This is a genomic window from Blastocatellia bacterium, from assembly GCA_035275065.1.
GTDB lineage: Bacteria > Acidobacteriota > Blastocatellia > UBA7656 > UBA7656 > DATENM01.
Genome location: DATENM010000083.1, coordinates 1 through 45,366, shown reverse-complemented (window position 1 = coordinate 45,366; position 45,366 = coordinate 1). Strand labels below are relative to the sequence as shown.

Here is a 45,366-nt window from a genome sequence, read left to right as displayed (position 1 = left end):
GCGCGCCTGCATGCGGCGCGCCTGATAGCCCTCGAAGTTGGAGCACGAGCTGATCTCGCGGTAGGCGTTCTGCCCCGGAAGCCAGACCTCGATGTCGTAGGTCTTGGCCGCGGCCGAGCCCATGTCGCCGGTGCAGAGCGTGACCACCCGATAGGGCAGCTCGAGCTTCTGCAGGATAGCGGCGGCGTGGCCGGTCAGCACCTCGAGCAGCTCGTACGACTTCTCGGGATGGACGACCTGCACCAGCTCGACCTTGTCGAACTGGTGCTGGCGGATCAAGCCGCGCGTGTCTTTGCCATAGCTGCCGGCTTCAGAGCGAAAGCACGGCGTGTAGGCCGTGAGCTTGATGGGCAGCCGCGCCCCGTCGAGTATTTCGCCGGCATAGAGATTCGTCAGCGGCACCTCGGCGGTCGGGATCAGGTAGAGGCCGCGCTCGTCGGTCAGCTTGAAGAGGTCGCCTTCGAACTTCGGCAGTTGCCCTGTGCCGAACAAGGTCTGCGCGTTGACGATGAACGGCGGCAGCGCTTCCGTGTAGCCATGCTCGCGGGTTTGCAGGTCGAGGCAAAAGTTAATCAGCGCGCGTTCGAGCCGCGCCCCGACGCCGGTCAAGACGGCAAAGCGCGCGCCCGATAATTTCGCGGCGCGTTCCAGATCGAGCAGCCCTAACTCTGTGGCCAGGTCAACGTGATCGCGCGGCGTAAAATCAAAGCGGGGCGGCGTGCCCCACTGCTTGATGACCTGATTGGCGGATTCATCGCGGCCCACCGGCACCGAGTCATCGGGGAGATTCGGAATCGTCACCAGCAGGTTGTTCAAATCCGCTTCGACCACGCCAAGCTCGGCTTCGCTGGCGGCAATCTGATCGCCGATCTGGCGCACGGCGGCGCGGCGCGATTCGGCGTCTTCCTTCTGGCCGGCTTTCATCAGCTTGCCGATTTCCTGGCTTTCGCGGTTGCGCTCGGCGTTCAGCTCGTCGCGCTGGCGCACCAGTTGGCGGCGGCGTTCGTCGAGTGTCGTGAAGCGGTCGAGCGCGTCGAGCGGAAAGCCGCGCTGTTCGAGCTTGGCTCTGACCAGCTCAAGGTTGGCGCGGACGAAATTTACATCAAGCATGACTGTCACCTTTCCATCACAATCGATAAAACGATAGCCTAAGCCGTGCGCCGCAAAGGTGTCAACTTGGCGAGCTTGCGCCCCGCGCCTGCTTGCCCTGCTTCGCCGTCTGTCGTTAGCATACTCGACTATGAATGACCCGTTGGCTAACCAGACGCCGCACCCATCACTTGAAGAAGAGGCGTTCGATGAAGCCGTCGAGAACGCCTTCAGCCTGCGCGAGCGCGATGTGGAGACGCCGGGCGGCCCTGTGCGCCTGGCTTATGTCACGTGCGAGCCGCTCGAAGAGGCGGGCTTTATCAACGCCTTCAGCACGCGGCTGGGTGGCGTAAGCCCGCTGCCGCGCGACGCGCTGAACCTGACGAGCTTCAAAGGCGACATGCCCGATAACGTCGCCGAAAACCGCCGCCGCTTTCTGCGCGCCATCGGCGCCGAAGGCGCACCCATCGTCACCGCGCGGCAGACGCATTCGAGCGACCGCTGCTTCATCAAATCGGTGGAGCAAGCGCGAGGCTTTGCCAATGAATGTGATGCGCTGATGACGCGGCTCGGCGGCGTGCTGCTCGGCATTCAGACTGCCGACTGCCTGCCGGTTCTGATCGGCGATGCCCGGGCGGGCGTGATGGCGGCGATACACGCCGGCTGGCGCGGCACCGCCGCGCGCATCACCGAGCGCACGGTCGCCGACCTGGTGCTGCAACATGGCGTCAACCCGCGCAACTGCATCGCCGCGCTCGGCCCCGTCGCCTGTCAGCAATGTTACGAAGTCGGCGAAGATGTCATCGAGCGTTTCAAGTCAGAGTTCCGCTACTGGCCGAGCCTGCTCGTGAACTTCAAAGAAGACGGCAAGGCGCACCTCGATGTGCGCGCCGCCAACCGCCAGCAGTTGCTCTTCTGCGGTTTCGCGGAAGACAGTATTTATGTCGCCGATTACTGTACGATGCATCAGAACGAATTATTCTTTTCGCACCGCTGCGAAGGACGCGCGTCGGCAAATGGCGCGGGCCGCTTGCTTTCGGTGATCGGCAAGCGCCAGGTGACGGCGGTCACAAGCTGATGTGACGGCGGTCATCGCCTACCAAAAAAGGCGTGACTATGATGGAGCTATCGAGCTAGAATGGACGGCGAGATGACGCGACTCAACGCAACAACATCGGTGCGTGGATTGAGGCTCAAGGCGGGGCGCGTTCTCAGTTCATCTCCCTTCCCAGGATGGGCGCGGCGGATGAGCGCGACAGCCATCATCCTGCTCGCGCTGTGGAGTGGCGGGGTCGGTTGTTTGTGGTGTTGCGCAAGCGACCTGCCGAAAAGGTGCTGCGACGAACGCAGCGCCGCGATGGCCCATCACAGCCAGCAGGCGTGCGCCACACGCCGCCGCTGTTGCGAGCCCGCGGAGAGCAATCGGCGCGCGGCTATCAAAGAAGGTTCGTCATCGGCTGCGGCGCATTGCTGCCCAATCGGCGCGCACGCAAGCGGCCCTGCCATCTTTCCTTCATCTTCACCGCGTCAAGCACTGGCGCTGGTCGCCATCGCCCCATCGCTGCCGGTCGCTTTTGCGACTGACACGCCGCTATTCATCTCGGACACGCAGCCGGCCAACAAAGGCAGCACCTATCTGCGCTGCTGCGTCTTCCTGATTTAGAAACTCGCCCGTCGGTTTCGCCAACCATCAATGCCGGCCTAAGCTCTGGCCGGCGCGGCCTGAGTTTCTAATTTGATAGGAGATGTTACACATGAAAACGATCAAGACTCTGGTGCTAACGCTTGCCTTGATGCTGACCGGCTACGCTTACGCGACAGCCGATGCACAGTCGGTCAATGACCAGGCAAAGGTGACCGCCAAGGCGGCCTGCTGCGCCGATCACGCGGCGTGCGGCATGGAGGATAAGAGCTGCTGTGCCGAAGGCGCGGCCTGCTGCAAAGAAGGCGCCGCCTGCTGCGCGCAAGGTGCGGGCTGTGCCGATCACGCCGCTTGCTGCGCGGAGGGCGCGGCGTGCTGCAAGGAAGGCGCCGCCTGCTGCAAAGACGGGGCGACGTGCAATCAGGCGGGCGCGAATCAGGCGACCGCCAAGGCCGATTGCTGCAAAGCCGGGGCGGCCTGCTGCAAGGAAGGCGCGAGTTGCTGCGCCAGCGGCGACAAAGCCGACAAGGTGACGGCTAAGGTTCACAGCCATTCGCACGACAAGGCGGCAAAGGGCGGCTGCTGTGCGGCGGGGAGCTGCAAGATGACGGTTTCCGCGAAGTAAGCTTCACCTCTCGCCCAAACGAAAGCGCGGCTGAGCAATTGCTCAGCCGCGCTTTCGTTTTCACACAGGATAGAGCGGAATTCGATTGCGTTTGCCCTGTAGCGTAATCTAACAGATTGCGCTAGGCGTGGCGCAATCTAACAGATTGCGCTACACCCGATTGACTGGCGCTCTAGCTGGCTTTGCCGCCCGGCGCGAAGTAACCGCGGCGGTGGCGCACGTTCAGGTCTTTCTGATTCTTGACACGCAATTGAATGGTGCGGAACGAGCCGTCTTTCGCGCCGTTCGACGGCGTATAAGCCAGCACGTATTGCGAGCGCAAATCCTCGTCAATCTGCGTGAAGGCTTTGTCCAGGTCGCCCTCGCTGCGCGGGAAGAAAGCCCGCCCGCCGGTCTCCTGGGACATCTTCTTGAGCACCCCCGAATCGACTCCAAAGGCCGGGTCGCCGATGCCTATGCAGTAAACAATGACTTCATTGCGCCACGTCCGCTCGATGGCCTCGCGCATCTTGATCGTGCTTGAGGTGTCTTCGCCGTCGGTGATCAGGATGATGACGCGGCGACCCGCCTCGCGCTTGAGCAGGTCGTTCGACACCGAATAGACGGCGTCCCAGATGGCCGTCGAGCCGGCGCGCGAGCCGCCATTGATGGGCGGCGTGCCGCCGACGCGACCCGAAGCGCCCGGCAGCGCGATGCGCACCTCGTCGAGCGCGCGTTGCAGCTTCGCCGGGTCGGATGTCAGGTTCTGCACCAGCTCGGCTTCGCCCTCAAAGGTGATGACCGCGCCGAGGTCTTTGCGCGGGCGCAAGACGCGCTGAAAGAAACGCGCGCCGGCCGCCTTCTCCATCGGCAGCGTGTATTCCTCGCTGCCCGAGATGTCGATCAGCATGGCGATGGTGATGGCCAGATCGGTCTGCCGCTCGAAGGAAAAGATCTGCTGCGGCTTGTTGTCTTCGAGGACTTCAAGGTCGTCTTGCTTGAGGTCGTTGATATACCGGTTCGTCTTATCGGTGATGTTAAAGGGCACGGTGACCAGTTGTGTGCCGATCTTGATCGGCGTGTCGTCCTGCGCGCCTTCGTCTTCGGGCGACTTCTGGCCTTTCTTGCGCTGCTCGGGCTTCGTCTTGTTGTCCTGCGCGAGGCTGAACGAGGGGACGACGAGCGCGGCGACCAGCGCCACGAGCATAATGATGGGTACAGCTTTATATTTCATTTCTTGACTTCTTCCGTGGCCGCATAATAACCGCGGCGGTGAATAACGCGCACGTCTGGCCGATTGGTCAAGCGCACTTCGATGCGCCGGAAGCGCCCGTCTTTGGCGCCGTTCGACGGCGAATAAGCGAGCAGGTACTGGCTGCGCAATTCGCCCTCGATCTGCCGAAAATTGTCGAGCAATTCGTCCGGCCCGCGGGGAAAGTAAGCGCGCCCGCCGGTCTCTTCCGACAGCCGGCGCAAGATGTCTTCGCGCACGCCCTCGAAGCGAAAGCGGTCGCCGATGCCGATGGCATAAAGCACGACGCCGGCACGCCAGGCGCGGTCAATGGCTTCTTCGAGTTTGCGGCTGCTGGCGTTGTCTACGCCATCGGTCAACAAGATCACCGCGCGCCGGGTGATCTGGTCGTCGGCAGCCGTGCCGCGCGCCGGATCGCGCGCCAGGACTTCGTCGGCGGTAATGTAGACGGCATCGTAAAGCGCCGTCGCTTGCCGGCGGCTGGAAGCCGCGCCGAAGCGGCGGGCGTATTGAATCTCGTCAAACGCCCGGTTGAGCGTTTCGACGCGCGAGGTCAATCCCTGAACCAGATCGACGTCGTCTTGAAAGGTCAGGATCGCCGCCGAGTCTTTGCCCGGACGCAGGATCGAGCGCAGGAACTCGCCCGCCGCCGACTTCTCCTGCGGGAAGGTGTATTCCTGGCTGCCCGACAGGTCCATCAGGATGGCGATGTTGATGGGCAGCGTCGTTTCGCGCTTGAAGGCGAAGAGCTGTTGCGGTCGCCCATCTTCGAGTACCGTGACCTCTTCCTGACGGATGTCGCCGATAATGCGGTTGTTGCGATCAACGGCGCTGAAGGTCAGGTTGACCAGGTCAGTGCCGAGCCGCACCGCCTCGTCGCTGCCGGGAATATCGTCATCTTTATCTTTCGGCTGCGGCGCGGGCGGCTTCGACTTCTGCTCAGCGGTCGGGCGCGGCGCAGGCTTCTGCGCCGCCGCGGTTGCGGCAAGCAGGGCAACGATAGCGATCAAGGCGACGGTGCGTAAGAACATGACCCTCCGAGTGATGAGTGATGAGTCGAAAGTGATGAGTGAAGCGCGCGCGACATGCAGCGCGTCGTCTTCCCACTCATCACTCACCACTCGCCACTCATCACTTTAATACGTGTACCCTTCTTTGTACGACAGGTGGCCGTCGGCGCTGACGAGCTTGAGCCTGATCTCGCGCCGCTTGGCAATCTTCTCCTGAACAGTCGGGCGGTAATAGATGACGTATTCCTGTCGCAGGTCCTGCGCAACCTGTGTGAAAGCTTTGAACAAATCGATCTTCTCTGACGGCAGAAAGATTTGCCCGCCGGTGGCCTCACACAGGCGGCGCAGCTCTTTATCATCCGAGGTTTCGACCAGCCCCGACCCCGTGCCTTTAAAGTTCTTGGTGCTGATGCCGAAGATGGTCACGTCGTAGCGTTGCGCCATCTCGATGGCGTCGCGGAGCGAATGCTCGCTTGCGGTGTCTTCGCCGTCCGACAGCACGACGATGATGCGCCGCGCGTCACCAAGCAGATTCGCCAGCTTCTCTTCAATGATGCGGTAAACGGCATCATAGATGCGGGTGTAGCCGCCGGCCTTGACCTTGCGAATCGCCTTGATCAGCAGCTCCTGATTGTCTGTGAAGTCCTGGTGCAGCTCGACGTCGGAATCAAAGGTCGTGAACGAGACTTGATCCTTGCGGCGATAAGTCGTGACCGTCGAGACAAAATCTTCGGCGGCGTCTTTCTCGAACGGCAGCTTGAGCTTGACGCTGTTGCTGGTGTCCATCAGCACGGCGATGTTGAGCGGCAGCTTGCTCGGCGCAATGAAAGTTTCGATCTTTTGCCGCTTGCCGTCTTCGTAGACTTCAAAGTTCCGCTCGGTCAGGCCGGCGACGAATTTGCCTTTGGCCTTGACGCTGACCGGCAGGCGGACTTCATAAACGCCGACCTTGGTGGTCTGATCGTCCTGAGCCGGCGGCTGCGGTTTCTTTTGCTGGGGCTTGTCGGCAGGCTTTTGCGCAAACGTCAACGCGCTCGCGAACAGCGCAATAGCGACAGCACAGGTAATGATTACGGATGAACGTCTCATCACGAACGGGGAACCTCCGACATACAGGTCTGATGCACGGGATGCAAAATCACGATGCTTTGCTAAATCAAAATTATAGAGGCCGCCGCGAAGCAGTGTCCAGCAATAACAACAAGAGGCGGCAACCGCGATCAGCCGAGCAAGGCCAGGAAGTGCCGCAGCTCCGGCGGCAGCGGCGTCGAAAATTCCATGCGCTCGCCTGTGCGCGGGTGCATGAACGCGAGCTGCGCCGAGTGCAGAAATTGGCGACCGAGGCTGCGAGCCTCGCGCTTCATCGCCGCATCGCGCACCATGTTATCGCGCCCGCCGCCGTACAAAGCATCGCCGACGACCGGGTGGCCGATGTGCGCCAGGTGAACGCGAATCTGGTGCGTCCGCCCGGTCTTGATCTGCACGCGCAACAGGGTGAATTCGGGATAACGCTCGGCGACTTCAAAGATGGTATGCGCGGCGCGCCCGGCGCCGCCGCGCAGCACGGCCATGCGCGTACGGTGATGCGGGCTGCGCCCCATGCGCGCTTCGATCTCGCCACGCGACTCGGAAACGCGACCGTAGGCGAGCGCGACGTAGAGCTTGAAGACCTCGCGGTTGCGAAACTGCTCGGACAGTTTTTCGTGCGTGATGTCGTTCTTGGCGACCGCCAGCAGCCCCGAAGTCTCTTTATCGATGCGATGGACGATGCCGGGTCGTATGCGCCCGGCGGTTCCCGACAGCTCGTTGAAATGATAGACCAGCGCATTGGCCAGCGTGCCCGATTCCTGGCCGGCGCCGGGATGCACGACAAGGCCCGCGGGCTTGTCTACGACGATCAAATCGTCGTCTTCATAAACGATGTTGAGCGGGATGGCTTCGGGCGGCAGCTCGACGGGCGGCGGTTCGGGCAGATCAATTTCGATATGGTCGCCGGCGCGCACGCGGTAGCTCGATTTCGCGGCGCGCTCGTTGACCAGCACGTCCCCGTCTTCGATGGCGCGTTGAATGCGCGTGCGGCTGATGTCGCGCAGTTGGCCGGCAACAAACGCATCGAGCCGCGCGCCTGCCGCGTCAGGATCAACCGTTAGGAGTTGCAGTTCGTTCGACACTTAAGCAGGAGGCAGGAGGCAGGAGGCAGGAGGCAGGAGGCGCGTCATTCTTTGACTGCTTCCTGCTGCCTGCCTCCTGCTTCCTCAAGAAACCTGTGCGGCGACGCCCTGGCGCCGCGCCGCGTCTTTGGCGGCGTGGCGCTTGCGGGCAACGAGCGTCATTACCAGCCCAAAGGCGAACATCAGAATGGAGATGAACTGCGAGGTCGAGATGCCCAGCAGCGAGCCGCGCGGGTCGTCGCGCCAGAACTCGATGGTGAAGCGCACCACCGCGTAAATCATGAGGTAGGCGTAGATGATCTGGCCTTCGAATTTGCGCCGCTTCGTCAGCCACAACAGGAAGCCGAAGATCATCAGGTTCGCAATAGCTTCGATCAACTGCGTCGGCACCAGCGCCGCATCAATCGGCACGCCGGTCAGCTCGCTCGCTTTCTCGGTGAAGTGGACGCCGATCCACGAAGTCGTCGGCTTGCCCCAGCAGCAGCCGGCGGAAAAACAGCCGAGCCGCCCGATGGCATGACCTAAGGCAATGCCCGGCGCAAAGGCATCCGAGGTCTTCGGCCACGGCAGATGCCACCAGCGCATCAGCAAGACGCTCGCCAGCACCGCCGCCAGCAACCCGCCATAGAAGACGCCGCCCGACCGTAAGAAATCGAGCGACAGCATGCGCCGCCAATCGCCGCCATAATCATTCCACTCGGTGACGACCATCAGGGCCTTCGAGCCGACCAGCGAGGCCGCCAGCACGTACAACCCAAGATCGTAAATGCGCTGCTTGGGCAGGCCGTCGCGCGCCGCCAGCCGCGCCGTCAGCCACAGCGCCAGGATGAAGCCGATGGCCAGCAACACGCCATAGGTCGCCAGCGGGATGCCCAGCCCGGGGATTCTGAAAAGCTCTGGAAACATAGGTACTGCCTTTAGGAGGCAGGAGGCAGGAAGCAGGATGCAGTCGGCGCTCGAAGCTCAATCGCCTGACGATGCATCGTTCGGGTTGCTCGCGAGCGGCGTGGCGTCGCCGACTTCTGCCTCCTGCCTCCTGCCTCCTGCCTCCTCGCCATCAGGCGCGGCGGTTGCGCGCTCGGCCTGCGGAGTGATGAACAACTCGATGGCCATCAACGCCGCGCCGATGCTGATAGCCGTGTCGGCGACGTTGAAGACGGGGAACTGATGCTCTCGGTAATGCACCAGGAAGAAATCGATCACCCGGCCAATGCGCACGCGGTCAATCAGGTTGCCGCAAATGCCCGCCGCCAGCAGCGCCAGCGACCACAGCAATAGCCGGTTGGCCGCCGCCGTGCGCATCATGTAAGCCAGCACGACCAGCACGGCGACCACCGAGATGGCGACGAATAGCCAGCGCAGGTTGCCGCTGTTGAGCATGCCGAAAGCGATGCCGGGATTCTTCGTGTAGCTGATGGCGAAGAAATTGCGGATCACGTCGATCTCGTCGCCTTCCTGCATGCGCGTCGAGACGACATACTTGGTGAATTGATCGAGCGCCATCACGAGCGCCGTGATGATCAGGTACTTCACTTTCCCGGCGCTCGCGCCGACCGCTTCTGAGCTCATCAAACTTCCTCTTCTCTAAGGATGCGCATTCGCGCCGTTCACCGCAAGCCCTTCGTCGCTTATAGCCATCCTTCTTCGAGTTGACGCACGCAGCGCGCATCAATCGTCGGGAAGCGCGCGTCCGCGCCGACCGTATCGCCCCAGTGCCAGCAACGCTCGCACTTCGCGCCATCGGCATGGGTGACCGTCACTTCCAGATCGCCGCCCGCGCTCGCTTCGAGCGTCACGCCGGAGACGATAAAGATGTCGGCCAGTTGATCTTCATAAGCGGCGAGCTGCGCCAGTGTCTCGCCAGTCGCGCGCACAGTAACATGCGCTTCGAGCGATGCGCCGATCACTTTCGCGTTGCGCTGCTCTTCGAGCGCCTTCTGCGCCGCCGAGCGCACCTCGAAGAGCTTGCCCCATCGCGCCAGTAATTCAGCGTCGCCGTCGCGCGCCTCGGCATCGGCAAACTCCGCCAGATGCACCGATGCTTCGCGCTCGCCCGGCAGGCTTTCCCAGATTTCGTCTGCCGTGAAGACCAGCACCGGCGCCAGCAAGCGCGCGAAGGCGTCAACGATCTGGTAAAGCGCCGTCTGCGCGCTGCGTCGCCCCGCGGATCGCGGCGCGAACGTGTAGAGACGGTCTTTCAGTATATCAATGTAGACCGCCGACAACGTCACCGTCGCGTAGTTGTAAAGCGTGTGATAGACGGTCGTGTACTCGAACCGCTGGTAGGCGTCAATCACCTTGCGCGCCACTTCGCGCGTCGCCGCCAGCGCCCAGCGATCAATCTCCCGCATCTCGCTTTCGGCGACCGCGTCGCGACCCGGGTCGAAGTCGCTCAGGTTGCCGAGCGCGTAGCGCGCCGTGTTGCGCAGCTTGCGATAGGCGTCCACCAGCCGCTTGAGAATCTCGTCCGACAGCCGCACGTCTTCCTGATAATCCGACGACGCGACCCAGAGGCGCAGAATCTCTGCGCCCGACCGATCAATCACCTCGTTGGGCGAGATGGCATTGCCGGCGGACTTGTGCATGGCTTTGCCTTCGCCGTCTACGGTCCAGCCGTGCGTGATGACCGTCTTGTAAGGCGCGCGATTGTGCGCCGCCAGCGCCACCATCAGCGACGAGTTGAACCAGCCGCGATACTGGTCGGGGCCTTCCAGATAAACATCGGCGGGCCACGGCAGCCGTCGCTCGATCTCTAGCACCGCAAGCGACGACGAGCCGCTGTCGAACCAGACATCGAGAATGTCATTCTCTTTGGCAAAATCGCCGCCATTGCACTTCGGACACAAGAAGCCTTCAGGCAGCAAGTCTTTGGCTTCGCGGGCGTACCATGCGTCGGCAGATTCTTTGTCAAAGAGGTCGGCGACGTGATCGATCAACTGCGCGTCGGCAATCGTTTCGTGACAGCCATTGCAGTAGAACGCAGGGATCGGCACGCCCCAGACGCGCTGGCGCGACACGCACCAGTCGGGCCGCCTGAGAAACATATTGCGCATGCGGTCGGCGCCCCAGCCCGGCAGCCAGCGGACGTTGCCGACTTCGCGCACCGCGCCTTCGCGCAGGCTCTGACCTTCGCCGTCCTGGCGATCCATCGAGATGAACCACTGCGGCGTAGCGCGAAAGATCACCGGGCGGTGGCAGCGCCAGCAATGCGGGTAACGGTGCGCGTAATCTTCGGTGAAGACCAGCGCCCCCGACTCGCGCAGAAAATCAACAATCCGGCGGTTCGCCTCAAAGACTTTCAGACCGGCGAAGTGCTCGACTTCCGACGTGAAGCGACCGGCGTTATCCACAGGGCAATAGACTTCGGTTTCGGCAACGCCGAGCGCCGCATAGATCGGCTGAAGCTGCTGCCGGTATTGCTGGCCGATGACGAAGTCGTCGTGGCCATGACCGGGCGCGGTATGCACACAGCCGGTGCCGGCTTTGCCCGTGCCTTTCTTCTGCGCCTCGGCGACATCCAATTCGGTTTCAGCGTCGGCCTCGCCGCCGAGCGTGACGTGCTCGCCGACCATCAGGATCGAAGGCCGGTCAAGCCACGCATGGCGCGCTTGCAGGCGGTCGAGCAGCGCGCCGGAAAATTCGGCGACGACCTTCGGCTCGTTCAGGCCGCACTTTTCGGCCACCGCCGCGACCAGCTCGCTGGCGACAATGTAGACTTCACTGCCCACGTCAACCGCCGCGTAATCGAAGTTCGGGTTGACGCTGATGCCGATATTGGCCGGCAGCGTCCACGGCGTCGTCGTCCAGATCAGCACAAAGACCGGCTTTTCGATTGCCGATTGCCGATTGCCGATTGCCGATTGCGAACCGCCCGCCGTAATCCGCTGTTCAAGCTCGCGCACCTGGTCGGCGGGCAGCGGAAACTTGACGTAGATCGACGGCGAGGTGTGTTCCTTGTATTCGACCTCGGCTTCGGCAAGCGCCGTCTGGTCATGGATGCACCAGTAGACGGGCCGCCCGCCTTTGTAAACGAAACCACGCTCGACGAAACGCCCGAACAGCCGCGCCGTTTCGGCCTCGTAGGCGTTCGACATCGTCAGGTACGGATCGTCCCATTCGCCGAGGATGCCGAGCCGCTGGAAGTCGCGCGTCTGCCGCTTCAAGGCTTCAGCGGCATGCTCGCGACAGGCGCGGCGGATGGTCAGCGGGTCCATCTGCGATTTCTTGGCGCCGAGCTTCTTGTCAACGTAGGTTTCAATCGGCAGCCCGTGGCAGTCGTAGCCCGGCACGTACGGCGCGTCAAAGCCGAGCATCGAGTGCGACTTCACCACGATGTCTTTCAAAATCTTGTTCATCGCCGTGCCGATGTGAATATCGGAGTTGGCATAGGGCGGGCCATCGTGTAGCACGAACATCGGTCGCCCCTGTCGCGCCTGGCAAAGCGATTGATAGAGCCCCATCTGCTGCCAGCGCGCCAGGCGCTCGGGCTCGCGCTGGGTGAGGTTGGCCTTCTGCGCGAAGCCGGTCTTCGGCAGATTCACGGTCGCTTTCAAATCGAACGGTGTTTCGGTTGACATAACGCTCTCGATTTTGGATTTTGGATTTTGGATTTTGGATTACCAGAGAGGGATGCGCGATGTGCCGGATTAGCCAAAGCACTGCGCTCCCTGAATCCAAAATCGAAAATCCAAAATCCAAAATATGAAAGCACCTGACTCCTGCGAAGAGGAACCCAGGTGCCGCTTGAATAGAGTCACCAGCCTTTAAGCCTTGGACGACACGCAAACGGCTCTGAAGGCCGCTTTGGTGTCGCGCCGGCAACCCGTTGTTTATCCAATAAACATCTCTTCGTCCTGATATGCCTGATCTATCGATTTGCGCCCGCGCCCGAACAGCATCTCGATGGTTCGCCGCAAGCCGACCAGCAACGCCGACAGCTCGCGCATGGGTTGTAGCACGCCGGTCTGCACTTCGGTGGTCGTATCTTCGATGCGATCCTGCGTGCGCGTCAGCAAGCCGTCAATTTCAACGATCTGTCTTTGCAGGGTCGTCGTCGCCATCTCGACGGTGCTGCTGACCTGTTCGGCCTGGCGCTGCGCCAGCCCGGCGATCTCGCGCGACGATGTCGAAACCGCGGCGGCGATGGCGCGCGTTTCGACCGTCACTTTGTCAAAGGTCTCTTGCGCCTGCGCGGTGATTCGGTCAACCGCCACGCGCACGTTGCTGATGGTCCCTTGCACCTGATCGACGAGCGGCTCGACCTTAGCGATGATGGGCTCGGTTTTGACAATCAGCGGCTCGACCTTCTTCTGCATCGCTTCGGCGATGCCCGTCAATCGCTTCACGGCGCGCGCGATGCCGATCATCATGGCCATCTGAATGAGGAAGCTCAAAGTGATGACCGCCGTGGCAACCGTGACGACGATGTAGAAGGTTCGCTGATCCACAAGCCCTCCTTGCCCGAGAGCAAGTTGCGCAATAGAGATGGCGCAGCCGGCGCAAGCCCGGCTCGTATAATCCCGCGTCCCTGCAACTCCGCGAGGCCAGTCGGCAAATATCAAAGCGGCGCGGCAACGAGCAAGGGGCGCTGTCGCCACGCCGCCAGTTGTCTGCGTTACGCTTCGGGTTCGGCGGCAGCGCCAGCAAACTCGCCGGCCTTGCGCTTCTCTTCGCGGTAGGCTTGCTTGCCCGCCTCGATGGCCGCCTGAATCTGATCCTTCTGCCGCGAAGCGACGTCGGCGACGGCTTCAGCGCTCTGCGACACGCGCTCGCGGGCCACACCGTAAGCCCCCGCCGCGCGCTCGCGCGCCGAGCCGTAAGCGGTCTGGACGCGCTCGCTGGTGCTGTCGTAAAGCTCTGACGCCCGCGTGCCGATCTGCCGCGCGCCTTCGCCCGCCGCATCAACCCCGCGCCGCGTGTAATCGGCGATGTCGCCGCGCAGTTCGCGCCCGCTCTTGGGCGCAAACAGCAGCGCCAGGGTTGCGCCGATGCCGGCGCCGATCAATAGAAATGTCAACTTCTCAGATGCTGCTGAGCCCTCGTTTTCGGCCATAATCGCCTCCTGGTAAACAGTGTAGCTCTACATCTCTGTGCAACTTGATGAAGACACGCTCACTATAACATCTGGCTCGGCGGCCTTCAAGAAGTCTCTGGCCGCAGCGCCGTCGAATTTCGCCAACTCGCCGTGGCCATGAAGGCTCAGGCACACGCATTGCCTTAGCATGAGCTGAGTGAGCTTTTTGCCCCCGAGCCGGCGCATTTCCATACGCTCGCCGGCGCATCACCGGGCGCGGCAATAGAAGATTCGCCGTCTTCGCAGGCTTACTCATAAATTGATCGGAGGATGAACGATTATGGCACAAATACGCGAAACGCATACGGTGGTCGAGGACGTTCCTGTAGAGCGCCGCACGGTGGTGGAAGAGGATTATCCGCCCGTCGTCTATGAGCGGCGCGGCTTGTCGGGCGGAGCGATTGCCGCTCTGGTCATCGCCGGAATTGCGGTGGCTGTGCTCATCACGCTTTTAATCATGAACAATCAGCAGCGCAATCAAGACGCGCAGCTTGAGATTGAACGGGCACGCGCCGATGCCGCGCAGCGCGCCGCCGCGCAGCCGCAGATGCCGGCCCCGGCGCAGCCCGCGCCGCCGGTCGTCGTCATGCCGCCTCCGGCATCACCGACAACTGTCACCGTCCCGGCGCCCGCATCTTCGCCGACGCCATCGTCGGCAGCCGCGCCTTCGACGTCTTCGACTTCGGGCATCACCGTTGAAGTTGACGTCACGACGAAGCTGCTCGACGACTCGGACCTGCGCACTCACCCGATAGATGTGAAGGTTAGCAATGGCACCGCCACCTTGAGCGGCGAGCTGCCGAGCGAAGAATTGAAATCGCGCGCCGAGCGCATCGCCAGTTCGGTTAAAGGCGTGCGCCGCGTCGTCAACAAGATTACTGTGAAGGCCGAGTAAGGCGTCGCCGTAGTCTTTGAAAACCAAAGTCGCGCATCGCGCGGGCGGGCACGGATAGCGAGTATCTATCTGTGCCCGCCCGCGCGATTCATTTTTCAAGAGAGATTTTTCGGCCCCCTGGTATCAAATGCCCGGCGGGCGGTTCTATATAAACGTACCGATTAATTCTACAAGGGGGTAAATACGATGTTGGAATTCGGATTAATCTTTGGTGTGGCTGCCTGGATCATCTCCGCCGCTACGGCCAAAATATAACTTGATTAGCTGTGAGCGGCGAGGCCGAGTGGTCTCGCCGCTCACTTCAAATTGTCGGCAGCGAGATAACTTTCAACTCTCGCCTGCTTGTCGTCGGTTCCAGGCTGGCAGCGCCGCGGGCCTCGCAATAGAGGCGGTTCGGCGTGGCGTGAACGACCGTCACCCGGTGAACACCCGGCGCCAGATTGCCTTCGATCATCGTCACGTGATTGCCGCGGGTGTGGCCCTGCACAAAACCGCTTTCGTCCGCCGCGCCTTTGACCAGGACTTCGACCTCGCGCCCGACCCACCGTTGGTTCTGCTCGAACGACACGGCCTTTTGTAACTCGACCAGCCGGCCCAGCCGCGCGGTCTTCAGCGCGCGCTCCACGTCTGCAAAGTGAATCTGTGCCGGGGTGCCTTCGCGCTCCGAGTAGATGAACATATAAGCCGCGTCATAGCCGACTTCGCGGTATAACGACAGGGTCTGCTCGAAATCCTCTTCGCTCTCGCCGGGGAAGCCGACGATGATGTCGGTCGAAAGGGTCGCGTCGGGCAACAGCTCGCGCAGCCGCCGCACGCGCTCGAGATAGAACTCGCGGGTGTATTCGCGCGCCATGCGCTTCAGTATGCGATTCGACCCCGACTGCACAGGCAAATGGATGTAGCGGCAGACTGCCGGTGTGTCGGCGATGGCCTCGATGATCTCGTCGTCAAAGTTGACCGGGTGCGAGGTGACGAAGCGGACGCGCGGGATGCCGACGCGCCCGACCATGCGCAGCAATTCGGCAAACGACGGGTAGCCGTCAATCCGCCGCCGCCGCGCGCCCGTGCCTTCGGCGAGCCCGTAGGAGTTGACGTTCTGGCCAAGCAGCGTGACTTCGACCACACCGGCATCACGGAGCGCCCGCGCTTCGCCGAGGATGTCTTCGGCAGGCCGCGAGACTTCGCTGCCGCGCGTCTGCGGCACGATGCAGTAGGTGCAGCGGTGATTGCAGCCGCGCATAATCGTCAGGTGGGCGCTGACTGCGCCCGTCGGCGGCGGCGGCGTGTAGAACTGCAACTCGTTTTTGAAGTCGAAGGATTGAAACTTGCCGCGCTCGATGGCCGCGCCGATCTCGGTGATGGCGCCGGGGCCGAGCATAATGTCAACGGCGAACTTCTCGCCCATGCGGCGGCCTTCGGCGAGTTGCGCCAGGCAGCCCATCAAGCCGATGGTCAGCGCGCCGCGCCGCCGCTGCTTCTCTTTGCGTAGCTCGCCGAGCAAGGTCTGCGCTTTTTCGACCGGCTTGCCGCGCACCGCGCAGGTGTTGACCAGCACGAGGTCGGCCTCGCGGTAATCGTCAACGAACGAATAGCCAAAGCCCGCCAGCTCGGATTGAATGGCGTGCGTGTCATACTCGTTCATCTGACAGCCGAATGTAACTACGTGCGCTCGCATACCGTGCTCGTCTGACTCCTCTGCTTGAAACTCCGGGCCATAGGGCGAAGGCCCGCCGGCTGAAACAATCTTGAATCTTAGCATCTTGCCGAGAAGTCGTGCCAGCGCGCAGGTTTCCTGAGGGCGATGAGCAAACCTTTGACAAACCGGCGGCGGCACAGCGACAATCCCATCTAGCTTCACTTTAGAAAGGTCGTCAACAGAATGGTCAAAAGATTCACCGCCAGCGTGGCGCTGGTGCTGGCCCTGGCATTACTGACTTCTACAGGCGTTGTCGCCTGGCAAGGCGCGCCGGCGATCAAGCCGGCAGACTCCACGGCGACGCTCAACGCCACCGATGATGTGCTGAAAACCGTCAGCCGCATGCGCGAGCTGGCCATCAAAGAGCCGGTCAAGAGCGCTTTTAAAACCCGCGACGAGATCGAGCAATCGGTCATGCGCGACCTCGACGAAAGCACGCCGCCCGCCGAGTTCGACGCCTCGCAGAAGACGCTCGTCAAGCTCGGACTGGTGCCGCAGAACTTTCAACTGCGCGACTATGTCGTCAAGCTGCTGCGCGAGCAGGTGGCCGGTTTTTACGAGCCCAAGACGAAAGAGTTCTACCTCGCCGCATGGCTGCCGCTGGCCGAGCAGAAGAAGGTTATGGCGCACGAGCTGATGCACGCGCTCCAGGATCAGCACTTCAACCTGCGGCGCTTCGAGAAATGGCCGAAGGGCGACGCCGATGCCGAGCTGGCGGCGCACGCGCTCGTCGAAGGCGAAGCGACGTTGATCATGATCATCTACGACCTGGAGCAGAGCGGCCTGCGCGGCATTGACATCACCAAGATCGATTCGCTTACGGAGCGGCTGCTCGACAACGACGCCGAAGCCAGCGACCCGAACTACCCTGTGCTGTCGGCGGCACCGCGTGTGCTGCGCGAGAACCTGCAATTCCCTTACATCTATGGCGCAGGCTTCACGCAAGCGGTGTTGAAGAACGGCTCGTGGCACGGCCTCGACGCCGCTTACACGACGCTGCCGGCTTCGAGCGAACAGATCATGCACCCGGAGAAATACCTGGCGCACGACATGCCTGTGAAGTTCGCGTTGAGCGACCTCAGCGCGACGCTCGGCAAAGACTGGAAGCGCGCCGACGAAGACGTCAACGGTGAGTTTGGTTACTTTGTCATCCTCAGCGAGTTTCTGCCGAAGTTTCGCGCCCGCGCCGCCGCTGCCGGGTGGGGCGGCGACGGTTATGCCTTTTACGAGAACCGCGCGAGCGGCGCTTCTCTGCTGGCGCAGTATACGACCTGGGACACGCCTGCCGATGCCCGCGAGTTCTTCACCGCTTACTCCGAGCGCAGCGAGCAGCGTTACAAGCTCAAGCACGACACCGACGATAAAGTGACGCGCCGCGTCTATGAAACGAGCGAGGGACTGGTGAGCATCGAGCTGCGCGACAAAGACGTGGTGATGATCGAAGGCGCGCCGAGCCGCGAGCAACTGGGCCACCTCGAAGCGCGCCTCTGGCAAAGCAAGAAGAAGTAGCCTTAACCACTTCAAGAATAGACCGACAGCTTCATTCGGCCCGTTCAGGAATCCGTATGAATCGATCCCGCTTGTTGCCTTTCACGCGCGCGGCGTTGCTTGCGGTGTTGGCGCTCATCCGCGCGGACGCCGCGGCGCAGTCGCCTGCGCCGCAAGCCCGCCCGCCATTCGCGCCGTCGCCACAGCTTCAACAGCTTGTCGGCAACGTCGTCGAGGCGGCGGTCGCGCGCTTCGGCAAAGGCGGGCTGACGGCGGACAAGATCGCCATCACGCTAATCGACCTGAACGACCGCGAGCATCCGGCGTGGGCCAGCCACCGCGGCCAGGAGCCGACTTACCCGGCGAGCGTCGTCAAGCTCTTTTATCTGGTCGCCGCGCATCATCAACTGGAGACCGGCGAGTTAAAAACTTCGCCGGAGCTTGAACGCGCCTTGCGCGATATGATCGTCGAGTCATCGAATGATGCGACGCATTACGTGTTCAACGCGCTCACCCGCACGACGGATGGGCCTGAGTTGGACGACGCCGCGCTCAAGCCGTGGCTCGACCAGCGCAACGCCGTGAATCGCTACTTCGCGAGCCTCGGCTTCGAGAAAATCAACGTCAATCAGAAGACCTGGAGCGAAGGCCCGTACGGGCGCGACCGCCAGAGCCTGGGGCCAAACTTCGAGAACCGCAACAAGCTCACGACCGCAGCAGTCGCGCGCCTGTTGTTCGAGATCGTCACCGGGCGCGCCGTGACACCGGCACGCTCGCGGGCGATGATGGACTTGCTGCGCCGTGATCCATTTCATAAATCGGATGACCCGGACGATCAGGCGACGCGATTCTCCGGCAAGAGCCTGCCGGCGGGCGCGCAGCTTTACTCGAAAGCCGGCTGGACTTCTGCGACGCGCCACGACGCCGCTTACATCCGCCTGGCGAATGGCGCTGAATACATCCTCACGGTCTTCACCGTTGACAACAGCACGCAGACCGATATCATTCCGTTCGTGTCAGATTTGATTGCAGAAGCTTTCTCGCGCAGGCAAGTGCAGGCCGACCTTGTGTTGACCAATGGCCGCATCTACACGGGTGAAGCCACGCACCCGTGGGCCGAAGCCCTGGCGGCGCGTGGCGAGCGCGTCATTGCCATCGGCAGCAGCGACAAGATGAAATGGGTCACAGGCCCGCAGACCCGCGTTATCGATCTGCAAGGCCGCCTCGCGGTGCCCGGTTTCATAGACGATCACACGCACTTTATGAGCGGCGGCTTTCAACTGTTGTCGGTTGACTTGCGCGACGCCCGCACGCCGGCAGAGTTCGCCGCGCGCATCAAAGCGCAAGCCGCGCGCTTGGGCACGGGTCGCTGGATCACCGGCGGCGATTGGGATCACGAGTTATGGCCCGGCGGCCCGCTTCCGACCAAAGAGCTGATCGATGCGGCGACGCCCGATAATCCCGTCTTCGTCTCGCGGCTCGACGGCCACATGGCGCTTGCCAATAGTGTCGTGCTGCGTCTGGCGAAGATCACCCGCGACACCGTAGACCCGCCGGGCGGCACCATCGTCCGCGATCCAAAGACCGGCGAGCCGACCGGCGTGCTGAAAGACGCGGCGATGAGCCTGGTCTGGCCGCTCGTCCCCGAGCCGAGCGAGAAGGATTACAACGAGGCGCTCGACGCGGCGCTGAAAGAAGCGGCGCGCGTCGGCGTGACTTCGATTCAAGACATCACCGCCTGGCCGCACTACGATGTCTACAAGCGATACCGCGACGCCGGTAAGCTGACCGTGCGAGTTTACGCGCGCACGCCCTTGAGCAGTTGGAAGCGACAGGCCGAGGTGGTGGCGCGGCAAGGACGCGGCGACGACTGGTTGCGGCTGGGCGGCTTGAAGGCGTTTATGGACGGCTCGCTCGGCTCGACGACGGCGCTGTTCTTCGAGCCGTTCACCGACGCGCCCGGCACGGCGGGCTTGATGGCCGACGACAACATTCCCGAAGGCGTGATGAAGCAGAACATCAAAGACGCCGACAAGGCCGGGCTGCAATGCTCGGTTCACGCCATCGGCGATAAAGCCAACAACATCACGTTGAATTATTTTGAAGAGGTGGCGCGAGTGAACGGCCCGCGTGACCGCCGCTTTCGCATCGAGCATGCGCAGCACTTGCTGGCGAGCGACATTGCGCGCTTTGCCGCGCTCGGCGTCATTGCTTCGGTGCAGCCTTACCATGCCATAGACGATGGCCGCTGGGCCGAAAAGCGCATCGGCCCGACGCGCATCAAGACGACTTATCCGTTCCGCTCACTGCTCGACGCCAAAGCGACGCTGGTCTTCGGCTCCGACTGGACGGTGGCGCCGCTGTCGCCGATTCTCGGCATTCACGCGGCAGTCACGCGGGCGACGATTGACGGGCGCAACCCGCATGGCTGGGTTCCCGAACAGAAGATTACCGTCGAAGAGGCGCTGCGCGCTTACACTGCCGGATGCGCTTATGCCGAGTTCGCCGAACGCGACAAAGGCACGCTCGCGCCGGGCAAGCTCGCAGACATCACGGTGTTATCGCAAGACCTCTTCCGCATCCCACCTGACGACATTCAAAAGACCACGGTCATCTATACCATCGTCGGCGGGCGCGTCGTCTTCGGCAAGTAAAGCAGCCGCGCGCCGCTTCCCTTCTATATCGTCGCTGCTGACACCATATCGTGTAAGCATAACCGCCGCGCGCGCGTTTGCTAAGCGTACAGGCGGACGCGCGGCATCCCTCAAATTCATACCACGACAAACGAATTGCCCGTCTAGCGCATCCCCTTATAAGCGGACGCTGTGAGGCATTAGGCTTGCACTACCAATCTTTCAGCCATATCGAGCCAACAAGGCCAGGGAGGGCATATGAAACAACTCATTAAGCGATTATCAAGCGTCCCGCCGCACGTCGCCATTATTCTGGTGCTGGCCGGCATCATCGGCGCGTCGGGCGCGATTCTCTTATTGAAGCACACAGAAACCAAGGTCGAAGCCCTGGCGAAACCGCGCGCCGCACGACTCGAACGCCTGGACGGCAACGTTGACATCGCGCAGGCGCTCAATCAAGCCGACAACGATCAATTGAGCTGGACCGACGCCCAGGTGAATGCGCCGCTGACGGTCGGCGACCGCGTCTGGGCGCGCGGCGTTTCGCACGCGCAGATTGCGCTAACCGGTCGCAATTACGTACGGCTCAATCCCGACACCGCGCTCGACGTGCTGTCGCTTGCCGACCAGCGAACGCAGCTTGCCTTGCGCAGCGGCTCGGCGGTCTTTGATGTAGGCGATCTTACAAACGGCGAATTGTACGAAGTCGCCACGCCCTGTGGCGCAGTAGACTTTTCGGAGCCGGGACTTTATCAGCTCGGCATCGGCGATGACGGCAACACGACGGTCAGCGTCCTGAACGGTCTGGCGCAAGTCGTCGGGCTGGACGGCTCAGGGGTGATCAACAAGGGCGAAATCCTGACGCTCGCCAGTCAGGTGGCCGCGCAGGCGCTGGTGTCGCATATCGCGCCGGACGCCGCCGGCAACATCCTCAACGATTATTATGGCTACCGCTATCCGAATCGTTACGATGGGCGCTATCGCAACTACGACACTTACCTCGATGACCCTGATTACTATGATCCGTACAGCCGCTCGGTCAGCTATCAGTACGTCACCGAAGAGGTGCCGGGCCTTTATGACCTGGACGAGTATGGCGACTGGCAGGACGTCGACGGCTACGGTCGCTGCTGGGCGCCGCGCGTTGCCAACGACTGGTCGCCTTACCGCCAGGGTTACTGGAACGTGAATGATGTCTGGGGGCCGACGTGGGTGTCGAGTGAGCCGTGGGGCTATGCGCCGTATCACTATGGCCGCTGGGCCTATGTGAATCAGCAACGCTGGATGTGGGTGCCCGAAGGCTGCCGCACAGAGGCGGTCTATGCGCCGGCGCTGGTTGCGTTCGTGCCCATTCAGCAGTCGCAGGTCGCCTGGGTGCCGCTGGCGCCGGGCGAGCCGTACGTGCCGCGTTACTACGACGCGAGCTTCGCGCCGCAGTACCTGGCATCGCCGCAGGTCGTCCAACAGATGGTCGTGCAGCGCAACTATGTGAACATGACTTATCCGACGGCGGTGACGGTCGTGCCGTTGCAAGCCTTCACGCAACCGATCAACCAGAGCGTCATCGTGCCGACCAACCCGCAATGGATTCAGCAGGCGCAGCCGGTGACGGACCCGTATCAGGTCGCGGGCCTGCGCCAGCTCGCTATGCAGGAAGATCGCGCCCAGCGCAAGCAGGCGAGGCGCGAGATGGCCGCGGCGATGTTCAATCGTCCCGTTGTAACCAGCGTCGCGCCGGTAGTGCCGCCGGTGCGGGGTGACGCCGCGCAAGCGCTCCAGTACCAGCCGGTGCCGGAGAAGCAAAAGCGAAACAAGTTACAGTTTGAAAACAGCGGCCAGGTGGTGATGGCGCAGCGCGCCGATGGGGTGCCGCTCGCGGGCGCGCAGGCGTCGCAGCAGGTTGCCGCGCAGCAGCGCGACCAGCGCATCGCCCAGTTGCGAGCGCGCATGGAACAGGGCGACCGCTCGGCCAAACAAGAGCTGCGACAGTTGAAGCAGGAGCGCCGTCAGCAGCCGGCCTTTGCCCAGGCGCAACAGGTCGCGCCACAGCAACAAGCCGCGCCGCAAGCGCAGTCGCAGGCGATGACGCCGAAGCAACAGCGCCGCTTTGAACGGCAACAGCAGATGGCGGCGCAGCAGCAACAGGCGGCCTCGCAATCGGCGCAAGTCAACCAGCAGCGCGAGCAGCGCCGCGCCCAAAAGCAGGCGGCGCGTCAGCAGATGGCGCAGCAGCAAGCGCCGCAGCAACAGGTCGAATCGCGCCGCCAGTTGAAGCAGGAACGACGCCAGCAGCAGGCGCAGCAAGCACAACAGCAGGCCGCGCAGCAGCAAACTCAGCGCGCACAAATGAAGGCGCAACGCCGCGCTGAACGTCAGCAGCAACAACAGCAGGTGGTCGTGCAGCAACAGCGCTCGCAGATGAAGATGCAGCGCCGTGCCGAGCGCCAACAGCAGCAAGCCGCGCCGCAACAACAGTGGCAGGCCGCTCAACAGCAAGCGCAACGCGCACAGATGAAAGCGCAGCGCCGCGCCGAGCGTCAGCAACAGGTCGTGCAACAGCCGCAATGGCAGCAGCCGGCGCAGCAACAGCAAATGCACCAGCAGATGAAGCAGCAGCGCCGCTTCGAGCGGCAGCAGCAGGCCGCGCCGCAGGCTCCGGCTTACCGAGCCCCTGTTTATCAGGCTCCCGCAGCCCAGCCGAGCAAGGCCGAGCGCAAAGCCGCGCGGCGCAATCAGCAATGATGTGCGGTGGCTAGGGCCATGGATAAAAGAGGCGAGTCAGCAGCCACCTGACTCGCCTCTCTTTTATGCGGAGTAAACGTCGTCCTGCTTACTTCTTGGCGCGAGCGGCGAGCGTGGCGTAATCGGCGCCCTCGGCGGCTTCGGTCGCGACCGGCAGGTTGAGCATTGCCCATCCCGGCTCGATGATCTGCCCGAAGCGATCTGCCGCGCCGCCAAAGCCGCCGCGCAGATTGGTGACATCCTGATAGCCCATCTGGCTCATCAACTGGCAGGCGTTGGCCGAGCGCCCCCCGGACTTGCAGCCGACGATCAATTTGGCATCTTTCGGCAGGGTGGCTTCGACGACTGCCGGGAAATCTTCGTTGGGCGACATGCCGAGCCCCTGCGTGAAGTGTAGGAGCGGAATGTTGATCGCTCCCTGCGGGTGGCCGGCCTCGAACTCGGGCACCGAGCGCACGTCGAGGTAGATGATTTCAGGATCGCGCTGCATCAACTCGTGAGCTTCCTGCGGGCTAATTTCTTTCATCGTTTCTCCTTTGCGTATGCTGCCAAATTATAGCCAGCCCGGTGCCCCTTCGCGCAAGCCGAGCCGCAGGCGACGAGCCGCGAATTTCAAACAATGAAATCGCAACATTCCCCATAAATCCTTTGACGGCTCTGGCACATCTCTCTATTGTGAAAACCGAATTGATCGGAGAATACGATAGCCATGCAGGATGGGGATAGACAGGATTTGCAATCGCTGGGCGCGCTGCTGGCCGACCTCGAAAGTCGGCTGGCCGAAGTGACCGACCGGCGTCAGCTATTCTATCTTCGCCAATTGCAGCAGCGCTGTTTGCTTGAGATTTACCTGCTCAAACGCACCCTCCGCCATAACGAAGAGCCGCGCTAAGCCGGCCCCATCACAATTCCCGCAACATTTTTACAAGAATTTCCGCGCCGCTTTTACGCCCTCATTAATTGACAACTCCGTGCCCCGATCAATAGAATGCCGCCTCTGACAGCAGTACCCCCACTTTCATTCAGGCAAGCAGTACACATCTTATCGCACGGAAAAGGAGAGGGTTTTGACGATCACTCGCAAGCAGGCACTTATTGCTTTGATAACCACTTCGCTCATCTCGACCGCTAGCGCCAGCGCGCAACAAACCAGCAATCAACCGAGCCCGACCACACCGCAAAGCATCAATCAAGTCGTCAGCACCGGCGCCGCGAAGACCGCTGAAGATGCCGGCAGCCGGCCCAGAGTCGTGACGCCCGCTCTATCAATGAACGCCGCCGAAGCGCCGACGGCTAAGCCGGCTGCGGCGCCGGCCTTCGAGCTTGCCACGGTCATCCCGGCAGCGCCCACCGTCATCAAGCGCAGCCCGACGACTATCGAAATCCCCGCTGATTTACAGGCCGAAGTGAAGAGCCCGGCACGGCCCGACGCGAAGGCCGAGCCGAAGGCGATAGAGTCGAAGTATGAAGCGCGCCCGGTGATCTCGACCGCACAGGTCGGCAGCACCTTCGGTTATCGCAGCGACCCGTTCACGGGCCGCGCGCGCTTTCATGCCGGCTGCGATATCAAGGCGCACTGGGGCGAATCGATTGGCGCCAGCCTCGCCGGCATCGTGCAGTTCGCCGGTTGGAATCATGGCTATGGCAACCTCGTCATCATCAATCATGGCGGCGGCGTGACGACGCACTACGCCCACCTGTCGAGCTTCGACGTACAGGTCGGCCAGCGCGTCGAGCGCGGCCAGATCCTCGGGCGCGCCGGCAGCACGGGCCGCGCCACCTCAGCACACTTGCATTATGAGCTTCGTCTTGATGGCAACCCGATGAATCCGTTCCAGCCTCTGGCCCTTGATCCTTCGTCCGAATATTTCAAGCAGCCGGCCACGGCTCCCGAAAAGGCCGATGTGCCGAAGCCTGCGCTAGAATTAATGCGTGTCCCATAGTTTTCGACGGCGGTGTAAGCCTCGGGCTTACTTCACACATTGACCGACCGCTACGGGGCGGGCCTCAAGCTAACTTGAGGCCCGCTTTTTCTTTGAGGCATCATGAATCGTGTCGGGCGCATCAGACCTGAAAGGAAGGAAGTATCCCGATCATGCTGATGCTCAAACGCGCTTTCATTTTGCTTGCCATCGGCGCGCTCACGCTGCCGAGCGCCGCGCAAACCCGCAGCATTAAATCAGACCGCACGGCGCCGGCGAAGTACGTGCCGGCGGTCGGCGAGCGCTTGAATTATGATGTGTCGTGGGCTGACTTCATCGTCGCCGGCGAGCTGACGCTCGAAACCAAAGACCGCCGCACCGTAGACGGCGTGGACGCCTTTCACGTCAGCGCGCAGGCGCAATCCATCGGCCTGGTCAGCGTCATGGCGATGAAGGTCAACGACGTTTATGAGTCTTTCCTGAACGCCGCCACCTTGATGCCGTTTCGCGCCGAGAAGAACACACGGCATGGCAAGAAGCGCGATCAGGGATCGATGCAGCTCGATCAGCAAAAGCGCACGGCGCGGCTCGACGATGGGCGCACGATTGAAATTCTGCCGGACACCTATGACGTCGCCGGTTTGCTGTTTGCGATTCGCGGCATGGATTTGACTGTGGGGCGGGCGCGGCAGTTCAACCTCATCGAAGACGGCAAGCTCTACCGGATCAGCGTCATGCCGGAGGCGAAAGAGAAAGTGACGACGCGCGCCGGCACGTTTGAAACGGTAAGGATGGCGACAAAGAATCTGAGCGGCGGGCGCGACAGCAATCTTTATAACTTGAAGATGTTTATCACCACGGACGCGCGCCGGTTGCCGGTGATGCTAACCGCCGAGCCGTCGTGGGGCAGCGTCCGCGTGCAGTTGACTTCGATTGCCGGAAGGGCCACGAAATAGCGAACGGCTGCGGGCTGTTGGCTCTGGGCGATGCGCCGTGTGCATGCGGCCTGTAGCTTTCACTTTGGTCATCGCCCGGGCGCGGCCCGCAGCCGCTCGATCCCCCGGTTCCTCTCTGAAGGCCGCTCGCCAGTGACCCTCACCGGGGAAACTCAACATCTCGAATTCTATCGGCCCTTCTCTTCGCTTTGATTCTTGAGCCGCGCACTTTTTGCGAGTGTCACAACGACTATCGCCATGATGGCCAATCCATAAATAAAAGCCAGCGCCGCAAATATCCACCCCTCGAAGCCAAACTCTTCCGTCACCGCTAGCCCTCGACCTGTCACACAGTGTGGCGCAAGCTGTTCGCTTGCGCTGAGCTTTGCGCAAGCGAACAGCTTGCGCCACATCAACCGAATCCGTCTTGCCGAGCGCGATAGTAAGCGAGAGCTTTGGCTTCGCCGATACCACCGCGCCGGCGGCAAAACGGTGCGCGTGTTAGACCGAAACGACTCTCATCGTTTTTGGAATGGAGCAGCCTTGCGGTTGCTCAATCATCATCACTGCAAGGCTCAGGCCAGCCGCAACAATCAACCGGTCACACGAGGTTGCAATCACTTAGCGGGAGAGTGCTAGAGCGCAACGCAAGCCGCGGGCTGCATCTGTCGAAGGATTACTGCATCGCCACGACTGCACAGAAAGAGAATGCCGCACATGCCTGATGCATGTGCGGCGCGAGGGGGACGGCCCGAAGAGCGGCTTTCAAATCTCCCACGCCACTCTTCGGACCGTTGGGGGACAACTCGTCGAAAGGTTTCTAGTTCCTGGTTCCTCGTTCCTGGTTCGGAAACCAACAACCGGGTAACCAGGAACCAGGAACTAGAAACCTTTTCTGGTCACTCATTCGCGGTAGGCCGGGTTGATCGAAATGCTGGCCCCGCGATGCCGCTCAGCCAGCCATGCCGTCAGCCGCTCGGCGCGCTTGCGAGTCAGCAGTTGTTGTTCGATCTGGGCGCGCACTTCATCAAAGCGGCGGGTGCGCTGCGGCTGATGCTCGGCGGCTTTAATGACGTGAAAGCCGTACTCGGTTTCGATGACCGCGCTCAACTGGCCGGGCTTCAAAGCGAAAGCGGCCTCGTCGAAGCGCGGCGTGTGAGTGTCGCGCGCGAACCATCCGAGGTCGCCGCCGCGCTCGCGCGTCGCCGGGTCGTCGGAGGTGCGCCGCGCCAGCTCCGCGAAGCTCGCGCCGCGCTTCAATTGATTGAGCAGCTCAGTGGCGCGCGCCCGGCGCTTGTTCATCTCTTCCGTGGTCATCCGATCCAGTTGCGCCTGATCGCGGGTGCCGCGGGCTTGCAGCTCGCCGCGAATTTGCGGGCGGCGGGCGTTGATCAGAATGTGGCTGGCGCGCACCCGCTCAGGCTCGACGAAGAGCGCGGCGTAATTGGGATTGGCTTTCTCTTTATCGTAGAATGCCTGCGCGTCTGCGGCCTCAACCGTCAGGCCGCGGCCCAACTCCTGCTGCAACCATTCGCCCTTCAATTCGCCGGCGATGATCTGGCGGAAGTCTTCGTCGGTAACCTTCGTTTCATTCAGATAAGCGCGGTAAGCATCGTCCCCGCCCATCTGCTGAACGCGCTCGCGATAGCGGCTTTCAAGCTGGCCCGCCGCGATGACCAGGCCGCGCCGTTCGGCTTCCGCTTCGATCAAGGCGCGGTCGATCAGCTCCGCGACGATGCCTTCCTTCAACCGGGCGATCTGGCGGCGGCCCTCGACGGTCGTCTCTGTGAGGCCGAGCGCCTGGATGCCGTTCTTGAGATACATGTCGTAGACGCGGGCGCTGATGTCGTGGCCTTCGACAGTCGCGACGATAGCCGGCGGCGCGGCCCCCGCAACGTTTCGGTCAACATTGCCATAGCCGAGCCGCAAGACGCCGAGGCTGACGGCGAGCGCGACCAGGGTGACGACCAGCATGCTGGTGCGCGAGAATCGTTTTCCGGTTGAGGCGATCTTCATGGCTGTCTCCCGTCAGAAGGTTTTCAACCTCTAACGCGGACACTGTAATCGCCGGGGCTTGAAAAAAGCTTGAACTGCCGGCTGTATGATAATTATTCGCAGGCGAATGCTATCGCGCATCGCATTCTGCTATGTTGAGCGAGCGGTGCCGTGAAATGCTTGAAAATATGAGTTTCCGCTCCGCGCCTACGGGCTGGCACCGGCCTTGCTGATAGGGGAGCGGGCTAAGGAGAGCAGAAAGATGACCCTGACTCAATTCCTGATCCTGTTACTGGTGGCGGGGATTTGCGGCTCAATCGGGCAAGCCATCGCCGGCTACAGTCGCGGCGGCTGTCTGGTTGCGATTGCGCTGGGCTTCATCGGCGCGCTGCTGGGCACTTACCTGGCGCACGCCCTCGGGCTGCCGGATATGTTTCGGATTCACATTGCCGGCGAGTCCTTCCCGATTGTCTGGTCAATCATCGGCTCGGCGCTGTTTGTCGCCATCATTAGCCTGGTTACCCGCCGATATTATTAGTGAGGTGAAGATTTATGCTGGAAGACGAAAAGCTGGCGATTGACGAATCGAATCGCGTCGCGCATCACGAGGCGATGAAGGGCGCGGTGCGCGGCGAAGTCCACGAGCGCATCGCGGCGCGCGCCGAGCGGCTCGACCGGGTCGAGCGCACCGAAACCGACGCGGTCGCCGACGAGTTCCGCCACAAAGCGGTCGCCGAAGTGGTCGAAACCGAAGCCGAGATCGAACGGGCGCGCGGCGTCGCGCGCATCTCGCAGGTCGTAGATTATCTGTTTTATCTGATCTACGCCTTCATCGGCTTAATGATCCTGCTCGACCTGATGGGCGCGAATCGCAGCGCCGGCTTTTATCGCTTCGTCAGCAGCATCACCGCGCCCTTGCTTGCGCCGTTTCGCGGCCTGGTAGACGACCCGGCGGCGGCGCAGATGCGCTTCCGGCTATCGTACATCGTCGCGCTGATCGCTTATATTCTGTTGCATCTGGCGATCAACGGACTGCTGCGGATGATCGCGCACCGCCGCACGAGCGTCTGAGATGCGGCTGCCCGATTTCGACAAGCGCAATCCCACAGGTGAACAGGAGGCAGGAGGCAGGAAGCAGGAGGCAGGAGGCAAGGAATCCTGCCTTCGCCCGCCTATCTCGTCAGCCCGCTCGGAAGACAAGCTCTCTAAATTCTAAGGTTAACTGACCAGCAGCGCACTTCGCGTGTCCGTGTTCCGACTGCTTTCTGCCTCCTGCCTCCTGCCTCCTGCCCGCCTGGCACGCCGTTTGGCTACTGACCCATCAACTATAAGTGTCTGAACCTGACCGCCGGGGGTAGTCGAATGGAAACGCTTGCGCAAGATGCTCGTTATGCCGTCCGCATGCTACTGAAGAATCCTGGATTCACGCTCGTTGCGGCGCTCGCCTTAGCTCTGGGGATCGGCGCCAACACGGCGATCTTCTCGGTCGTCAACGCCGTGATGATCCGCCCGCTGCCGTACCGCGACGCCAGCCGATTGGTGATGGTCTGGGAAGACAACCGCACGCGCGGCAAACATCAGAACGTCGTCTCGCCGGGCAACTTCCTCGACTGGAAAGAGCAGAGCGATGTCTTTGAAGATATGGCGGCGCTCTACGATACGCGCCTCAACCTCACGGGCGTCGCCGACCCCGAAGAGATCGCCGCACAGCGCGTCACGCTCAATACGTTCGACCTGCTCGGCGCGCAACCGATGATCGGGCGCACCTTCGAGCCGGACGACGCGCAGCCGACGCGGCAGGATTCGGTGGTCTTGAGCTATGGCCTGTGGCAGCGGCGCTTCGGCGGCAACCCATCAATCGTCGGCCAGACGATCCGACTCAACACTGAGATCTATACGATCATCGGCGTGATGCCGCCCGATTATCAGTTGTTCGTCACCAGCGGCTCACTCACCGGCGACCGCCCCGAGCTATGGGCGCCGATGCTCTTTGGTAATCAAGACCGGGCGCGGCGCGGACGTTATGCCATGGCGGTCGGGCGCTTGCGCGAAGGCGTCACCCTGCAACAAGCGCAGAGCCAGATGACGGCGCTCGGCGACGCCCTTGAAAAGCAGTATCCCGACTTCAACACTGGCTGGGGCATTAACCTCGTCCCCTTCCGCGAACAGTTCACCGGCGAGATGCGCAAGCCTTTATTGATGCTGCTGGGCGCGGTCGCCTTTGTCCTGCTGATCGCCTGCGCCAACGTCGCTAACCTGCTGCTCGCCCGCGCCGCGGCGCGACAGAAAGAGATGGCTATCCGCCTGGCCATCGGCGCCAGCCGCGGGCGCATCGTTCGCCAGTTGCTGATCGAAAGCACGGTGCTCGCGTTGTTGAGCGGCGCGGCGGGGCTGCTGCTGGCGATGTGGGGCGTAGACGCGCTCGTGGCGCTCGGCCCGAAATCCTTGCTGCCGTCGGGCGGCGCGCGGCTGAATCTGGTCGTGCTCGGCTTCACGATGCTGGTGGCGCTTGCGACCGGCGTGTTATTCGGCCTGGCGCCGGCGCTTGAAGCGTCGCGCCCGAACCTCAACGATGCGTTGAAAGAGGGCGGCAAAGCGGCGGCGAGCGGCGGGCGCGCACACCGCCTCCGTAACCTGTTTGTGATTGTCGAAGTCGCTCTGGCGCTCGTCCTGCTGGTCGGCTCAGGGCTGTTGATCAAGAGCTTCGCCCGATTGCAAGCCGTCAGCCCTGGCTTCAACGCGAAGAACCTGCTGACGGTGCGCGTATCGCTGCCTTATGCGAAGTACAAAGAAGAGGGCCAATCGGGGCGCTTCTTCCGCGAGGCGCTCGAACGCGTGCGGCAGATTCCCGGCGTGCGCAGTGCCAGCGCCATCAACTTTCTGCCGTTCACAGGGCTGGGCGCGGCGACCAGGATGAGCGTCGTCGGGCGGCCCGCGCCGCCGGCAGGTCAATCGCCGACCGTTGACTCACGCGTTTGTGACGCAGATTACTTTCAAGCGATGGGCATTCCTTTAATCAAGGGGCGCACATTCAACGAGCGCGAGCAAGCGGTCGCTTCGCACGTCGTCGTCGTCAACGAGGCGATGGCGCGCGACCTCTTTCCCGGCGAAGACCCGCTCGGCCAGCGCATCCTCATTAACATGGGCAGCGACATGAAGCCGAGCGAGATCATCGGTGTTGTCGGCGATGTCAAGCACATGAGTCTCGATAGCGACGTGCGCCCGATGGCTTACTGGCCGCACGTCGAGCTGGCTTACTCGATGATGACGCTGGTGGCGCGCACCGACGGCGACCCGCTCGCCTACGTCGCGGCGGTGCGGCGCGAAGTGCAGGCGCTGGATAACGATCAGCCCATCGCCAACGTCTATACGATGGAACAGTTGATATCCGAGTCGGTAGCGCGGGCGCGCTTCAGCACGACGCTGCTGGCGATCTTTGCCGCCGTCGCGCTGGTTCTTGCCAGCGTCGGCATCTATGGCGTGATGAGCTATTCGGTCACGCAGCGCACACATGAAATCGGCCTGCGCATGGCGTTGGGGGCGGACCGCGCATCAGTTATGGCGATGGTCATCCGCCAGGGCATGACCCTGGCAATCTGTGGCGTCGGCGTCGGCGTCATCGCGGCGCTCGCCCTGACACACCTGCTCGCCAGCCTGTTATTCGGAGTCAGCGCCACCGACCCGATCACCTTCATAACGATTGCACTGACGCTGACAGGAGTGGCTCTGGCAGCCTGTTTCGTGCCCGCCCGCCGGGCGACGCGCGTAGACCCGATGGTCGCGCTTAGATACGAGTAAGGGGCCGGCTTGTGCTTCGGCGGCCAGCGCCAAACCACAAACCGCGGGGTTAACAATTTCAAGGGGTATCAAAGGGCATCATCATGAAGAGCTTGTTCCAAGATATGCGTTATGCGCTGCGGATGATCTTCAAAGCGCCGAGCCTTACGGTCGTCGCGGTCCTCACGCTGGCTTTAGGGATCGGCGCCAACAGCGCGGTCTTCAGCATCGTCAACGCGGTGCTGCTGCGCCCGCTGCCCTACGCGCACCCCGAGCGCGTGATGATGATCCAGGGCGTGCCGCTGTCTCTGAGCACAGAGTTCTCGGCAGCGAACCTGTTTGATTGGCGCGACCGCGCGCCGAGCTTTGAATCGCTCGCCGCCTTTAACCCGGCAAGCGACGGCGTCAACCTGACGGGGGACGCAGAGCCGCAGCGCGTCGTTGCCACGGAAGTCACGTCGAGCTATTTCTCGACGCTCGGCGTGCAGCCCATTCAGGGCCGCACCTTTGCACCCGAAGACCAACAGGAAGGCAACACGCGCGTCGTCGTGCTCAGCTACGAGCTGTGGCAGCAGCGCTTTCATCGCGACGGCGACATCGTCGGGCAGACGATTCGGCTCAACGAAGTGCCGCACACCGTCATCGGCGTCGCGCCGCCGGGCGTGCAGGCGCCGGCCAGCGCGGACCTCTGGTTGCCGCTCTCGCTCGCCGACCGCGTGCTGACCGGGCCGGTCATGATGTTCAATATCGTCGGGCGGCTGAAGCCCGAAGCCACGCTGACCGAGGCCCGCGCCGAGATGCAGTCGTTCTCAGAGTGGCTGCAAGAGACCGGGCCGCAAAACGGTTTCGCGAGGCAAAGGATCGAGCTGACGCCGCTGCATACGGAGCTGGTGCAAAAGGTGCGCCCGGCGCTGCTGATCCTTTTCGGGGCCGTCGCCTTCGTGCTGCTGATCGCCTGTGTCAACGTCACCAACCTGCTGCTGGCGCGCGCCAGCGCGCGGCGCAAAGAGATGGCGATACGGGCGGCGCTCGGTGCCAGCCGCCTGCAACTGGCGCGGCAGATGTTGACCGAGAGTTCGCTGCTGGCATTGCTGAGCGGCGCGGCGGGATTGTTGTTCGCTCTCTGGAGCGTTGACCTGCTGAAGGCCATCGGCCCCGCCGACATTCCGCGCTTGCATGAAGCTCGGCTCGACATGGCCGTCTTCGGCTTCACGCTCGGCGTGTCGCTGCTGACAGGCTTTTTGTTCGGGCTGGCGCCGGCCCTGCACGCATCGAAAGTAGACCTCAACGAGGCGCTGAAAGAGGGCGCGGCGGCGACGCGGGGCGGGCGGTGGCGGTTAGGGCTGCGCAACTTGCTGGTGGTCGCGGAGGTGGCGCTGGCGCTGGTTTTGTTGATCGGCGCCGGCCTGCTCGTCAAGAGCTTCCTGCGCGTGCTGGATGTCAATCCCGGCTTCGACCCGAAGAATGTTTTGACCATCGCCCTGGACCTGCCGCATGTCAAATATCCCAAAGCGCCGCAGCAGATCGCTTTCTATCAACAACTGATGGAGCGCCTCAGCGCCCTGCCCGGCGTGCAGGCAGTCGGGGGGACCAATACGCTGCCGCTGGCGACCAAGGGCGGCGTGGCCTACTCCTTCAGCATCGAGGGGGTCGCGCCCGCAGACACGCCACAAGGCACTTACGCGTCTTACTTCGTCGTCACGCCTGACTATTTGCAAACCATGAGCATCCCGCTGCTTGAAGGGCGTCTCATTACTGAGCAAGACAGACAGGGCGCGCCGCCCGTGGCGCTCGTCAGCCAGGAGGCGGCCCGCCGTTACTGGCCGAACGAGAGCGCCATCGGCAAGCGCATCATTCCCATGACTGAGAAGACGGCCCGCGAAATCGTCGGCGTCGTCGGCGAAGTCAAACAGTGGGGCCTGGAAAATCCGAAGCCGGTGCCGGCCATCTACATCCCACACCAGCAACTCGTCTGGCCGGTGACGACCATCGCCATTCGCACCACTGGCGACCCGCTCGGCCTGGCCAACGCCGTGCGCGGCGAAGTGCAGGCATTGGATAAAGACCTGCCGGTTTATGACATCAAGACCATGAGCCAGCGGCTGGCCGATTCGATTGCCGAACGGCGCTTCATGTTGATCCTGCTGGGGACGTTTGCGGCCCTGGCGCTGGTGCTGGCATCGGTCGGCATCTACGGCGTGATGTCTTATGCAGTGACGCAGCGGACGCGTGAGCTCGGCATCCGCATGGCACTGGGCGCTAACCGCCGCGACGTGCTGCGGCTGGTCGTCGGCAAGGGCCTGGGGCTGACGCTTGCTGGCGTCGGCATCGGGCTTGCCGCCGCCTACGCGTTGACGCGCTTGCTCGCCAGCTTACTGTTCGGGGTCAGCGCCACCGATCCGATCACCTTCGTCGCTATCGCGATTGTGCTGACAGGAGTGGCTCTGGGGGCCTGTTTCGTGCCCGCCCGCCGTGCCACCCGCGTAGACCCGATGGTCGCACTACGACACGAATAGGTGATCGCCTGGGAGCGCGGGCGTCTCGCCCGCAACTTCGCGCATGCGAAAGACTGGCGGGCAAGATGCCCGCGCTCCCAGGCGATACCCAACACTCAACACCCTCACTGGAGGTTGACTATGGAAACTGTGCTGCAAGACCTGCGTTACGCCATCCGCGCTTCGCTGAACAGGCCGGGGTTTATGGTCATCGTCGTCCTGGCGCTGGCCATCGGCATCGGCGCCAACACCGCCATCTTCTCGGTGGTCAACGCCATTCTGCTGCGCCCGCTGCCTTACAAGAATCCCGACCGCATCGTCATGGTCTGGATGAGCAATGGCAAGCTCGCCATCGATCAAGACTGGCACTCGTACCCGAACTATGTCGATTACCGCGATCAGAACTCCACCTTTGAAGAGGTAGCGGCATTCAACGACCGCAGCTTCAATCTCACAGGCAACGGCGAGCCGGTGCGCGTCGCCGGCGCGTGGTCAACGGCCAACCTCTTTGCAGTCCTCGGCGTAGACCCGCTGCAAGGACGAGCCTTCACCGTTGAAGAAGAGGAGCCGGGCAAAGACCGGGTCGCCGTCATCAGCTACGGGCTGTGGCAGCGGCGCTTTGGCAGCGATCCCGGCGTCATCGGCCAACCCATCAGTCTCAATGGCGTAGACCGCACCGTCATCGGCGTTATGCCGGCGAGCTTTGCCTTTCCGCAGAAAGAGACAGACGTGTGGGTGCCGCTTGCCACTTCGGTGCAGAACAAGCAGGCGCGCGGCGCGTTCTGGTTGAAAGCCGTCGGGCGGCTGAAGCCCGGCGTGACCATCGAGCAGGCGCGCGCCGACATGGGCACGATTGCCAACCAACTGCTTGAGCGCTTTCCGCAGATCATGGAGAGCTACGGCGTCAACCTTGTGCCGCTGCACGAGCAGGTCACCGGCAAGGTGCGCACGGCGCTGCTGGTCTTGTTGGCCGCGGTGGCGTTTGTCTTGTTGATCGCCTGCGCCAACGTCGCCAACCTCTTGCTGGCCCGCGCCGCCGCTCGTGAACGAGAGATCGCCATACGGACGGCGCTCGGCGCCAGCCGTCGCCGCATCGTCCGCCAACTGCTTACGGAAAGCGTGCTGTTGGCGCTTGTCGGCGGCGTCTTGGGACTGCTGCTGGCCATCTGGGGACTGGACGCGCTGAAGGCGATCAGCCCGGCCAACGTCCCGCGCCTCGACCAGATCGGCATTGATGGCCGTGTGCTGGCTTTCACGCTGACGGTATCGCTGCTGACCGGCATCATCTTCGGCCTGGTGCCGGCGCTGCAAGCCTCAAAGCCCGACCTCAACGAATCGCTCAAAGAAGGCGGGCGCGGCTCGTCCGAGGGTCGCCGCGGCAAGCATGTTCGCAGCCTGCTGGTGGTCTCAGAAATCGCCCTGTCGCTGGTTTTGCTGATCGGCGCCGGCCTGCTGATTAAGAGCTTCATCCACCTGCAAAAGTTCGACCTCGGCTTCAACCCGGACAACCTGCTGACCCTGCGCGTGCAACTGGCCGGCACCAAGTACCGCGAAAATCCGCAGGTCGTCAACTTCTTCCAGCAAGCGCTCGAACGCATGCGCAACGTGCCGGGCGTGCAATCGGTTGGCGCCATCTCCACCATATTCCTGAGCGACACGCCGAACTCGACGAATTTCACCATCGAAGGCCGCCCGGTGGTGACCGGCGCCGACAGCATCGAAGTGCCGCTCGACGCCGTCACGAACGACTATTTCAAAGTGATGGGCATCCCCTTGCTCAAAGGGCGCTTCTTTGATGAGCGCGACCGCGCCGGTTCGCTGCCGGTCGCCATCGTCAACGAGACGTTCGCCAAACGCTTCTTCGAGGGCGAAGACCCCCTCGGCAAGCGTTACTGCTACGGCCAGCCGAGCAGCGACGGCAAAACAGAATGGCTGACGATTGTCGGCGTCGTCGGCGACATGCGACGCACCGGATACGACAAGGCGGCGCGGCCCGAAACTTTTATGGCGCAGGATCAAAATCCCGATAGCGCACTGACCATCGTGGCGCGCACCGCCGGCGACCCCGCGAGCTACGCTCCGGCGCTGCGCGACGCGGTCTGGGCGGTTGATAAAGACCAGTCCGTCTTCAGTATCAAGACGATGGACGCAACGCTCGCCGAGATGACGGCGGAGCGCCGCTTCAACATGCTGCTGCTCGGCATCTTTGCCGCCGTGGCGATGGTGCTTGCGGGCGTCGGCATCTACGGCGTGATGAGCTATTCGGTCACGCAGCGCATGCATGAGCTAGGCATCCGCATCGCGCTGGGCGCCAGCCAACGTGACGTGCTGCGGCTGGTGATTGGCCAGGCGACGCGGCTGGCATTGATCGGCGTCGGCGCGGGACTGATTGCGGCCTTTTTCTTAACGCGCTTGATGGCGAGCCTGCTTTATGGCGTCAGCGCCACCGACTTTGCAACCTTTTTGCTGATTTCGTCACTACTCACAGGGGTCTCACTAGCCGCCAGTTTTGTGCCCGCACGGCGCGCGATGAAAGTCGATCCGATGGTCGCGCTGCGCTACGAATGACTCGATTGCGGATTGCGGATTGCGGATTGCGGATTATCGAACTTGTTTCTGAGTTTCATTTGAACCCTCGCCGTCTCAAGTTCTGAAGAGAATCCGCGGTTCCAGATTCCGCAATCCGCAATCCGCAATCCGCAATTCAACGGAGGTTTGGCCATGCAAAAATTCTGGCAAGATTTGCGCTTCGGCGCACGCATGCTCGCAAAGAAGCCCGGCCTGACCTTTGTGGCCGTGCTGACATTGGCGCTCGGCATCGGTGCCAACACGGCGATCTTTTCGGTCGTGAATGCCGTGCTGCTGCGCCCGCTGCCCTACGTGCAGCCCGACCGTCTGGTCTACGCCTTCCGCGTGCAGCCGCCGATTGTGCGCGGCCCGATCTCGCGGCCCGATTACCTGGAGTGGCAATCGCAGAATCAGTCGTTTCAAAACATCGCCGCGTACACCTATGCGACGTTCAATCTGACGGGGGTTGATCAGGCCGAGCGCCTGCGCGGCGCGCTCGTCAGCGAAGACTTTTTCACGCTGTTCGGGACGAAGGCGGCGCAGGGCCGCTTCCTGCTGCCATCAGACAATCAAGCGGGCGGCACCCGCGTCACGGTCATCAGCTACGGGCTGTGGCAGCGGCGCTTCGGCGGTGACCCGCAAGTCGTCGGCAACACGGTTTCGCTGAACGGCGACACTTACACGGTGGTCGGCGTCGCGCCACCGGAGTTCAACTTTCCCGCGCGCATAGACGCCTGGATGCCGGCAAAGCTCAACGAGAGTCAGCAAGGGCGCGGCAGTAATTACCTGCTGGTCATCGGACGGTTGAAGGACGGCATCACTGTCGAGCAGGCGCAGGCGCAGTTCAATCAGGTTGCGGCGGCGCTCGCCGAACAGTACCCGGCCAACGATGCCAACCTGACCGTGCAGGTCTCGCCGCTGCTCGAAGAACAGGTGCGTTTCATTCGTCCCATCCTGTGGATCATGCTCGGCGCGGTCGGTTTTGTCTTGCTGATTGCCTGCGCCAACGTCGCCAATCTTTTGCTCGCCCGCGCTATGGCGCGACAAAAAGAGATTGCGATCCGCACGGCGATGGGCGCCAGCCGCTGGCAGATCGTTCGTCAGTTGCTCACGGAAAGCATGCTGCTGGCGATAGTCGGCGGCGGCCTCGGTGTGCTGCTGGCGGTCTGGGCGATTGACCTGCTGGTTGCGTTCGCGCCCGCTAACATCCCGCGCGTCCGCGAAGTGGGCGTTGACGGCGCGGTGCTAGGGTTCACGCTGGTCGTGGCACTGGTGACCGGCATTCTCTTCGGCCTGGCGCCGGCGGTGCAAGTTTCCAAATCCGACCTCAACGAAACGCTCAAGGAAGGCGGGCGCAGCGCCGCCGCCAGCGGCCCGCGTCAGGCGCTGTTGCGCCGCGGGCTGGTGGTCTTCGAGATCGCCTCGTCGCTCGTGCTGTTGATCTGCGCCGGGCTGTTGATCGTCAGCATTCAGCGGCTCACGAAAGTAGACCCCGGATTTGATCCGCGGCCTCTGCTCACGGCTGACGTTTCGTTCCCGCGCCTGGCCACGTCGCCGAACGACAAGCCGGCGGACGCGCAGACTAAACAGCTCCAAGCCTCTGTAAATTTTCTCACACAGGTGCAGCAACGCATCAGCCGCTTGCCCGGCGTCGAAGCCATCGGCGCAATCAACGACCTGCCGATCACCGGGCGCAGCAGCGTCAACGGCGGCTTTAGCATCGCCGGCCAGCCGCCGTGGGACCCGGGCAAAGCGCCGGTCGCCGAGTTCCGCACCGTCACCCCGGATTACTTCCGCGCCATCGGCGTGCGGCTCATCAAAGGGCGCACGTTCAACGAGAGCGACAAGCTCGACAGCCCGGCAGTCGTCTTGATCAACGAGACGATGGCCAAGCAGTACTTCGCGGACGATGAGCCGATAGGCAAGCAGATCACCGCGCTCACCGGCCAGCCGTCGCAAGTCGTCGGCGTCGTCAGCGACGCGCGGCAGTGGGGCTTAGAGCTGCCGGCGGCTGCCGAGATTTATTTCCCATACGCGCAGGTCGCCATCAGCTCTGAAGCCTCGCTGGTGGTGCGCGCCACCGGCGATCCCGCGACCTTGAGCGACGCCGTTCGCACAGCCGTGCGCGAAGTCAACGCCGACGCCCCGGTGCTGCGCCTCAAGACGATGAGCGAAGTGTTAGAGCTGGCGACCGCGCAGCAGCGATTCACCATGGCGCTGATGGCCGTCTTCGCCGGCATCGCGCTGGTCATGGCGGTCATCGGCCTTTATGGCGTGATGTCGTATTCGGTCACGCAGCGCACGCACGAGATCGGCATCCGCATGGCGTTGGGCGCCAGCCGCCGCGACGTGATGCGGCTGGTCGTCGGCCAGGGCCTGGCGCTGGCGCTATTTGGCGTTGGCACCGGCCTGGTTGCCGCTTTCGCCGTCACGAGGCTGCTTGCGACGTTGCTATTCGGAGTCAGCGCCACCGACCCGTTGACCTTTGCCGTCATCGCTTTGATCTTGCTGGGGGTGGCTCTGGGAGCCTGTTTCGTGCCGGCTCGCCGGGCAACACGCGTAGACCCGATGGTGGCGCTGCGATACGAATAAGTTTCTAGTTCCTGGTTTCTAGTTCCTGGTTGACACACCGAGAACTTTCCCAAACCAGAAACCAGAAACCAGAAACCGCAAACCGGAGATTTGGCTATGCAGACGATCTGGCAAGACCTCAAGTATGGATTGCGGGTGCTGCTCAAGCAGCCGGGCGTTACCGCCATCGCGGTGCTTAGCCTGGCGCTCGGCATCGGCGCGAATACGGCCATCTTCAGCATCGTCAACGCCGTCTTGCTGCGTTCGCTGCCTTACCCGCATGCCGAGCAGTTGATGCAGATCAGCCAGAGCCTGCCCGGTGTCGAAAACGACGCGGCCGGCGAGCCCAAGTTCCTCTTCTGGCGAGAGCATAATCAAACCTTCGCGGCCCTGGCCATCGAACAGCCCATCGGCTCCGGGGTCAATCTCGCAGGCGGCAGCGAGCCCGAATATGTCAGCGGCGTCAAAGTGTCGAAAGAATTCTTCGATGTGCTGGGCATCCAGCCGGCGCTCGGACGCGGCTTCACCGCAGAAGAAGATCGGCCCGGCGGCGAGCGCGTCGCCGTCATCAGCAACGGGCTCTGGCGGCGGCGCTTCGGCGCGGACGCGGGTCTGATCGGTAAGACCATTTCGATCAACAGCGATAGCTTTATCGTCGTCGGCATCCTTCCGCAGGGCTTTCAATACCAGTCGGGCTTTCAGTATCTGCGGTCGGCTGATGTCTTCGTGCCGCTGCGCCCATCGCTGGGCGGCGATCCTGATCCGAATTACCGGGTGATCGGGCGGCTGCGCCCGGAGGTCACGCCGCGACAGGCGCAGGCCGATATGCAGCAGGTGGCCGAAGCGTTTCGCGCCGTCTACCCGGCGCAGATGCAAGAGGGCGAAGGCGTCGCCGTCGCGCCCCTTCATGAAAAGCTGACTGCCGGCGTCCGCCCGCTGTTGCTAATCCTGCTCGGCGCGGTCGGCATCGTCCTGCTGATCGCCTGCGCCAACGTCGCTAACCTGCAACTCGTGCGCGCCGCCGGCCGGCAAAAAGAGATGGCGATTCGACTGGCGCTGGGGGCCAACTGGCGGCGCTTGATGAAGCAGTTGTTGAGCGAAGGCATGTTGCTGGCGCTCGCCGGCGGCGGTGCCGGGCTGCTGCTGGCGATATGGGGAATTGACGCGCTTGCGGCGCTGATCCCCGAACGCTTGCTGCCGCGCTTCAACGACCTGGCGCTCGACTGGCGCGTGCTGGCGTTCACGCTCTTTAGCACCGTCGTCACCGGCATCGTCTTCAGTCTGGCGCCGGCGCTCCAGGCGCGCCGCCTCGATGTCAGCCCGGCGCTCAAGGAAGGCGGCGGCAAAGGCGTCACCGGCGTAGGCCGCGGGCGGCTGCGGCGCGGGTTGGTGGTCGTAGAAGTCGCTCTGTCATTAATGCTACTGACGAGCGCCGCGTTGCTGATTCGCACCTTCGTCAACCTGCGCCGCGTCGAGCCGGGCTTTGAAACGCGCCACGTGCTGACCTTTCAGATCTCGCCCACCGGCTCGGCTTACAACACGACGGCGAAGGTCGGGGATTTCTACCGCCGCGCGCTCGAACGGCTCGGTGGTCTGCCCGGCGTCGAAGCCGCCGCGGTCACCAGCAACCTGCCGCTGTCGGCGCAATTCCGCATGCCTTTCGCCATCGCCGGCCAGCCGGAGCACACCGAATCGGTGCAGTTCCGGTTGATCACGCCGGAATTCTTTCGTGTGATGCAGATTCCATTGCAGCAAGGCCGGGCGTTTGCCGACACAGACACGGCAGGCTCAGGCAACGTCGCCATCGTCAATCAAGCATTCGCGCGCAAGTACCTGAGCGACACCGACGCGCTCGGGCAGACATTGACCATCGGTCGCGGGCCGCGCGCCCTGTCGCACCAGATCATCGGCGTCGTCGGCAATGTGAAGCAGTTCGCGCTTGCCAGCGATGCGCCGCCAATGATGTTCATTCCGGCAGCGCAGGCTCCTGATGGTTTGACGCTGATGATGCGCCGCTTTCTTTCATGCCAGTTCGTTGTGCGCGCCGGCAGCGACCCGGCGACGCTGGCCGCCACCGTCAAGCAGGCGATGGCCGACATAGACCCGGCGCTGCCGGTCAGCAATATCCGCCCGATGCAACAGATCGTTTCCGAGTCCATCGCCGCCGAGCGCTTCAACATGGCGCTGATGGGGCTCTTCGCCGGTCTAGGTTTGATGCTCGCGGCCATCGGTCTCTACGGCGTGATGTCGTATGCAGTGACGCAGCGCACACACGAGATTGGCGTCCGCATGGCGCTTGGGGCGCGGCCCGCGAGCGTCCTGTCGATGGTGATTCGGCAAGGCGTCGGGCTGGCGCTCGTCGGCGTCGGCATCGGCCTGATCGGCGCATTCGCCCTGACGCGATTGCTGACGAGCTTACTTTTTGGCGTCAGCGCCACCGACCCGCTGACCTTCGCAGTCGTTTCTTTGATTTTGCTGGGGGTGGCTCTGGGAGCCTGTTTCGTGCCGGCCCGCCGCGCCACCCGCGTAGACCCGATGATCGCACTTCGTTACGAATAGGTGTTGGGAGGTTATAGATGGAAAGCTTGATCCAAGACGTGCGCTTTGCTCTGCGCACGATGATGAAAAAGCCCGGCTTCACGGCAGTCGCCGTCATTATCATGGCGCTGGGCATCGGCGCCAATACGGCTATCTTCAGCCTGGTGCGCGCCGTGCTGCTGCGCCCCTTGCCGTTCAAAGACTCGGAGCGTCTGGTGATGGTCTGGGAAGATGCCACCAAATACAACTTCCCAAAAAATACGCCGGCGCCCGCCGACTATATGGACTGGAAGACGCGCAATGATGTCTTTGAAGAGATGGCGGCGTATTATCCGCGCAGCTTCAATCTGGTTGGCGATGGCCAGCCTGAAAAGGTTTACGCCTTCCGAGTCACCGGAGAATTCTTTCACGTGCTCGGCGTCGAGCCGGCGCTTGGCCGCGCCCTGACTGTCGAAGATGACCGTCCCGAAGCCAACCGGGTCGTCGTCATCAGCTACCCGCTCTGGCAAACCCGCTATGGTGGCCAGGCCGGCATCATCGGCCGCGACATTCTGCTCAACGACGAAAAGTACACGGTCGTCGGCGTCATGCCGCGCGGCTTTCAGTTTAACGATTCCGAGATTCGCCTGTGGATTCCTTCGGGGCTGACGCCGCAACTCATGGCGAGCCGGGGCAGTCACTATCTGGGCGTCGTCGCGCGCATGAAGCCGGGCGTTACGCTCGGCGAGGCGAACACCAACATCAAATCGATCATGGCGCAGATCGCTAGCGATTTCCCAAGATTCGCCGCCGGCATCGGCGCCAACGTCTACTCGCTGCGGGAAGAGTTGACCGGCGAAACGCAGCGGCCATTAATCATCCTGATGGTCGCCGCCGCCTTCGTGCTGCTGATTGCCAGCGCCAATCTGGCCAACCTGCTGCTGTCGCGGGCTATGGGGCGCAGCAAAGAAGTCGCGGTGCGCACGGCGCTCGGCGCTTCTCGCCGACGGTTGATTCGCCAGTTGTTGACCGAAAGCGTATTGCTCTCTTTCATGGGCGCCATCGCCGGCGTCGTCTTCGCCGTCTGGAGCTTCGAGTTTCTGCGTCACCTGATCCCGCAGGGCCTGAGCCTCTTCGTTGATCTTCACATCGATATGATGATGCTCGGCTTCACGCTGCTGCTGTCGGTGATCACCGGCATGATGTTCGGGCTGGCGCCGGCGCTGCAATCGTTACGGGTTGACCTGAACGAAACGCTGAAGCAGGGCGGCGGGCGCACCAACCTGAGCGCCGGCCATCGCCGCTTGCAGAATGTGATGATCGTCGGCGAAGTGGCGCTGGCAATGGTGCTGCTCGTCGGTGCCGGATTGCTAATCAAGACCTTCGCGCGGCTGCGCGATCAATATGCCAGCCTGCGCCCCGAGAGCGTGCTTGCCCTGCGCACGCACTTGCCCGACAACCGATACCAGGATGCGCAGAAGCGCTTTGCCTTCTACGAGCAGGTTCTTGAGCGCGTCTCTGTCTTGCCCGGCGTCGAAGCCGCCGCTTATGTGACCGTGCTGCCACTCGATATAAAAGGCGGCACCAACGGCATTGCCATCGAAGGGCGCGCGGTCGAACCGGGGGCCGGCTATGACGCCAACCACCGGCAGGTCAGCCCGGATTACTTCCGAGCCATGGGCGTCGCGCTGAAAGAAGGGCGCGGCTTTACCGCCGCTGACAACGAGCAGTCCATGCCGGTCGCCATCATCAACGAAACGATGGCGCGCGAATTCTGGCCGGGTGAACAGGCCATCGGCAAACGCTTCAACTTCGGCGGGCCGCCATCGGAATCGCCGTGGATCACGATTGTCGGCATCGTCGCAGACGTTCGCCAGATGGGCGTCGAAGCGCCGGTGAAGCCGGAGATGTATTTCCCCTATCGCCAGCAAGCGACAGTCGAGCCTTTTTACGCGCCGCGCGATCTGGTGTTGCGCACGACGGTGGCACCGCTCAGCCTGGTGCCGGCAGTGACCGCGAGAATCCATGAGGTTGACCCGGATCAGCCGGTGTCGAACATTCAAACGATGAAAGATGTGCTGGGCAAAGAGATCGGCCAGCGCGAAACCGGGACGACTTTGCTGGGCGTCTTCGCGGGCCTCGCGCTGCTGCTTGCGGCCATCGGGCTGTATGGCGTGCTGTCTTACTTTGTCAGCCAGCGCATTCCCGAATTCGGCGTTCGCATGGCGCTCGGAGCCAACACGCGTGACATTCTCTGGCTGGTGCTGAAGCGCGGCATGGGCCTGGCGCTGATCGGGCTGGCCATCGGGCTGGCAGCGTCTTTGGCGCTGACTCGTTTGATTCAGAGCTTGCTGTTCGAAGTCAGTGCCAGTGACCCGCTGGTTTTCGTGCTGATCGCGCTGTTGCTGGCCGGCGTCGCCTTCGCCGCCTGCGTCATCCCGGCGCGGCGCGCGATGAAGACCGATCCGATGGTGGCGCTGCGCTACGAGTAAGCAGGAAGCAGGAGGCAGGAAGCAGGAAGCAGCGGTCTCTCCGTACTGCCTCCTGCTTCCTGCTTCCTGCCTACTAATAGCTGGAGGGATAGATGAACTCATTACTACAAGACCTGCGCTACGGCGCGCGCATGCTGCGTAAGCGGCCCGGCTTTACGCTGGTGGCCATCATTACGCTAGCCCTCGGCATCGGGGCGAACACGGCCATCTTCTCGGTCGTCAACGACCTGCTGCTGCGCGCGCTCCCCTACTCTGACGCCGACCGCGTCGTGATGGTGTGGGAGGTCACGCCGTCGGGGCGGCACATGAACACGACCTCGCGCGCGAACTTCCGCGAGTGGCGCGCGCAGGGGTCGAGCTTCGAGAGCATGTCCGCCTTCACGGATCAGCGCCAGAACCTGACCGGAGCGGGCGAACCCGAGGAGGTCGCCGTCCAGTTCGCCACGCCCGACCTCTTCAAAGTCCTCGGCGTCGAGCCGCTCCACGGGCGCGTGCTGGTCGAGGAGGACGGGAATCAGGGCACGGCCGGCGTCGTCCTCTCTTACGGCTTCTGGAAGCGCCGCTTCGGCGGCGATCCCGGCCTCGTCGGCAAGTCGATCACGCTCAACGGCAATCCCTTCACGGTCGTCGGCGTCATGCCGCCGAGCTTCCACTGGCACATCAAGCAGCGCTCGGGGACGGGCAAGCCGGCCGAGGTGTGGGGCGTGCTGCCGATGCCGCCGGCGGGGACGCAGGGCGCGAACGAGCGCGGGCGTTACCTCTCGGTGGTCGGAAAGCTGAAGAAGGGCGTCACCTTCGA

At 62.6% G+C, this 45,366-nt stretch carries 32 protein-coding genes; 19 read left to right on the top strand and 13 right to left on the bottom strand.

Annotated elements, in window-relative coordinates; all coding sequences use genetic code 11:
• Nucleotides 1–1,110, bottom strand: a 1,110-nt coding sequence (gene serS, locus VJ464_19530; GenBank protein HKQ07326.1) for a serine--tRNA ligase, incomplete at its 3' end; no start/stop codon positions are given.
• Nucleotides 1,111–1,240: 130 nt separating this feature from the next.
• Between serS and pgeF the strand changes: the two genes are divergently transcribed.
• The 3 genes from pgeF (at nucleotide 1,241) to VJ464_19515 (ending at nucleotide 3,356) form a co-directional block, all read left to right on the top strand.
• The gene (gene pgeF, locus VJ464_19525) at nucleotides 1,241–2,167 is read left to right on the top strand and encodes a peptidoglycan editing factor PgeF (protein ID HKQ07325.1); all 927 of its coding nucleotides are present in this window, start codon (nucleotides 1,241–1,243) and stop codon (nucleotides 2,165–2,167) included.
• Nucleotides 2,168–2,335: 168 nt separating this feature from the next.
• The gene (locus VJ464_19520; protein ID HKQ07324.1) at nucleotides 2,336–2,752 is read left to right on the top strand and encodes a hypothetical protein; all 417 of its coding nucleotides are present in this window, start codon (nucleotides 2,336–2,338) and stop codon (nucleotides 2,750–2,752) included.
• A gap of 91 nt (nucleotides 2,753–2,843) precedes the next feature.
• Nucleotides 2,844–3,356, top strand: coding sequence for a hypothetical protein (locus tag VJ464_19515; GenBank protein ID HKQ07323.1), 513 nt, complete (start codon nucleotides 2,844–2,846; stop codon nucleotides 3,354–3,356).
• 172 nt (nucleotides 3,357–3,528) lie between these two features.
• Here the strand turns inward: VJ464_19515 and VJ464_19510 are convergent, their stop codons facing one another.
• The 9 genes from VJ464_19510 to VJ464_19470 all read right to left on the bottom strand — a co-directional run bounded on the left by VJ464_19510 (nucleotide 3,529) and on the right by VJ464_19470 (nucleotide 13,820).
• Complete coding sequence (locus VJ464_19510; GenBank protein ID HKQ07322.1) at nucleotides 3,529–4,569, bottom strand: VWA domain-containing protein; 1,041 nt, start codon at nucleotides 4,567–4,569, stop codon at nucleotides 3,529–3,531.
• Nucleotides 4,566–5,618: a VWA domain-containing protein gene (locus VJ464_19505; GenBank protein ID HKQ07321.1), complete on the bottom strand. Its 1,053-nt coding sequence runs from the start codon at nucleotides 5,616–5,618 to the stop codon at nucleotides 4,566–4,568. Before VJ464_19505 ends, VJ464_19510 begins: the two co-directional genes overlap by 4 nt.
• A 105-nt stretch (nucleotides 5,619–5,723) precedes the next feature.
• On the bottom strand, nucleotides 5,724–6,686 hold the full coding sequence (locus VJ464_19500; GenBank protein ID HKQ07320.1) for a VWA domain-containing protein: 963 nt from the start codon (nucleotides 6,684–6,686) through the stop codon (nucleotides 5,724–5,726).
• Nucleotides 6,687–6,817: 131 nt separating this feature from the next.
• Nucleotides 6,818–7,768, bottom strand: coding sequence for an RluA family pseudouridine synthase (locus VJ464_19495; protein HKQ07319.1), 951 nt, complete (start codon nucleotides 7,766–7,768; stop codon nucleotides 6,818–6,820).
• A gap of 84 nt (nucleotides 7,769–7,852) precedes the next feature.
• Nucleotides 7,853–8,674 (bottom strand): prolipoprotein diacylglyceryl transferase, encoded by an 822-nt coding sequence (gene lgt / locus VJ464_19490; protein ID HKQ07318.1) that lies wholly within the window; start codon nucleotides 8,672–8,674, stop codon nucleotides 7,853–7,855.
• Between the two features lie 57 nt (nucleotides 8,675–8,731).
• Nucleotides 8,732–9,337: a signal peptidase II gene (gene lspA, locus VJ464_19485; protein HKQ07317.1), complete on the bottom strand. Its 606-nt coding sequence runs from the start codon at nucleotides 9,335–9,337 to the stop codon at nucleotides 8,732–8,734.
• Between the two features lie 59 nt (nucleotides 9,338–9,396).
• Complete coding sequence (gene ileS, locus VJ464_19480; protein HKQ07316.1) at nucleotides 9,397–12,345, bottom strand: isoleucine--tRNA ligase; 2,949 nt, start codon at nucleotides 12,343–12,345, stop codon at nucleotides 9,397–9,399.
• 252 nt (nucleotides 12,346–12,597) lie between these two features.
• Nucleotides 12,598–13,215 (bottom strand): hypothetical protein, encoded by a 618-nt coding sequence (locus VJ464_19475; GenBank protein ID HKQ07315.1) that lies wholly within the window; start codon nucleotides 13,213–13,215, stop codon nucleotides 12,598–12,600.
• A 167-nt stretch (nucleotides 13,216–13,382) separates the two neighbouring features.
• Nucleotides 13,383–13,820, bottom strand: a complete 438-nt coding sequence (locus VJ464_19470) for a YtxH domain-containing protein (protein ID HKQ07314.1) — start codon at nucleotides 13,818–13,820, stop codon at nucleotides 13,383–13,385.
• Between the two features lie 301 nt (nucleotides 13,821–14,121).
• Here VJ464_19470 and VJ464_19465 point away from each other — a divergent pair, with 301 nt between their 5' ends.
• On the top strand, nucleotides 14,122–14,736 hold the full coding sequence (locus VJ464_19465) for a BON domain-containing protein (GenBank protein HKQ07313.1): 615 nt from the start codon (nucleotides 14,122–14,124) through the stop codon (nucleotides 14,734–14,736).
• A gap of 301 nt (nucleotides 14,737–15,037) precedes the next feature.
• Here VJ464_19465 and miaB read toward each other — a convergent pair whose 3' ends face one another.
• Nucleotides 15,038–16,411: a tRNA (N6-isopentenyl adenosine(37)-C2)-methylthiotransferase MiaB gene (gene miaB / locus VJ464_19460; GenBank protein HKQ07312.1), complete on the bottom strand. Its 1,374-nt coding sequence runs from the start codon at nucleotides 16,409–16,411 to the stop codon at nucleotides 15,038–15,040.
• Nucleotides 16,412–16,615: 204 nt separating this feature from the next.
• On the opposite strand from miaB, the gene VJ464_19455 reads away from it, so the two are divergent.
• The 3 genes from VJ464_19455 (at nucleotide 16,616) to VJ464_19445 (ending at nucleotide 23,295) form a co-directional block, all read left to right on the top strand.
• Nucleotides 16,616–17,941, top strand: coding sequence for a hypothetical protein (locus VJ464_19455; GenBank protein ID HKQ07311.1), 1,326 nt, complete (start codon nucleotides 16,616–16,618; stop codon nucleotides 17,939–17,941).
• 56 nt (nucleotides 17,942–17,997) lie between these two features.
• The gene (locus VJ464_19450; GenBank protein ID HKQ07310.1) at nucleotides 17,998–20,574 is read left to right on the top strand and encodes an amidohydrolase family protein; all 2,577 of its coding nucleotides are present in this window, start codon (nucleotides 17,998–18,000) and stop codon (nucleotides 20,572–20,574) included.
• Nucleotides 20,575–20,811: 237 nt separating this feature from the next.
• The gene (locus VJ464_19445; GenBank protein ID HKQ07309.1) at nucleotides 20,812–23,295 is read left to right on the top strand and encodes a DUF6600 domain-containing protein; all 2,484 of its coding nucleotides are present in this window, start codon (nucleotides 20,812–20,814) and stop codon (nucleotides 23,293–23,295) included.
• A gap of 88 nt (nucleotides 23,296–23,383) precedes the next feature.
• On the opposite strand, the gene VJ464_19440 is transcribed toward VJ464_19445, so the two are convergent.
• Nucleotides 23,384–23,821, bottom strand: coding sequence for a rhodanese-like domain-containing protein (locus tag VJ464_19440; GenBank protein HKQ07308.1), 438 nt, complete (start codon nucleotides 23,819–23,821; stop codon nucleotides 23,384–23,386).
• 183 nt (nucleotides 23,822–24,004) lie between these two features.
• Between VJ464_19440 and VJ464_19435 the strand changes: the two genes are divergently transcribed.
• The 3 genes from VJ464_19435 (at nucleotide 24,005) to VJ464_19425 (ending at nucleotide 26,173) form a co-directional block, all read left to right on the top strand.
• The gene (locus tag VJ464_19435; protein HKQ07307.1) at nucleotides 24,005–24,187 is read left to right on the top strand and encodes a hypothetical protein; all 183 of its coding nucleotides are present in this window, start codon (nucleotides 24,005–24,007) and stop codon (nucleotides 24,185–24,187) included.
• Between the two features lie 175 nt (nucleotides 24,188–24,362).
• Nucleotides 24,363–25,238: a M23 family metallopeptidase gene (locus VJ464_19430; GenBank protein ID HKQ07306.1), complete on the top strand. Its 876-nt coding sequence runs from the start codon at nucleotides 24,363–24,365 to the stop codon at nucleotides 25,236–25,238.
• Nucleotides 25,239–25,390: 152 nt separating this feature from the next.
• Nucleotides 25,391–26,173 carry a DUF3108 domain-containing protein gene (locus tag VJ464_19425; GenBank protein HKQ07305.1) on the top strand — a complete coding sequence of 261 codons (783 nt, stop codon included), beginning with the start codon at nucleotides 25,391–25,393 and terminating at the stop codon, nucleotides 26,171–26,173.
• Between the two features lie 882 nt (nucleotides 26,174–27,055).
• On the opposite strand, the gene VJ464_19420 is transcribed toward VJ464_19425, so the two are convergent.
• On the bottom strand, nucleotides 27,056–28,168 hold the full coding sequence (locus VJ464_19420; GenBank protein ID HKQ07304.1) for a peptidylprolyl isomerase: 1,113 nt from the start codon (nucleotides 28,166–28,168) through the stop codon (nucleotides 27,056–27,058).
• Nucleotides 28,169–28,409: 241 nt separating this feature from the next.
• Between VJ464_19420 and VJ464_19415 the strand changes: the two genes are divergently transcribed.
• From VJ464_19415 to VJ464_19375, 9 genes are all read left to right on the top strand, one after another.
• On the top strand, nucleotides 28,410–28,685 hold the full coding sequence (locus VJ464_19415) for a GlsB/YeaQ/YmgE family stress response membrane protein (GenBank protein HKQ07303.1): 276 nt from the start codon (nucleotides 28,410–28,412) through the stop codon (nucleotides 28,683–28,685).
• 14 nt (nucleotides 28,686–28,699) lie between these two features.
• Nucleotides 28,700–29,218, top strand: a complete 519-nt coding sequence (locus tag VJ464_19410; protein HKQ07302.1) for a YggT family protein — start codon at nucleotides 28,700–28,702, stop codon at nucleotides 29,216–29,218.
• 291 nt (nucleotides 29,219–29,509) lie between these two features.
• The gene (locus VJ464_19405; GenBank protein ID HKQ07301.1) at nucleotides 29,510–31,945 is read left to right on the top strand and encodes an ABC transporter permease; all 2,436 of its coding nucleotides are present in this window, start codon (nucleotides 29,510–29,512) and stop codon (nucleotides 31,943–31,945) included.
• A gap of 83 nt (nucleotides 31,946–32,028) precedes the next feature.
• Nucleotides 32,029–34,440, top strand: coding sequence for an ABC transporter permease (locus tag VJ464_19400; GenBank protein HKQ07300.1), 2,412 nt, complete (start codon nucleotides 32,029–32,031; stop codon nucleotides 34,438–34,440).
• Between the two features lie 120 nt (nucleotides 34,441–34,560).
• On the top strand, nucleotides 34,561–36,987 hold the full coding sequence (locus VJ464_19395; protein HKQ07299.1) for an ABC transporter permease: 2,427 nt from the start codon (nucleotides 34,561–34,563) through the stop codon (nucleotides 36,985–36,987).
• A 153-nt stretch (nucleotides 36,988–37,140) separates the two neighbouring features.
• Nucleotides 37,141–39,579: an ABC transporter permease gene (locus VJ464_19390; GenBank protein HKQ07298.1), complete on the top strand. Its 2,439-nt coding sequence runs from the start codon at nucleotides 37,141–37,143 to the stop codon at nucleotides 39,577–39,579.
• Nucleotides 39,580–39,675: 96 nt separating this feature from the next.
• Entirely contained in the window at nucleotides 39,676–42,117 is a 2,442-nt protein-coding gene (locus VJ464_19385) for an ABC transporter permease (GenBank protein HKQ07297.1), read from the top strand.
• A 17-nt stretch (nucleotides 42,118–42,134) separates the two neighbouring features.
• Nucleotides 42,135–44,567, top strand: a complete 2,433-nt coding sequence (locus VJ464_19380; GenBank protein HKQ07296.1) for an ABC transporter permease — start codon at nucleotides 42,135–42,137, stop codon at nucleotides 44,565–44,567.
• 92 nt (nucleotides 44,568–44,659) lie between these two features.
• Nucleotides 44,660–45,366, top strand: a 707-nt coding sequence (locus VJ464_19375) for an ABC transporter permease (GenBank protein ID HKQ07295.1), incomplete at its 3' end; no start/stop codon positions are given.

Excerpts from the sequence above, each read along its gene's own strand:
- pgeF (HKQ07325.1), top strand. The coding sequence starts at position 1,241 with ATGAATGACCCGTTGGCTAACCAGACGCCGCACCCATCACTTGAAGAA.
- VJ464_19520 (HKQ07324.1), top strand. The coding sequence starts at position 2,336 with ATGAGCGCGACAGCCATCATCCTGCTCGCGCTGTGGAGTGGCGGGGTC.
- VJ464_19515 (HKQ07323.1), top strand. The coding sequence starts at position 2,844 with ATGAAAACGATCAAGACTCTGGTGCTAACGCTTGCCTTGATGCTGACC.
- VJ464_19510 (HKQ07322.1), bottom strand. The coding sequence starts at position 4,569 with ATGAAATATAAAGCTGTACCCATCATTATGCTCGTGGCGCTGGTCGCC.
- VJ464_19505 (HKQ07321.1), bottom strand. The coding sequence starts at position 5,618 with ATGTTCTTACGCACCGTCGCCTTGATCGCTATCGTTGCCCTGCTTGCC.
- VJ464_19500 (HKQ07320.1), bottom strand. The coding sequence starts at position 6,686 with ATGAGACGTTCATCCGTAATCATTACCTGTGCTGTCGCTATTGCGCTG.
- lgt (HKQ07318.1), bottom strand. The coding sequence starts at position 8,674 with ATGTTTCCAGAGCTTTTCAGAATCCCCGGGCTGGGCATCCCGCTGGCG.
- lspA (HKQ07317.1), bottom strand. The coding sequence starts at position 9,337 with ATGAGCTCAGAAGCGGTCGGCGCGAGCGCCGGGAAAGTGAAGTACCTG.
- ileS (HKQ07316.1), bottom strand. The coding sequence starts at position 12,345 with ATGTCAACCGAAACACCGTTCGATTTGAAAGCGACCGTGAATCTGCCG.
- VJ464_19470 (HKQ07314.1), bottom strand. The coding sequence starts at position 13,820 with ATGGCCGAAAACGAGGGCTCAGCAGCATCTGAGAAGTTGACATTTCTA.
- VJ464_19465 (HKQ07313.1), top strand. The coding sequence starts at position 14,122 with ATGGCACAAATACGCGAAACGCATACGGTGGTCGAGGACGTTCCTGTA.
- miaB (HKQ07312.1), bottom strand. The coding sequence starts at position 16,411 with ATGCGAGCGCACGTAGTTACATTCGGCTGTCAGATGAACGAGTATGAC.
- VJ464_19455 (HKQ07311.1), top strand. The coding sequence starts at position 16,616 with ATGGTCAAAAGATTCACCGCCAGCGTGGCGCTGGTGCTGGCCCTGGCA.
- VJ464_19450 (HKQ07310.1), top strand. The coding sequence starts at position 17,998 with ATGAATCGATCCCGCTTGTTGCCTTTCACGCGCGCGGCGTTGCTTGCG.
- VJ464_19445 (HKQ07309.1), top strand. The coding sequence starts at position 20,812 with ATGAAACAACTCATTAAGCGATTATCAAGCGTCCCGCCGCACGTCGCC.
- VJ464_19440 (HKQ07308.1), bottom strand. The coding sequence starts at position 23,821 with ATGAAAGAAATTAGCCCGCAGGAAGCTCACGAGTTGATGCAGCGCGAT.
- VJ464_19435 (HKQ07307.1), top strand. The coding sequence starts at position 24,005 with ATGCAGGATGGGGATAGACAGGATTTGCAATCGCTGGGCGCGCTGCTG.
- VJ464_19425 (HKQ07305.1), top strand. The coding sequence starts at position 25,391 with ATGCTGATGCTCAAACGCGCTTTCATTTTGCTTGCCATCGGCGCGCTC.
- VJ464_19420 (HKQ07304.1), bottom strand. The coding sequence starts at position 28,168 with ATGAAGATCGCCTCAACCGGAAAACGATTCTCGCGCACCAGCATGCTG.
- VJ464_19415 (HKQ07303.1), top strand. The coding sequence starts at position 28,410 with ATGACCCTGACTCAATTCCTGATCCTGTTACTGGTGGCGGGGATTTGC.
- VJ464_19410 (HKQ07302.1), top strand. The coding sequence starts at position 28,700 with ATGCTGGAAGACGAAAAGCTGGCGATTGACGAATCGAATCGCGTCGCG.
- VJ464_19405 (HKQ07301.1), top strand. The coding sequence starts at position 29,510 with ATGGAAACGCTTGCGCAAGATGCTCGTTATGCCGTCCGCATGCTACTG.
- VJ464_19400 (HKQ07300.1), top strand. The coding sequence starts at position 32,029 with ATGAAGAGCTTGTTCCAAGATATGCGTTATGCGCTGCGGATGATCTTC.
- VJ464_19395 (HKQ07299.1), top strand. The coding sequence starts at position 34,561 with ATGGAAACTGTGCTGCAAGACCTGCGTTACGCCATCCGCGCTTCGCTG.
- VJ464_19390 (HKQ07298.1), top strand. The coding sequence starts at position 37,141 with ATGCAAAAATTCTGGCAAGATTTGCGCTTCGGCGCACGCATGCTCGCA.
- VJ464_19385 (HKQ07297.1), top strand. The coding sequence starts at position 39,676 with ATGCAGACGATCTGGCAAGACCTCAAGTATGGATTGCGGGTGCTGCTC.
- VJ464_19380 (HKQ07296.1), top strand. The coding sequence starts at position 42,135 with ATGGAAAGCTTGATCCAAGACGTGCGCTTTGCTCTGCGCACGATGATG.